The organism is Algoriphagus aestuariicola, assembly GCF_017254835.1.
GTDB lineage: Bacteria > Bacteroidota > Bacteroidia > Cytophagales > Cyclobacteriaceae > Algoriphagus > Algoriphagus aestuariicola.
Map to the genome: position 1 here is coordinate 920,808 of NZ_JAFKCW010000001.1, position 56,380 is coordinate 977,187.

General features: G+C 48.1%; 55 protein-coding genes (2 of these 55 only partly in view). 28 read left to right on the forward strand and 27 right to left on the reverse strand.

The features are described 5' to 3' along the window. Nucleotides 1-282, forward strand: partial view of a glycerate kinase family protein gene (locus tag J0A67_RS03910; protein WP_206567958.1) — the final stretch only. Its footprint begins 825 nt before the window's first position; only the last 282 of its 1,107 coding nucleotides appear in the window; the start codon falls outside the window, past its left edge; its stop codon occupies nt 280-282. Here J0A67_RS03910 and J0A67_RS03915 read toward each other — a convergent pair. The 4 genes from J0A67_RS03915 to J0A67_RS03930 form a co-directional block, all read right to left on the reverse strand. Beyond that, nucleotides 279-716 carry a DUF6526 family protein gene (locus J0A67_RS03915; RefSeq protein ID WP_206567959.1) on the reverse strand — a complete coding sequence of 146 codons (438 nt, stop codon included), beginning with the start codon at nt 714-716 and terminating at the stop codon, nt 279-281. The two genes, J0A67_RS03910 and J0A67_RS03915, sit on opposite strands and share 4 nt — an antisense overlap. A gap of 304 nt (nt 717-1,020) precedes the next feature. Further along, nucleotides 1,021-1,218, reverse strand: coding sequence for a hypothetical protein (locus tag J0A67_RS03920; protein WP_206567960.1), 198 nt, complete (start codon nt 1,216-1,218; stop codon nt 1,021-1,023). A gap of 515 nt (nt 1,219-1,733) precedes the next feature. Then, entirely contained in the window at nt 1,734-2,090 is a 357-nt protein-coding gene (locus J0A67_RS03925) for a response regulator (protein ID WP_206567961.1), read from the reverse strand. 420 nt (nt 2,091-2,510) lie between these two features. Beyond that, a complete protein-coding gene (locus J0A67_RS03930) occupies nt 2,511-3,110 on the reverse strand; it encodes a DUF4136 domain-containing protein (RefSeq protein WP_206567962.1) in 600 nt (199 codons plus the stop codon). A 106-nt stretch (nt 3,111-3,216) separates the two neighbouring features. Between J0A67_RS03930 and J0A67_RS03935 the strand changes: the two genes are divergently transcribed. Continuing rightward, nucleotides 3,217-3,699, forward strand: coding sequence for a deoxycytidylate deaminase (locus J0A67_RS03935; protein WP_206567963.1), 483 nt, complete (start codon nt 3,217-3,219; stop codon nt 3,697-3,699). Here the strand turns inward: J0A67_RS03935 and murB are convergent. Next, nucleotides 3,696-4,709, reverse strand: coding sequence for a UDP-N-acetylmuramate dehydrogenase (gene murB / locus J0A67_RS03940; protein WP_206567964.1), 1,014 nt, complete (start codon nt 4,707-4,709; stop codon nt 3,696-3,698). The two genes, J0A67_RS03935 and murB, sit on opposite strands and share 4 nt — an antisense overlap. Before the next feature lie 77 nt (nt 4,710-4,786). Here murB and J0A67_RS03945 point away from each other — a divergent pair, with 77 nt between their 5' ends. Continuing rightward, complete coding sequence (locus tag J0A67_RS03945; protein WP_206567965.1) at nt 4,787-5,731, forward strand: succinylglutamate desuccinylase/aspartoacylase family protein; 945 nt, start codon at nt 4,787-4,789, stop codon at nt 5,729-5,731. A 71-nt stretch (nt 5,732-5,802) separates the two neighbouring features. Here J0A67_RS03945 and J0A67_RS03950 read toward each other — a convergent pair whose 3' ends face one another. Further along, complete coding sequence (locus J0A67_RS03950) at nt 5,803-7,533, reverse strand: phospho-sugar mutase (protein WP_206567966.1); 1,731 nt, start codon at nt 7,531-7,533, stop codon at nt 5,803-5,805. Nucleotides 7,534-7,942: 409 nt separating this feature from the next. Between J0A67_RS03950 and J0A67_RS03955 the strand changes: the two genes are divergently transcribed. Then, nucleotides 7,943-9,754, forward strand: coding sequence for a glycoside hydrolase family 2 protein (locus J0A67_RS03955; RefSeq protein ID WP_206567967.1), 1,812 nt, complete (start codon nt 7,943-7,945; stop codon nt 9,752-9,754). 44 nt (nt 9,755-9,798) lie between these two features. Here J0A67_RS03955 and J0A67_RS03960 read toward each other — a convergent pair whose 3' ends face one another. The 4 genes from J0A67_RS03960 to J0A67_RS03975 form a co-directional block, all read right to left on the reverse strand. After that, the gene (locus J0A67_RS03960; protein ID WP_206567968.1) at nt 9,799-10,398 is read right to left on the reverse strand and encodes a DUF502 domain-containing protein; all 600 of its coding nucleotides are present in this window, start codon (nt 10,396-10,398) and stop codon (nt 9,799-9,801) included. 99 nt (nt 10,399-10,497) lie between these two features. Next, nucleotides 10,498-11,592 (reverse strand): 4-hydroxyphenylpyruvate dioxygenase, encoded by a 1,095-nt coding sequence (gene hppD / locus J0A67_RS03965; RefSeq protein WP_206567969.1) that lies wholly within the window; start codon nt 11,590-11,592, stop codon nt 10,498-10,500. Between the two features lie 101 nt (nt 11,593-11,693). Beyond that, the gene (locus J0A67_RS03970; protein WP_206567970.1) at nt 11,694-12,695 is read right to left on the reverse strand and encodes a 1-acyl-sn-glycerol-3-phosphate acyltransferase; all 1,002 of its coding nucleotides are present in this window, start codon (nt 12,693-12,695) and stop codon (nt 11,694-11,696) included. Between the two features lie 88 nt (nt 12,696-12,783). Next, nucleotides 12,784-13,683, reverse strand: a complete 900-nt coding sequence (locus J0A67_RS03975; RefSeq protein WP_206567971.1) for a bile acid:sodium symporter family protein — start codon at nt 13,681-13,683, stop codon at nt 12,784-12,786. Nucleotides 13,684-13,814: 131 nt separating this feature from the next. On the opposite strand from J0A67_RS03975, the gene J0A67_RS03980 reads away from it, so the two are divergent. Continuing rightward, on the forward strand, nt 13,815-14,180 hold the full coding sequence (locus J0A67_RS03980; RefSeq protein WP_206567972.1) for a hypothetical protein: 366 nt from the start codon (nt 13,815-13,817) through the stop codon (nt 14,178-14,180). Nucleotides 14,181-14,197: 17 nt separating this feature from the next. Further along, nucleotides 14,198-14,563: a hypothetical protein gene (locus J0A67_RS03985; RefSeq protein WP_206567973.1), complete on the forward strand. Its 366-nt coding sequence runs from the start codon at nt 14,198-14,200 to the stop codon at nt 14,561-14,563. 29 nt (nt 14,564-14,592) lie between these two features. Here the strand turns inward: J0A67_RS03985 and J0A67_RS03990 are convergent, their stop codons facing one another. After that, nucleotides 14,593-15,312 (reverse strand): head GIN domain-containing protein, encoded by a 720-nt coding sequence (locus J0A67_RS03990; RefSeq protein WP_206567974.1) that lies wholly within the window; start codon nt 15,310-15,312, stop codon nt 14,593-14,595. A 100-nt stretch (nt 15,313-15,412) separates the two neighbouring features. Beyond that, nucleotides 15,413-16,450, reverse strand: coding sequence for a serine hydrolase domain-containing protein (locus J0A67_RS03995; protein ID WP_206567975.1), 1,038 nt, complete (start codon nt 16,448-16,450; stop codon nt 15,413-15,415). 173 nt (nt 16,451-16,623) lie between these two features. Between J0A67_RS03995 and J0A67_RS04000 the strand changes: the two genes are divergently transcribed. The 4 genes from J0A67_RS04000 to J0A67_RS04015 are packed head-to-tail and all read left to right on the forward strand — an operon-like array spanning nt 16,624 to nt 22,860. Beyond that, complete coding sequence (locus J0A67_RS04000; protein ID WP_206567976.1) at nt 16,624-17,358, forward strand: hypothetical protein; 735 nt, start codon at nt 16,624-16,626, stop codon at nt 17,356-17,358. Then, a complete protein-coding gene (locus tag J0A67_RS04005; RefSeq protein ID WP_206567977.1) occupies nt 17,355-20,084 on the forward strand; it encodes a TonB-dependent receptor in 2,730 nt (909 codons plus the stop codon). The genes J0A67_RS04000 and J0A67_RS04005 overlap by 4 nt, the downstream gene beginning before the upstream one ends. After that, complete coding sequence (locus J0A67_RS04010) at nt 20,084-21,232, forward strand: DUF4249 domain-containing protein (protein ID WP_206567978.1); 1,149 nt, start codon at nt 20,084-20,086, stop codon at nt 21,230-21,232. The genes J0A67_RS04005 and J0A67_RS04010 overlap by 1 nt, the downstream gene beginning before the upstream one ends. A 2-nt stretch (nt 21,233-21,234) precedes the next feature. After that, nucleotides 21,235-22,860: a hypothetical protein gene (locus J0A67_RS04015; protein ID WP_206567979.1), complete on the forward strand. Its 1,626-nt coding sequence runs from the start codon at nt 21,235-21,237 to the stop codon at nt 22,858-22,860. A gap of 153 nt (nt 22,861-23,013) precedes the next feature. Here J0A67_RS04015 and secG read toward each other — a convergent pair whose 3' ends face one another. From secG to J0A67_RS04055, 8 genes are all read right to left on the reverse strand, one after another. Next, complete coding sequence (gene secG / locus J0A67_RS04020; protein ID WP_206567980.1) at nt 23,014-23,379, reverse strand: preprotein translocase subunit SecG; 366 nt, start codon at nt 23,377-23,379, stop codon at nt 23,014-23,016. A gap of 10 nt (nt 23,380-23,389) precedes the next feature. Then, nucleotides 23,390-24,136 (reverse strand): DUF8458 domain-containing protein, encoded by a 747-nt coding sequence (locus J0A67_RS04025; RefSeq protein WP_206567981.1) that lies wholly within the window; start codon nt 24,134-24,136, stop codon nt 23,390-23,392. Nucleotides 24,137-24,167: 31 nt separating this feature from the next. Next, nucleotides 24,168-24,704, reverse strand: a complete 537-nt coding sequence (lptE, locus tag J0A67_RS04030; protein ID WP_206567982.1) for an LPS assembly lipoprotein LptE — start codon at nt 24,702-24,704, stop codon at nt 24,168-24,170. Then, entirely contained in the window at nt 24,691-25,977 is a 1,287-nt protein-coding gene (locus J0A67_RS04035) for a sigma-54 interaction domain-containing protein (protein WP_206567983.1), read from the reverse strand. Before J0A67_RS04035 ends, lptE begins: the two co-directional genes overlap by 14 nt. Then, complete coding sequence (gene miaB, locus J0A67_RS04040) at nt 25,974-27,449, reverse strand: tRNA (N6-isopentenyl adenosine(37)-C2)-methylthiotransferase MiaB (protein WP_206567984.1); 1,476 nt, start codon at nt 27,447-27,449, stop codon at nt 25,974-25,976. Before miaB ends, J0A67_RS04035 begins: the two co-directional genes overlap by 4 nt. 124 nt (nt 27,450-27,573) lie before the next feature. Beyond that, nucleotides 27,574-28,680, reverse strand: coding sequence for a DNA polymerase IV (gene dinB, locus J0A67_RS04045; RefSeq protein ID WP_438839588.1), 1,107 nt, complete (start codon nt 28,678-28,680; stop codon nt 27,574-27,576). Beyond that, a complete protein-coding gene (locus J0A67_RS04050; RefSeq protein ID WP_241265056.1) occupies nt 28,673-29,977 on the reverse strand; it encodes an anthranilate synthase component I family protein in 1,305 nt (434 codons plus the stop codon). Before J0A67_RS04050 ends, dinB begins: the two co-directional genes overlap by 8 nt. 13 nt (nt 29,978-29,990) lie before the next feature. Continuing rightward, a complete protein-coding gene (locus J0A67_RS04055) occupies nt 29,991-30,713 on the reverse strand; it encodes a YceI family protein (RefSeq protein ID WP_206567986.1) in 723 nt (240 codons plus the stop codon). A 132-nt stretch (nt 30,714-30,845) separates the two neighbouring features. Between J0A67_RS04055 and J0A67_RS04060 the strand changes: the two genes are divergently transcribed. The 3 genes from J0A67_RS04060 (at nt 30,846) to J0A67_RS04070 (ending at nt 33,109) form a co-directional block, all read left to right on the forward strand. Then, on the forward strand, nt 30,846-31,367 hold the full coding sequence (locus J0A67_RS04060; RefSeq protein WP_206567987.1) for a gamma carbonic anhydrase family protein: 522 nt from the start codon (nt 30,846-30,848) through the stop codon (nt 31,365-31,367). Nucleotides 31,368-31,463: 96 nt separating this feature from the next. Then, nucleotides 31,464-31,985 carry a hypothetical protein gene (locus J0A67_RS04065; protein WP_206567988.1) on the forward strand — a complete coding sequence of 174 codons (522 nt, stop codon included), beginning with the start codon at nt 31,464-31,466 and terminating at the stop codon, nt 31,983-31,985. Between the two features lie 257 nt (nt 31,986-32,242). Next, complete coding sequence (locus tag J0A67_RS04070) at nt 32,243-33,109, forward strand: type 1 glutamine amidotransferase (protein ID WP_206567989.1); 867 nt, start codon at nt 32,243-32,245, stop codon at nt 33,107-33,109. Between the two features lie 92 nt (nt 33,110-33,201). Here J0A67_RS04070 and pyrE read toward each other — a convergent pair whose 3' ends face one another. Then, on the reverse strand, nt 33,202-33,849 hold the full coding sequence (pyrE, locus tag J0A67_RS04075; RefSeq protein ID WP_241265057.1) for an orotate phosphoribosyltransferase: 648 nt from the start codon (nt 33,847-33,849) through the stop codon (nt 33,202-33,204). A gap of 96 nt (nt 33,850-33,945) precedes the next feature. Between pyrE and J0A67_RS04080 the strand changes: the two genes are divergently transcribed. Continuing rightward, the gene (locus tag J0A67_RS04080) at nt 33,946-34,623 is read left to right on the forward strand and encodes an NUDIX hydrolase (protein WP_206567990.1); all 678 of its coding nucleotides are present in this window, start codon (nt 33,946-33,948) and stop codon (nt 34,621-34,623) included. Here the strand turns inward: J0A67_RS04080 and coaD are convergent. From coaD to J0A67_RS04100, 4 genes are all read right to left on the reverse strand, one after another. Beyond that, a complete protein-coding gene (gene coaD / locus J0A67_RS04085) occupies nt 34,620-35,075 on the reverse strand; it encodes a pantetheine-phosphate adenylyltransferase (protein ID WP_206567991.1) in 456 nt (151 codons plus the stop codon). The genes J0A67_RS04080 and coaD overlap by 4 nt on opposite strands. Nucleotides 35,076-35,169: 94 nt before the next feature. Then, nucleotides 35,170-35,988, reverse strand: coding sequence for a DUF3822 family protein (locus tag J0A67_RS04090; protein WP_206567992.1), 819 nt, complete (start codon nt 35,986-35,988; stop codon nt 35,170-35,172). A 12-nt stretch (nt 35,989-36,000) separates the two neighbouring features. After that, nucleotides 36,001-36,588, reverse strand: coding sequence for a hypothetical protein (locus J0A67_RS04095; RefSeq protein WP_206567993.1), 588 nt, complete (start codon nt 36,586-36,588; stop codon nt 36,001-36,003). A gap of 50 nt (nt 36,589-36,638) precedes the next feature. After that, nucleotides 36,639-37,148, reverse strand: coding sequence for an NUDIX domain-containing protein (locus J0A67_RS04100; RefSeq protein WP_206567994.1), 510 nt, complete (start codon nt 37,146-37,148; stop codon nt 36,639-36,641). 14 nt (nt 37,149-37,162) lie between these two features. On the opposite strand from J0A67_RS04100, the gene J0A67_RS04105 reads away from it, so the two are divergent. The 4 genes from J0A67_RS04105 (at nt 37,163) to J0A67_RS04120 (ending at nt 41,829) form a co-directional block, all read left to right on the forward strand. Continuing rightward, nucleotides 37,163-38,611: an ATP-dependent DNA helicase gene (locus tag J0A67_RS04105; RefSeq protein ID WP_206567995.1), complete on the forward strand. Its 1,449-nt coding sequence runs from the start codon at nt 37,163-37,165 to the stop codon at nt 38,609-38,611. A gap of 152 nt (nt 38,612-38,763) precedes the next feature. Next, nucleotides 38,764-39,162 carry a DUF1573 domain-containing protein gene (locus J0A67_RS04110; RefSeq protein ID WP_206567996.1) on the forward strand — a complete coding sequence of 133 codons (399 nt, stop codon included), beginning with the start codon at nt 38,764-38,766 and terminating at the stop codon, nt 39,160-39,162. 191 nt (nt 39,163-39,353) lie between these two features. Then, on the forward strand, nt 39,354-41,099 hold the full coding sequence (locus tag J0A67_RS04115) for an ABC transporter ATP-binding protein (RefSeq protein WP_206567997.1): 1,746 nt from the start codon (nt 39,354-39,356) through the stop codon (nt 41,097-41,099). 112 nt (nt 41,100-41,211) lie between these two features. Then, nucleotides 41,212-41,829 (forward strand): LbetaH domain-containing protein, encoded by a 618-nt coding sequence (locus tag J0A67_RS04120; RefSeq protein ID WP_206567998.1) that lies wholly within the window; start codon nt 41,212-41,214, stop codon nt 41,827-41,829. Here J0A67_RS04120 and J0A67_RS04125 read toward each other — a convergent pair. After that, nucleotides 41,822-42,958 (reverse strand): sensor histidine kinase, encoded by a 1,137-nt coding sequence (locus tag J0A67_RS04125; protein ID WP_206567999.1) that lies wholly within the window; start codon nt 42,956-42,958, stop codon nt 41,822-41,824. The genes J0A67_RS04120 and J0A67_RS04125 overlap by 8 nt on opposite strands. Nucleotides 42,959-43,213: 255 nt before the next feature. On the opposite strand from J0A67_RS04125, the gene J0A67_RS04130 reads away from it, so the two are divergent. Then, nucleotides 43,214-43,915: a LytR/AlgR family response regulator transcription factor gene (locus J0A67_RS04130; protein WP_206568000.1), complete on the forward strand. Its 702-nt coding sequence runs from the start codon at nt 43,214-43,216 to the stop codon at nt 43,913-43,915. Nucleotides 43,916-43,996: 81 nt separating this feature from the next. Beyond that, nucleotides 43,997-44,410, forward strand: coding sequence for a response regulator (locus tag J0A67_RS04135; protein WP_206568001.1), 414 nt, complete (start codon nt 43,997-43,999; stop codon nt 44,408-44,410). A gap of 38 nt (nt 44,411-44,448) precedes the next feature. Here J0A67_RS04135 and J0A67_RS04140 read toward each other — a convergent pair whose 3' ends face one another. Next, the gene (locus J0A67_RS04140) at nt 44,449-45,393 is read right to left on the reverse strand and encodes a DMT family transporter (RefSeq protein WP_206568002.1); all 945 of its coding nucleotides are present in this window, start codon (nt 45,391-45,393) and stop codon (nt 44,449-44,451) included. Between the two features lie 216 nt (nt 45,394-45,609). On the opposite strand from J0A67_RS04140, the gene J0A67_RS04145 reads away from it, so the two are divergent. From J0A67_RS04145 to J0A67_RS04180, 8 genes are all read left to right on the forward strand, one after another. After that, nucleotides 45,610-46,068 (forward strand): GbsR/MarR family transcriptional regulator, encoded by a 459-nt coding sequence (locus tag J0A67_RS04145; protein ID WP_206568003.1) that lies wholly within the window; start codon nt 45,610-45,612, stop codon nt 46,066-46,068. Nucleotides 46,069-46,139: 71 nt separating this feature from the next. Then, nucleotides 46,140-47,510: a TolC family protein gene (locus J0A67_RS04150; protein WP_206568004.1), complete on the forward strand. Its 1,371-nt coding sequence runs from the start codon at nt 46,140-46,142 to the stop codon at nt 47,508-47,510. 18 nt (nt 47,511-47,528) lie between these two features. Then, a complete protein-coding gene (locus J0A67_RS04155; protein WP_206568005.1) occupies nt 47,529-48,581 on the forward strand; it encodes an efflux RND transporter periplasmic adaptor subunit in 1,053 nt (350 codons plus the stop codon). 2 nt (nt 48,582-48,583) lie between these two features. After that, on the forward strand, nt 48,584-51,742 hold the full coding sequence (locus J0A67_RS04160) for an efflux RND transporter permease subunit (RefSeq protein WP_206568006.1): 3,159 nt from the start codon (nt 48,584-48,586) through the stop codon (nt 51,740-51,742). A 122-nt stretch (nt 51,743-51,864) separates the two neighbouring features. Next, a complete protein-coding gene (locus tag J0A67_RS04165; RefSeq protein WP_206568007.1) occupies nt 51,865-52,095 on the forward strand; it encodes an acyl carrier protein in 231 nt (76 codons plus the stop codon). 95 nt (nt 52,096-52,190) lie between these two features. Continuing rightward, entirely contained in the window at nt 52,191-52,682 is a 492-nt protein-coding gene (locus J0A67_RS04170) for a GNAT family N-acetyltransferase (RefSeq protein WP_241265058.1), read from the forward strand. Nucleotides 52,683-52,996: 314 nt separating this feature from the next. Continuing rightward, nucleotides 52,997-54,745, forward strand: coding sequence for a 3-keto-disaccharide hydrolase (locus J0A67_RS04175; protein WP_206568008.1), 1,749 nt, complete (start codon nt 52,997-52,999; stop codon nt 54,743-54,745). Between the two features lie 22 nt (nt 54,746-54,767). After that, a protein-coding gene (locus J0A67_RS04180) for a c-type cytochrome (protein WP_206568009.1) crosses the window boundary here: on the forward strand, nt 54,768-56,380 show its 5' portion. Its footprint extends 319 nt past the window's final position; the window shows 1,613 of its 1,932 coding nt (coding positions 1-1,613); its start codon is at nt 54,768-54,770; its stop codon lies off the right edge, out of view.

The following is a 56,380-nucleotide window of genomic DNA, read 5'->3' on the forward strand; positions in this document are numbered from 1 at the left end:
GAAGAGAAAGTGCGGTGGTCGGATTGGATCATCACTGGCGAGGGACAGTATGACACGCAAAGCGATCAGGGAAAAGCCAGTTTTGAGATATTAAGACGGGCAAAAGCCTATGGAAAAAAAGCCGCTTTGATTACCTCTGGCCAAGGAGGCAGGGACTCTGCCTTTGACTTGGTTTTAGAGCTCCCCGACCTGGATTTCAAGGATCCAAGATTTCGCGAAATGGCGAGGGAGAACCTCCTTAAATCGCTTGATGAGGCAATAGTGCAGAGAAGGCTTCCTTAAACTCTGCGGTAGTCTCCTTGCCAGTCTTGGATCCGTTGTTTTATGTCTTTTGGGCTCAGTTTCTCTTTGATGGTTTTTTCAATCAAGGGTAGTAGTTCCTCGTCCCCAGCAAAGCGCAAGGCGATAATTTGGCCCATGCGAAGTAGCTTTTCTTTAGGGTAAAATGGTTCACCAGTCAGATGAAAATACCGTAGCCTCATCTCCATAAGGATTATCCTGTTTTGGGTTTTCAAGGCATAGATCCTGGCCAAAAGGGGAAGCATGGCGAGTATCACCGCGCCCAACATCACATAGACACTGTCCCAAATGGCTTCAGCGGTACTGAAATTCAGACGATAAACAGTCCATCCCAGAAATATCAGGGTCAGGGGAGTGATGATGAGATGGTGAAATGGATAAATCCGGGCGTGGTTTTGATAGTTTTGTGTCTTCATGGATTCCAGACGGTAAAAAAAAAGGAGGCAAAGCCTCCTTTAAACGTATCGTAAATCAATCAATGATCAGCTTTTTTCTTTTTGGAAAATGTGCTTCTCGCATCCATTGCAGAAAGTCCTGCGCCTAGTCCAATAAGAGTACACACGATCAAGAGAAACAGCTGTGCTCCTGACATGATAGGTGAGCTGAAAATATCCAATAGTATCATTTGTTGTTTTTTGAATTCAGGATTGAACTGCGAAGATAAAGCGGAACGGCGAGTTTACAAAGCCGAATCAGCTCTATAAGAGGATTTTGAACTGATTAATCTAAATCGTCCTCGAAGTCATCATCTTCGAAATCCTCTTCATCATCGAAGTCTTCGTCCTCTTCATCAAAATCTACAATATTGTCCAGATCGCTCTCTTCATCCAGATCATATTCGTCTTCAAATTCATCTTCGAACTCTTCTTCATCCTCGAAGTCATCAATTTCATCGAAATCTTCTTCAAAATCCTCCATGGCTGTTTTAAAGGGGTTTTATTGGTTTAATCGTTACGAAATAAGGCAAAAAATTAATTCCACCAATACTGGAAACTTTAATTTTTTTTCCTCGATAAATCGATTTTTTTTCTCCCGTTATTTATTCCAATTGTTTCTGGGATTTTTTCCAATCGACCTTCAGCACTAGCTTAAGATAATCAATTTTGGTTTCTTTTTTTTAACAAAAACTTAAGTTTGGCGCTGTAGAGACCACTGGCTTGGAGCTAGCCGGCTGAAGATTTTTAAAAAGCCTCTTATTTTCATTTCCAAAAAGTACAGAGTAGACTTTTTGATATTGTGGAAATGTGGGGGGTATTTCATCAAAAATAGCCAACTATACCCATGCCAATAAAGTTGGTATTGGTTTTAAAAAAAAGTTGGATTCAGTAATCCTGTCAGACTTTTTCTAACGCCGGACATCCGGACAACTATGCGGCAGTAAAGATATTTTTATTTTGAATTTCTAATTAGTCAAAAAACTGGCCGTCGTCGGCTCAGCTGAAGATGGTTTTGATGTACTTCTTAATTAGAGGTTTCGAAAGGTACTCCTTGACAACCTGGTACTGGCTGGCTTTGGAAATATCTCTTTCATCTACTGAACTGCTCAAAATATAAATTTGAGGGTCTTCGTATTCGGGCTTAAAGAGATCCAAAAAATCCCAGCCATTCATCTCAGGCATATTCAAGTCCAGAAAAAGGTATTGAGGCTGTATTCCGTTGATTTCTTGGAGAGCTAATTTTGCACTTTGATACTTGTAAAACTGACATGGCTCTTTCACATTCTTGGAAATGAGTTTTTCAGTCACAAATGTACTGATAGGGTCATCGTCTATTAAAACAATCGTCAACATTAAAGTGCAAAATCCATGTTTTGAAATACATTAATAACTACACAAAAGTATAGCATATTTTAAGCTTTGCAAATTCTTTGCCATAAATCTGCCCTATAATGAAATAAAAATTCGGTCAGCGGTAAATTTCTTTTCCAGCTAGCCTATTGAAATAGAGAATTTAGTCTGTCGACAGACTAAACAAAGGATATCAACGAATTCCGGAATCAGTTTTTTGTAAAAATAGCAGGAAGAGAAAAATACTAAATTCACAGTTTATATGGGGGTGATCCGACGTTGAATTCCGGTAATACATCAACACTCCCAAGGCGAAAGAAGTCAGCGCAATTATCTGAAATGTGCTTTTTTGAGAGAAAAACTACTTTTTTGGCCGTGTTGATAACTTAAAGGCTCTTCGAACGTTTGGTTTCAAGCTTACATCTACTTTTGAGTTTGGGTGCTTTGACTCAAAAATGTGCTGAAGACCGTATCTAGTGTTTTTCTAACCTTTTTTTCCTTGTACTTTGGACTGCTGACCTCGGTCACGCCTGTGAGCGTCATCAGGAATTTATCCTGTACTGGATCTATAAAATCTACAATCACCTGCAATAGCTCATAATTGCTGGTAGTAACCCGGGGTGTGTTATAGGGATTATACATCCATGGGTCATAGATTCGGTAGCCCCAAAAGGGATATGGGTTTGGATTGTTGACTGTCTCCCGCTGGCGGGGATCTTCATTCGAGTTGTACCGTATCACGAGATCAGGCTGCTTGGCATCGTATACTAGGCCTGCCTCCTCCAAGGTTTCTTGAATCTGGATCTGAACCAACTCATCCAAGAACTGGGAGGAAAATCCCCTCATCCCAACCTCCTTGTTGATGATGACAAAGGTCTGATATGGCTTAGCAATCGGCAGCTCGGTGTTCTCTTTGAATACTTCAATCGAGCTGCAAGAAGTTAGGACCAAGGCTCCTACCAAGAATGCAAAACGTTGGGTTTTCCGCTTCAATTCCGAGTAATTTGGGATCTGAAAACTCATAGATTGTTGAATATAGTTTTTCTTACTTAACGGGGAAACAAATCCCTTTATTCGCAAATCTTTCAAGACAACGGACAGGATTGTTATTTTTGACAAATTTATTTTCATGAATAGACCTGATTTTGATGATATTTTCATGGAGTTGGCCGTGAATCTTGCCAAGCGTTCCCATTGTATCAAAAAGCATGTAGGGGCAGTGCTGTCCAAAGACACTCGGATTATTTCCATAGGCTACAACGGCCCACCTGCCGGTACGCATAATTGCGACGTCGAGTTTCCGGAATCTGGCTGCGCCAGAGACAGTAAGGGTAGTTGCTCGCTTGCACTTCATGCGGAACAAAATGCGATACTCTATGCGGTAAAGAACAATACATCGGTGGATGGCTCCACACTCTATGTGACCTTGGCGCCGTGCCTTGCCTGCGCGAGAATCATCTTTTCGATGGGGATTTCCAAGGTGGTCTATCTTTTCTCCTATGCAGAGTACAAGGGGATAGGAAGGGATGAAGGGGTGGATTTCCTGAGGAAGTTTGGCGTGGAAGTCGAGAGATATTCCAAAGAACTCGAGATCCTCGACCAATTGATCTAGATGAAATTCACCTCGGGATGGAGTTCTATCCCGAATTTTTCTTTTACCGACAATCTGATTTTTTCGGAAAGCAGCTGGATTTCTCTTCCGCTTCCTTTCCCGAAATTGACCAAAACCAAGGCTTGCTTGGAGTGGACTCCCACCTCGCCATCACGATGTCCTTTCCATCCTGCCTGTTCGATGAGCCAGCCTGCGGGCACTTTCACACCCTCTTCATTGGGATATCCTGGAATCTGCGGAAATGCTAATCTCAATGAGTCAAATTTTTCTCTGTTTATCGTCGGATTCTTAAAAAACGACCCAGAATTACCGATTTCCTTCGGGTCGGGGAGCTTTGATTTTCTGATCTCTATTACGGCCTCGCTCACTGCCCGAAGCGATAGGTCGACTATGCCTTTTTGATTCAATACATCTTGGATCGCTCCATAGTCAACTCGGAAATTCGGTTTTTTTTCCAATCGAAAAGTAACTGAACAGATGACGTATTGGTCTTTCAGCTTATTCTTAAAAACACTTTCTCTATATCCAAACTCACAGGCTTCGGCCGTGAATGTTTCAATTTCCAAAGTCGATCTATTCAGCGCCTCCAAGCTGTCGAAGACTTCTTTGATTTCCACTCCATAGGCGCCTATATTCTGCATGGGAGAGGCACCAACCGTACCAGGGATCAACGAAAGATTCTCGATTCCAGCCCAGTTATTGTCAATGGCAAAAGAGACCCAGTCCTGCCAGATCTCGCCGGCTCCGACTTTGACCCAAACCAGGTCTTCATCCTCGCGAAGGGTCTGTATGCCTTTTATATCCACCTTGATCACCAACCCGCCAAAATCCCTGGTCAAGAGAATATTGCTGCCACCGCCCAAAATCAACACTTCCAGCATGTTTTCCTTAGCCCACGATAAGGCGTCTATCAGCTCTTGTGCGGAGCTGGCTTTTAGGAAAAAACGTGCCTTTTGATCAAATCCGAACGTGTTGAGAGATTTTAGGGAAATGTTTTCTTGTATATTCATGTGCCTTTGACTGTCCTGCGAAATAAGCAAGATTTTGAGCCAATGCGAAATGAAACCCCAATCTGCCATCCCCATCAATGAAAGAAGTTCAGATTAACGGAGTTCGGGTACGCCCGGGCCAGTCTGTCAACATCGAATTGCCAATAGCGAAACTCCCCACCCATACCTTGATCGATTTGCCGATTTTTATCCGCTCTTCAAAAAATGAAGGTCCGGTGGTGCTCATCTCCGGCGGAGTGCACGGAGACGAAATCAACGGGGTGGTGACTGCCAAGAAACTTCTCGAGGAATTTGACCAAGGCTTGGAGCTTCTAAAGGGGACTCTGATCATTATCCCGCTGGTAAACATCTATGGCTTTCTGTCCAACAGTAGGACATTTCCTGATGGGCGAGACCTGAACCGCAGCTTTCCGGGGAGCAAAAAGGGCTCTCTTGCCTCCAGGATAGCCTATATTCTAAACGAGGAGGTAATTCCCCAAATCGACTTTGGAATAGATTTTCACACGGGTGGGCGTATGCTGTCAAACCATCCACAAATCCGGGTAGACTTCAAGGATAAAGTCGGCTTGGAGTTGGCCAAAGCCTTTGGGACGCATTTTGTCGTCAATTCCAAACACATCGAGAAGTCATTTAGAAAAACGGCGTACAAGGCTAGAAAGCACTTGCTGGTGTTTGAAGGAGGGGAGTCGATGCGGCTGGACAACTACGCTATCGAAGAGGGAATCGTCGGTACTAAGCGCTTGCTCCATCATTTGGACATGATTGACGCGCCCCAGTTGCCACAAGAAACCCTCATCCTTAAAGAAAGCCAATGGACCAGGGCAAAGGCTTCGGGGATTTTCTACTCCTCGGTCAAACTTGGCGATTCCGTAAAGAAGGGCCAGATCATCGCGAGGATTTCCGATCCCTACGGCCAGGTAATCGTTCCGGTAAAGGCGGCGACCAATGGCCACGTGATCGGGCTGAACAATAACCCCGTGGTAAATGTGGGGGATGCGATCCTCCACATCGGAAAGGAATAGCAAATCCGTTAAGCTGAAAAAAAGAAAGCACCGACTTGTCGGTGCTTTCTTTTTTCGGTATTGGAATCAGCTTAGCTGAAGTAATTTTTTAAACCTTCCAGTCTTTCAGCGAGTAAGGCTTCGACATTCCGGTACTCAGAAGGCGAGGAGAGGGGGGCATTGACCGAGAAATAGTACTTGATCTTTGGCTCTGTACCGGAAGGGCGGGCTGAAATTTTGCTTCCATCAGCGAGATAGAACTGCATCACGTTGGACTTGTCCATATCGAGCTTTTCCACTTTGCCAGACTTCACATGAGTCACGGTAGAGTTTTTTACGTCCACGACGCGCTCGACATCCACTCCGTTCATTTGAGAAGGAGGATTGGTACGGAATCCATTCATCAGCGCTTGGATTTGTTCTGCGCCGTCTTTTCCTTTTTTAGTGACCGAAATCAAAGACTCCTTGTAGAAGCCGAATTTGGAATAAATCTCGGCCATAAGATCAATCACACTCATGCCTTTGGTTTTATAATAAGCGACCAGCTCCGCGAAAATGGCTGCTGCACTTACGGCGTCCTTGTCACGCACAAAGTCCCCGACTAGATAGCCATAGGACTCCTCGCCGCCACCTACGAAGGTCGCCTTGCCTTCCAAGTCACGAATGATTGCCGCGATGTTCTTGAATCCTGTGAGCACATTGTAGCAAGTGACCCCGAACCCGGCCGCAATGGCGTTGATGAGCTCTGTTGTCACAATCGTGTTGACCATAAATTGGTTGCCGTCAAGCTTTCCTGCTTCCTTCCATTTTGAAAGCAGGTAGTAGCTGATCATCGCCCCGGTTTGGTTGCCATTGAGCAGTTCATATTCTCCCGTCTCGTTGGGGACGACCGCCGCGTAGCGGTCTCCGTCGGGATCGCAGGCGAGTACAAGCTCCGCGTTTACCTTTTTGCCAAGTTCCACCGCGAGAGTCAAAGCTTCCGCTTCCTCAGGATTGGGGTAGATCACGGTCGGGAAATTGCCGTCTGGCTCTGCCTGTTCCTTTACAATGTGGACGTTTTCAAAGCCAAAGGCTTTTAGCGCTGCTGGTACCATTTTGCCAGATGCTCCATGGATTGGAGAGAAAACGATCGGCATAGACTTTTGGGCCTGGACGGCGTCAGGGGAAAGACTCAGTCCCTTGACGAGATCCAGGTAGATTTTGTCAAAATCGGATTCGATGTATTCGAGCAGACTGTCATTTTTATTCCAGTTGACTTGGTCAAAGGAAGTAATCTTCTGCACCTCTTTGATGATGTTGGTGTCGTGGGGAGCGACTACCTGCGCTCCGTCTTCCCAGTACGCCTTGTATCCATTGTATTCCTTGGGATTGTGGGAGGCAGTGATCATGACGCCGCTTTTGCATCCATAGTGTCGCACAGCAAAGGAGAGCATAGGGGTAGGTCTCATTTCCCTGAAGTAAAGTACCTTGATTCCATTGGCGGTGAAGACATCTGCGGTCGTTTTCGCAAACACTGTGTTGTTGATCCTACAGTCGTGGGTAATCGCAACTTTGATTTCCTGTCCCGGAAAGGACTGAAGCAGGTAGTTTGCCAATCCCTGTGTGGCCATGCCCACGGTGTAGACATTCATGCGGTTGGTGCCGACTCCCATCAGCCCCCTCAGCCCTCCAGTACCAAACTCCAGATCCTGGTAGAATGAATCTACCAACTCGGTGGGGTTGTCGCTTATTAGTTTTTTGATGGACGCCTTGGTGTCAGCATCCACATTTCCATCCAGCCAGCTTTGAGCTTTGCCTAGGATAGCAGGGTCGATTGAACTCATCTCGTTTAAAAATTTCAGTGTGGTTCTAAGATATAGAAAATGTCAAAAAATGCCATCTTGCCCAATAAATGATCGCAAAGTATTTCCGTGCTTGTACGTACTCTGCTTTTTCTTTGCATTGCGTTTGGTCCATCAAAGCTTCAATTGACCCTAGCCAATCGGCGGTTCCTTGGAAAGATTTGGGGCGAATTGGGCAAGACCAAGGTGGGAAGCCTTGAAAATCAGGGTTCAGAGCTTCTTTGAATCAGCTTGAGTTAGGTTTTTTTTTTAATCCGATGGAGCCATCGTTCAGAAAGCTGCCGTCCAGGCAAGAGGGAAATAAGCAGCTCCTTCAATCCGATTCTTTAAATCCGCTTGTTCTTTGGTTTCATTTTCAATAAGTTCAGCCATCACAATTCAGATTTTATTTATGAGAAAGATTTTCTTTTTTGCGCTGATCGCTCTGAGCTACAGCGGTTTTTCCCAGACAATCCTCAAAACACCCTGGGCTGACGACCTCAATCCAGAGAATCCACTCCCAGAATATCCCCGTCCTCAACTGGTGAGGGATTCCTGGCAAAATCTCAATGGTCAATGGGATTTCGCCATTTTGCCCAAAGGCAGCAGCCCAGAAACGGGCTTCGCCGGGAAAATCACCGTGCCCTTTGCCGTTGAATCTTTTTTGTCAGGTGTCCAGAAGCCAGTGGGACCAGATCATGAGCTTTGGTACGAGCGTACCCTTGACCTGGGGCTGGACCGAAAGGGCAAGCGAGTCTTGCTTCATTTTGGTGCGGTGGATTGGGAGGCCGAAGTTTGGGTAAACGGCCAGCAAGTTGGGAAGCATCAGGGAGGATTTGATAGCTTCAGCTTTGACATTACCGACCATCTCGTAAAGGGAAAATCCCAGAAGATTCGCGTGAGGGTATGGGATCCAAGTGATTCTGGGCCCCAGCCACGAGGCAAACAGGTCAAGGAACCCAAAAGCATCTGGTATACTCCAGTCACCGGAATCTGGCAGACGGTTTGGCTAGAAACGGTTCCCGAGTCTTTCATAGCATCCAGCTATTCCCAGACGGATTGGGAGAATTCTGCACAGGTTTTCTACCCTGAAATCAAGAATTCCCAAGAGGGCCAAGAAGTGGAGGTAAGTCTCCTAGAGGGAGGGCAAGTTGTCGCATCCTTCAGATCCCAAGCCAATAAACCTGCTCCCTTAAAAATCTCAGGTCCCAAAGCCTGGTCGCCCGATTCCCCTTTTCTCTACGATGTTTCGATCAAACTTTTTCAGGGGAAGAAACTGATCGAAGAGGTCAGGTCCTACGCCGCATACCGGGACATCCGAATGGCAAAAGGCGAGGATGGTTATCAGCGAATGTACCTCAATGGAAAAGCACTTTTCCAATACGGTCCGCTTGACCAAGGCTGGTGGCCAGACGGGCTCTATACCGCACCCACGGACGAAGCGCTGCTTTTCGATATCGAAAAGACCAAGGAAATGGGATTCAACATGATCCGAAAACATGTGAAAGTGGAACCTGCCCGTTGGTATTACCATGCGGACAAACTCGGTATGCTGGTATGGCAGGACATGCCAAGCGGAGATATGGGCAACCGTTGGGAAGTCCGCCCGGGAATCATCCGTGAGGGAATGAACAAGGCGAGAACTCCCGAATCTGAGGAAATCTTCAAGACAGAATGGAAAGAGATCATCAATGAGTTTAGGTTTTTCCCCTCTATCGTGGTTTGGGTTCCCTTCAATGAAGCGTGGGGCCAATTCAAAACCACGGAAATTGTCAAGCTGACCCGGGAGCTGGATGCGAGCCGATTGATCAATAGTGCCAGTGGAGGCAATTTTGAAATGGAGGGGACAAAGATAGTGGGCGACATCATGGATCTACACAACTATCCCGATCCAGTGATGCCCGATCCTGCAATTTTCGGAGCTAGCACCGTCTTGGTTTTAGGAGAGTTCGGCGGGCTGGGCTTGCCAATCGAAGGACATACCTGGCAGCTCAAGGATAATTGGGGGTATCAAAGCTTCACAACCTTGGATGAGCTCAAAGCCCGCTATTCCATTCTGATCGAAGATTTGTCCGAGTTGATTCCCAAAGGGCTCGCCGCAGCCATCTATACCCAGACCACGGATGTGGAGATCGAGACCAACGGAATAATGACCTATGACAGAAAAGTCATCAAGATTCCGGAAGGGGAACTGAAAAAGCTTCATGAAAAACTCTATAAATAGGAACTGAAAAAAAGCCTCAGTGGCTATTAATTGGCCTTTTCGGATTAGGAATTCCGGAAAGGCCTTCTTGTTTGCTCTGCAAAAAGCGACTTTGATCCCACCCCCAGTTTTTTCATGATGGTCATGATGTCGCCAGGTTTTAGCGTCGATTCCCTTATCTGAGATCTTTCGAAAATCACTAGGCTACCTTCCCACGGGCTGGGGGCAGAGGGCACGAAAACCATCACTTCGGTTTCGTTGATTTCTTCGACCAAAAATGCGATCATCCATCCGTCAATGGGTACCAAGACGACGGGGTATTCCTTTTGGGAGTCTAATCCCACCTTGGACTCAAAGGTGTTTTTCATGAGCTGGTAGCCAGGAAACAGCACGAGAAAATTCTCCTCCAACAATAGGATGAGCTTCTTGGCAAACCCTAGTTTGGCCAGCCAACCCGCAAGGAAGCAGATCAGAATAAGAAAAATGACGCTCAAGGCCATAGCTGAAAACGGTAGGGCAAAAGGCACCCACCCATTGACCACGTGGGCCAAGGGGAGGATCAGCTCGACTGCTTTTTTAAGCAGTATGATGACAATGACCAGAGGAAGAAGAAAAAACAGCCCTCCTTTGACTGTCTGGGAAACAATGGAGACGAAAACTTTCATAACGTTGATTTTCAATCAAAATATCCCTTTTTCTGCACAATGGAAACAAAAAAGCCAGAGCAGCAGGGCTGTCTGGCTTCTTTGGAGATTTATGGAACTCTAGAGATTTCCGCGTAATGCCTGTTCCCTTTCGATGGCTTCGAAGAGGGCCTTGAAATTTCCCTTTCCAAAGGACTTTGCCCCTTTGCGCTGAATGATCTCAAAGAAAAGCGTCGGGCGATCCTGCACAGGCTTGGTGAATATCTGTAGCAGGTAGCCTTCCTCGTCGCGATCCACCAGGATGTTGAGGTTTTTCAGGGGTTCGATCGCCTCATCGATTTTGCCTACCCGATCGAGAAGGTCATCGTAGTATGAGGCTGGTACTTCGAGAAACTCCACGCCACGATTTCTCAATTCTCTCACCGTATGGCAAATGTCATCGGTGGCGATAGCCATGTGCTGCACGCCGGGGCCACCATAGAAATCGAGGTATTCCTCGATCTGCGACTTTTTCTTGCCTTCAGCAGGTTCGTTGATGGGGAATTTGATGTAGCCGTTTCCATTCGATACCACCTTGGACATGAGTGCGGAATATTCGGTCGAAATGTCCTTGTCGTCGAAGGTCAGCAGGAGCTTAAAGCCCATGACATTTTCGTAGAATTCCACCCAGCGATTCATCGCTCCGAGTTCTACATTGCCGACGCAATGGTCGATGTATTTCAGTCCGATGCCTTGGCTTGCAAATCCACTTTTTCTGGGCTGAAAGCCGGGTAAGAATACACCGGAGTAGTTTTTTCTCTCCACAAAAGTGTGAATCGTTTCGCCATAGGTTTTGATCGAAGCGACCTTTACCTCGCCAAACTGGTCCTTGAGCGTCGCGGGAGCGGAAGCGGATTCTGCGCCACGGGAGGTGGTTTCCCGCCAAGACTTCTCCGCGTCATCCACCCAAAGGGCAAGGACCTTTACTCCGTCCCCGTGTTTTTGGATGTGCGCGGCTATAGGATGGTCGGCAGTCAGGGGAGAGGTGAGAACCAACCGGATCTTGTCTTGCTTGAGGACGTATGATGCACGGTCACGGACACCCGTTTCGGGTCCGGAATAGGCAATCAGCTCAAAACCAAATGCATATTGATAGTAGAGGGAGCTTTGTTTGGCGTTGCCTACATAGAGCTCCACGTAGTCTGTTCCGTTGAGCGGGAGAAAATCTTGGGTCATGATCGGTTATATTTGGGTTGTTGCTTCCCAAAGTTAAGAACATTGCCAAAGATTATTTGGTGTCCGCCCATTCTTTTTTGAGGTTCAAATCTTGGATTTGCCTACTCTTGGGGGTTTTTGTTTTTCCACAATGTGATCCAAGCTAGGATCAGAAAGGTCAGACCCCAACTTCCCACTAGCGTGTCCATTGTCAGCCAAAGCAGGAAAAAATAGTAGGGGATGGCCAAAGTAAACCCGATCAGAAACTTCCAAGTGGAGCTGAAAACCTCGTCTTTAACTCCTGGTCTTTTCAGTAGCCACAGCCAATAGAGGGGAAAATGAAAGATCTTCATCACTTTGTTGCCAAGACCGGTGACCGAGCCTACGGGCTTGGCCACGACTCCTGTTTCCAAAAAGGTTTCCACGTCTTCCCTAGAAGTAAGGTCGACCTCATGCTCGATCAAGCGTGCTAGTGTGGAGTCGTAGTCTGCGTCAGGAATATCCACGATTAGGGCCTTCAGCGCTCTTTCCACGCTTTTGGTCAGTTTTCCGGACTGCGATGGCGGCATGTCGACTGGGATGGTAGCCCCAAAGGTGATCCTAACACGACTCCCTGATCTTTTGTGCGCGCTGAATCCTATGCCCACCGGAAGGATGACTGGTTCGAGATCGGGGTATTTTTCCTTCAGCCCAAACGCCATCCGCGTAAATCCCTTGCTGAGAGGCCGCAGATTTCTGACCAAGCTGTGGCTGCCTTCGGCAAAGATGACCACGGTGCCGTTTTTGCGCAGCACTTCGTAGGTGTCGTCGAAGGTCTGTTGGTTTTGCTGTATGGTCGAAAATCCATCCCTCAGGCGATATACGGGCAGCATGCGGATAAAATGGAGCAACTTGCACACGACGGGATTGGTAAAAACGGCCGCCCGTGTCAAAAACCAGGGGTTGAGACGGGTATGGGTAGCCAGCAGCAAAGGATCGATGAGGGCGTTTTGATGATTGGCAACTAAGATTACCGGCCGATTTTTGGGGAGGTTTTCCTTTCCCTCCACGATGATTTTATTGAAATAACCGTGAAGAGCAACCTTTACAAGGAGTCGGAGTATCGCATTGAAAAGGTCTTTCATGTGCTTGGAATCACTCTTTTTTTAGCCATACTGATATTCCTTTGATCAGAAGTCGCCTGGGAATGTTGTGTTTTTGGTATGCTCGATTTCATGTGGTTTTTTTCCAAAGGGCAACGAGGGAGATCCCGGAGATCAGATGCCAGATGCCCCACCAAGCGGTGATCAGGGCCATGCCGCCGAGGCCTTCAAAGTAAGTAAAAATCAATACCAGCCCCAAGCCGGAGTTTTGAATTCCCGTCTCAATCGTCAGGGTTTTGATGTCGGAGAGAGGTAGCCTGCCGAGCTTTCCAGTGAGGTAGCCTGCCGATAGGGCAATGAAGTTGTGGGCCATTACCCAAAGGAAAATGACTCCGATATACTGAAGAAAAAGCTCAAAATTGCCCGCAAATGCCAAGATGATAAAAGCTGAGAAAATTAGGATACTCAGCGGTTTGAGGATTTTTGAGGCCTTTTTTGCGAATTCAGGAAGCTTTTGATGGGTAACTATTCCGAGAATCAGCGGGATGCCAAGAATGATTCCCACCGTGAAAAATACCTCCGCGATATCCAGTCTGATCTCCCTAAGTAGAAGGGAAGTGGGCTCATACAATCCTGCCCAAAGCGCAAAATTTAGAGGTGTGATGAAAATGGCAAACACCGAGGAAAAAGCAGTCAAACTCACCGAAAGGGCGGCATTGCCCTTTGCTAAATTGGAGAGGAAATTGGAAACATTGCCTCCAGGACAGGCAGCAACCAGCATCATCCCCAAAGCCAAACTGGGTGGAGGATTGAGCAGGGAAACCAGACCCCAGGTTAAAAAAGGCAAAAGGATAAATTGGGAAAAAATCCCCAGAATGAATCCCTTGGGATTTTTAAGCAGATATCTGAAATCCTCCCATCTCAGATCCAGGGCGACTCCATACATGATGAGAGCCAGGGCCAGATTGAGCGCGAAAAGATCGCTTTGCGAGAAATTCAGACGGATCGAATCCAGAGGGTCAGGAGGCATTGACCGAAAATGAACGGATTTGATGAGATAAACAAACAGCGGATTGCCAGAAGCTGTTAAAGTTTTTCTTTATTTTTTTCGCACCCCTGTAACGAACTCGTTAAGTTGGCCGTCAGGTTACAAAAAGGCTCATGAAAAACCTCATCTACCCCTTCGTATTTTTGGGACTGATGACTTCCTGCTCCGATGATCCCGATCCCTCTTGTAATGTGGGTAATGTGGTGACGGATCTGCCATGGTTGGCGGATTTGTTGGCAGAAGAGGAAAATCACTTCATTGGCCAAACCTATTCCATTTTGTACACGGGAGCCTACAAGTCCAAGACAGTTTTTGTGATTGGAAATTGTTGTCCCAATTGCTCGATGGCCCCTCCAGCCGTCTATGATTGCACCGGAAGAGTGTTGGGCTACATGGGGACTGATGGGATTGAATGGGAAGATATCAAGGATTCCCGGATAATTTGGAGATCTTCCAACAACCAGTGTGGTGGAGCCTAACCCGTAAACAAAATATGATGAAAAAGTTACTTTATTCTCTCTCCTTCTTAGTACTCTTAACCGTCTCCTGCTCGGATGATCCCGATCCAATTCGGGCGTGCAATGTGGAAAACGCGATGGATCTGGTTTGGCTACAGGAGCTGATAGTGGAAACCGAGGAATTTGAAATCGGCAGAGACTACTCTTTCATTACCATGGGAATCTATGATTCTCAGACGGTTTTTGTACTACAAAATTGTTGCCCTTTGTGTAATTCGGTTTATCCGGTGTACGATTGCAGCGGAAATTCCCTAGGGGTAATAGGGTCGGCGGGGGTTCCATTTGAAGAAATCACCGACAGAAAGGTGATCTGGAAGTCGTCCAACAACTCCTGTAATATCTAGAGGATGGCCGGAATGGGCATAGATGAGTTCTAGTTTCTGCTCACTTTCCCAATCCCGTTGATTTCCTCTTTGATTACATTTGGGTTTCCCACATAGCTGACCGCTCCGATGCCGTTGACGGTAATGGAGAGGTTGCCGGTACAATGCACGGCCACTTTTCCGATCCCATTGCTGGTCAAGGTCATTTCCTGGGCGATAAGGTCGGAGGCTTCGATATTCCCGATGCCCTCATTGGCGAGATTGATTACGGTTGCGCTTCCCTTCAGAGTCATGTTGCCCATCAGATTAAACTCGGCGTCGATTTTCCGTGCGTCAAAGTGCAGCAAGATATTGCCGACCCCGTTGCCTTGCAGTCGTATGTCTTCTACTTTGAAAGCCCCTTGGGACTTGATATTGCCGACGCCGTCAAATTCCAAACGCTTCAGGTCGCCGAGCGTCAGATAGACGTCTGGTCTTGAACCCCCAAAAAAATTGTTGTTGATTTCTTCAAATTTCAACTCCAGGCTTTCCCCGTCCTGGTTTACTTTGAGCTTTTTGACCATTTCTTCATCGCCCTCTATGCGTATCGAGGGCTTATCTCCCTGCAAAAGGTACAGGTTGAAGATTCCGTTGACATACAGTTGGGTCACCTGGCCCAAATCCCGCTCGTCAGTGACTTGGTTGTCGGAGTCCTTGGAAGAGAAATTGAGCGTGCAGGAAGAGAGGGCCAAGGAAAGTAGAAGGCTGAGAATTGCTGAATTGAATTTCATGGTATGGAACGGCTTGTTTTTCGGCTGCCGGAATGTTTTGCCGTTTTGAAGTTAGCCATGATATCGCGAAAATCATAGCATTTGGAACCGTCGGACAAAGTCAGTCGTAGTCCATCCAGTCGCAAGCTGGCTGGGGGTCGGGCATCGCCAGTGCCACGAGTTCCCGCACGGGTTTGAGTCCTTTTTCGCTGTTGGTAAGATAGACTACCGCATCGCCGGTTTCTGTGTTGGCTGTGAAATAGCCCCTGAAGGTATAGTTGTCCCCCCACTGGAAAATCTGTTTACCCTCTGATGTTTGCTGAATCCCTATGCCCAAGCCCCAATAGAGTTCCTGAGGTTTTCCTTCTCTATAATCTACCGGAACCTGCGGGAAAAACATCCTGTCACGAAGCTGGCTACCAATAAGTTTTCCGGAAAGAAGTGCTTCCAGAAAGAGTCCGAAGTTGTGGGATGTGGTCTGCAAAGACGCCGCGGCATTTCCGCTTTGAATTCTGTTTTTTGCCTGCTGCTCTCCGTTTTTCTTGAATGACAAACTGTGGTTTTCTTCAAACTCATCCAAAAAGATGTAACTGCTCCTTTTCATTTCCAATGGCTTAAATACATACTCCTGAGCCAAGTCTTCAAGCGGTTTTTCTTTCAAATGCTCGACTACACGTTGCAGCCAAACGTATCCCTCGCCTGAGTAGTTAAATCGCTCTCCCGGCTTGTATTTGAATTGGAGCTCCTTCGTTCTCCAGTTAGGCAGTCCGCTGGTATGGCTGAGCACCATTCTCGCGGTGACCAATGGATAGTACGGTTCTTTCTGAATATCCATGTAGTCGTAATACCTGGACAAAGAACTGTCCAAATCGATCAATCCCTCGTCCACCAGTTGCATGACCAAGTAGGCAAAAACCGGTTTACTTAGGGATGCTGCGGAAAAGACGGTTTCCCGATTGATCGATTCTTCAGCTTTAGAACCCACCCCGAGGGCAAAGTCCTCCTTTATCCGCCCGCTGTCCAAATAGGTGTAAGAGATTCCCGGGATCCCGTTCTCCTCTATTATCCGTCCAATGCTTTCGCCAACAGACTGGTTTTGTGAAATGTCTGGGTATACTGTCAGGCAGATAAGACCGAAAGTCAAAAAGAGTGATTTCATGGGATGCTCGCTTTTTTTCTGAAAATACCGAAAATCTTTTTCAGAAATTTCCCAAGTGTATATGCTTGCTTTTCCCCCGCTTGTTTAGGCCAGCATCCGTTTATCCACTATCGAGTCAGGAAATTGAAAAAGAGACGTTTTTCTCATTAATTGGCCTTTTGCCCCGATAACCTATGAGAAGAGCCATATTTTTTCTCTTGATCCTGTTCCATCCGATTGCCAATCCGGCGATTGGACAGGAGACTCATTTAGATGCTGAACAATTGGCCTGGTACCAGCGGACTTTACCTCTGTTTCAGGAGGCAGTCAGTGGAGGACAATATGTCGATGCTCCAGCGGGATATCTGGGATCGCCTTACTACGAGTCGCAGCAATTTGACTTCGGTGAGATCTGGATTAACGGGCTTAGATACCCCAAGGTGCAGCTGCGCTATGATGCCTGGCATGATGAGGTTCTGGTCGTCCATCCGCTTTACAACCAAATGGTTCAAATCAAGGCAGCCAAAGTCGAGAAATTCGTTTTCTCAGATGGAGTCGTTTTTTTGAATATCGAAAACAACCCCGGGTACGGTCGGCACAAACGGGGATTCTATCAGGTAGTGGCAGTAGGCGAGCCCATGCTTCTGAAAAAGCACTATCGAAGTATAGAGTCTGTGAAGGAGCCAGGGTTGATTACCCGGGAATTTAAGCCAGGACAGGATTTCTTCTTTTGGTTTCAGGGAGAGTTTTGGCAGGCGGGCAGCAAGAGTGAGGCGATCGCCGGATTGGGCCTATCCAAGAAGGAGGTAGCGGGCCATTTCAAAGGAATGAAGCAGAACTTCAAGCACGATCCCGAGGCCTATCTCAAGGAGCTGCTCCGTCTGAGGGAAGAAAAAGCCGAACCCTTCCAAAGCTTTCCATCGAGATGAAGTGCGTGCTTGCAATTGTGGTTTTGCTGTTTTGCGGCCTTGGAGCGGTAGCACAACAGGACTCCGTTCGGGTATCCGGGATATACCGTGAAATGCCATTTTTCCGTTTTGTCCAGTCCATCGAGTTCGAGACAGGGTATCGTTTCGTGTTTCGTGAGTCAGATACTCAGGGATTGATGGTGAACTTGCAGGCCCAGGATGTGGAGCTGCGTACGCTTCTTGGCCAAGTGTTGGCTGGAACCGGCCTTTTCTTCGTCATTGATGGGGACAGGAAAGTGTGGATTACCAAGGGGAAGCCGATTACTCTGGGATTTTCCACAGGCTACTTTGAGCTGCAGTTTGACTCCATTCCACCTCGGACTGAGGATGGATTGGGTGCTTTTGCGAAAAACCAAGTATTTGCCATAGGAAGGGAGACGGACAATCCAGAATCCAAAAAGGCAACGCTCAGCGGCATAGTCTCAAGCGTGGAATATGGCAAGCCCATGCCCGGCGCTGTGGTGGTAGAAAAGGTGAATTTCACACAAACCGTTGCTGACCGGGAGGGAAGGTATTCCATTACACTGGACAAAGGTCGGCACACGCTCTATGTGCAAAGCATAGGCGGATATCAGGAACCTCGGCATATCGATCTCAAAGGAGACGGCATCCTCAATGTGGAAATCCCCGAGAGTGTCCTCTCTCTGGACGAAGTGGTTGTAAGTTCTGGTGCACTGTCGCAGGTCAATAAGCTTGAAATGGGGGTGCAATCCCTGAGCATTGCGGAGGTCAAGCGTCTTCCCGCTGTAATGGGAGAGGTGGATATTTTGCGCGGAATCCTCACGGTTCCCGGCGTCAATACTGCTGGAGAGGCTACGGTAGGATTCAACGTCCGCGGTGGATCCGCCGACCAAAACCTGATCCTGTATGGCGCTTCCACTGTATTCAACCCTTCCCATGTTTTTGGCTTTTTCTCCGCATTTAACTCCGATATGGTTTCCGGAGTCGAGCTGCACAAGAGCACGGTACCGGTGAACTATGGAGGACGACTCTCTTCCGTGCTGGCGATAGAGCCACAGTTTGGCAGGAAGGAAAAAATCGGGGGATCCGGGGGAATCGGCATACTCACCAGCAGACTCAGTGTAGATGGGCCGCTGGGGGAAAACACCACTTTTGTGGTCGGCGCTAGGGGGACTTATTCCAATTGGGCCTTGGACTTGTTGGAGGAGAATGCCGAGCTTTCGGGCAGCCAAGTCAATTTTTACGACTGGAACGCCAACTTACGGCATCAGATCAATGAAAAAAATTCCCTGGAACTGACCAGCTATGGAAGCCGGGACCAGTTTCGATTTGATCCAGACACATCGTATTCCTATAAAAATCTCAACCTTGCGCTATCATGGCGGAGGTACATCAGTGAGCGCCTGGAGGGCAAAATCACGCTGTCCCGAGACGCCTATGAATTCAACATAGAAGGCCTCGACAATCCTCTCAACTCCTTTGACTATGGATTCGATATCGCCCAGCTCCAGCTCAGGACTGACTTTGAATACCGAACCGAGAAACACTTGCTTGACTTCGGCTTCCAAGGCATACAATACTTGCTGAATCCGGGGCATATGAGCCCGCATGGTGCGGAGTCCATCGTGACGGACAGACAGCTGGACAGGGAAGAGGGACGGGAATTTTCACTGTTCATCGGTGATGAGTTTCAGTGGACTGATAGGCTGGCGTTCAACTTTGGAGTACGTTACATGCTCTATCAGCTTTTGGGACCGGCGCAATTCAAAACCTACGCGGAGGGCATGCCCTATAGTCCGGGAAACGTATCCGGAGAAGTGGATTTTGGACCGAGAGAGGTAGTCCAGACCTACCATGGCCCTGAGTTGCGATTTGGAGGGAGGTATTTGTTGGACAAAAAATCCTCGCTTAAACTGGGTCTCAGCACGATGAGGCAGAATATCCACCTGCTTTCCAACAGTTCGGTAATCACCCCCACAGACAGTTGGAAGCTGAGCGACCGCTATCTCAAGCCCCAGCTGGGACAACAGGCCTCGGTAGGTTATTTTAGGACGATCTTCAAAAATTCAGTCGAAGTGTCCACGGAATTTTTCTATCGCGAAATGGAAAATCTCCTGGACTATCGCTCTGGAGCCTCCATTATACTCAATGAGCATTTGGAGCAAGATGCGCTCAACACGGATGGAAAGTCCTATGGCGCCGAGTTTTTGATCAAAAAAAATATGGGCAATCTCCGGGGCTCTTTAGCCTACACCTATAGCCGCTCGTTGCTGAAAACCTCCGACGAGCCCAGTGTCGAGAAGATCAACAAGGGCAAGGCGTATCCAAGCAACTTTGACCAACCCCACAACTTGGTCGTGGTGGCCAACTATGAAGCCACCAAAAGAATCAACACCACAGTCAATCTTAGCTATAGTACCGGAAGGCCAATCACACTGCCCGCGGCGGAATTTGACTACGGTGGATCAGAGCGCGTCTACTATACCGATCGCAATGCCTATCGAATTCCGGATTATTTCCGGATCGACCTCAGCCTCAATCTGGAGGGAAGCCACAAAGTCGACAAGTTGGCCCATTCCTCTTGGTCTCTGGGCGTGTACAATCTTTTGGGTAGAAGCAATCCCTATTCGGTGTATTTCGTGCCAGACCAGGGTCAGCTGAGAGGGTATCAGCTGTCGATTTTTGCACGGCCGATTCCCTATGTCACCTATAATTTCAGATTTTAATGAGAAAGGGGATAGTGTTTCTTTTTTTGGTTCTTTCGCTTTTCGCATGCAAAGAACCATTTGAGCCCGAACTATCAGAGGCGAATCTTCGCGTACTTACTGTGGAAGGATATCTGGATACGGAGGGTAAGCCGAGTGAACTCTACCTGGGCTATACACGGAGAATATACGGCGACAATCTGGGGCCTGGTTCGACGCCTGCGGTCGGTGCCGAGGTCTTTCTGGAAAGCTCCGAAGGCAATCGCTATCCTCTCGTGGATGTTGGAGACGGCTTTTATCAATTTGCACAGGATATAGAGGAGGAAGGGAGTTATCGCCTGAAGATTCTGTTGGAGGGGGAGGGCTACACATCCGAATCGCTCCACCCCCTGATCTCCACGCCGATTGAGGATATTGGCTTTGAAAAAGATGAGCGTGGGGTGGAAGTCTACATCACCACAAAGGGTTCCGGCACGGTTGAGGACTTTTTGTGGACCTTCACAGAAACCTATGCCTTCTCCCCGAAATTTGTCTCCCCGTATATCTATCGTCCTGAAACAGGGGAAGTGGACACCAGGCGTCCGGAGGAGACTATCTACCTTTGCTTTCGAACGCTGAATAGCTCGGATCTCATTTTGGAGACTTCCTCCAACTTTGACGAAGGTGTGATTTTTAAGAAACCCATTACCCGCATCATTCCGGGAGACGAACGGCTTTCTACTAGGTACAGCATTTTGGTTTCCCAGATGGCACTGTCGCCGGAGGCGGCGGAGTTTTGGGAGACCATGCGCAAGAATACCGATGACATCGGGACTATCTTCAGCCCTATGCCGTCAAATATCACCGGCAATGTCAGCAAGGACCTGGATCCATCTGCCCCGGTCATCGGCTTCGTCAGCCTAGGCGTGATACAGGAGCGCAGAATGTTCATTGGAGTGCAGGAGGTGAGCCCTTGGGTCAACAACCTGGAAGCATATTATGATTGTGAACTGGATGCCGACACGGTTTCGGCAAGTGGTTTTGAGGAACGCTTTGGCACGGGAGTCAAGTTTCCGGCGATGGCCGTCTTTGTGGAAAGCTCAATCATTGGATATCGTTCGGCCTTGAGAAGGTGTGTTGACTGTACGCTCAGGGGAAGCAATGTAAAACCAGATTTTTGGGAGGATTGACCATGAAAATTATCCATGCGCTTTTTGGATTTTTTCTCCTTGGCTTGGGGGAAAGTGCCCTTGCCCAAATCCAGCCGAACTTCGAAGAGACGGTCGGTTTTTCCATTCCGAAGACGGTCTATTTCACGGGGGAGAAAATTTGGCTTTCCATCGACGTAGCCATTTCCTCTGGACCCACGCCTTCCCGCGTCGTCTATGCCGAACTCTGGAATCGCCACAGCGAATCTGTCGCCCTGGCAAAGATCCCACTCCAAGACGGTTTGGCTTTCAATTATCTTGAGATCCCGAGCGGTCTGCCTTCAGACCATTATCTGCTGCGGCTATTTACACGGGTGAGTCCCTATCAAAATCCCGATATCGGACTCGTGCAGGAATTTGTGACGGTGTTCAACCCACATATCCCTCCAAAGGTGGTGGAGTCGCGAGAGGTTTTGTCGATAGAGGAGGTTCCTTCCGAATTTTTGGAGTTTTCCCATTCTAGCCTATCGCCCGGAGAGCAGCTTCGCGTGAACTACATTGGATCGGACAGCTTGATAGAGCTTTCTGTCGCCGTTGCCAATCCTTTTCTGGACAGTCGAGGGCGGCATTTGTCAAAAATCCTCTATGACAAGTTGGAAGCAAAAGCATTGGTACCCGAGTTCTTTGGGCATATCATCGAAGCGAAGGCCCAAATAGATGGGAGAGACTCTAGCGGTTCTGGACTTTATTTTCTTTCTCTGCATGGCAAAAAATCCGCCCTGTTTACTGACAGGAAAAACGGGAAAGGCAATTTGTTAATTGATGCCGGAGGATTCAGACACTGGGATTACCTAATTGCGCAGCGAGATGAAAATCAACCCCTGGGCGATTTTGAGATTGTCGCGCCTAGCCCGCCAACCAAGTTTCGACAAGATTTTAGTTTTCCGACGCTGGAAATCAGCCCGTCCGATTCGACCTTCCTCAGAAAATTGCTCCTAGGAAGCCAGATCGGTGGCTACTTTGCGCAGGAATTTGAACAAAATGATATCCCGGTCGTGGAGGGGTTTGTTCCGGATCGCACTTTTTTGCTGGACGACTACATCCGTTTCGAGGACGTGGAGACGCATATCAAGGAGTACGTACCGGAGGTATTGGTTAGGACCCGAGACCGCCACAAGGAGCTTCGCGTACTAAATGCTCTGCAGGAAAGGTCCTTTGAGGAGAGCCCACTGATATTGCTGGATGCCATGCCGGTTTTTGAGCCGGATCGGCTGCTTCGGTTCAATCCCTCCAAGTTCAAGCAACTGGAAATTTATTCTCGCCCGTTTTTTCTGAACGACGCAAGGTTTGCTGGCGTGGTCAGCTTCAGTTCTTTCGACCATGAATTTGGCGGTTTTCCACTTTCCGAGAAGGCTGTTTTTATACCCTATTCGGGGCTGCAGCCTCCGGTCATGGAGAAGGAAAGGCTGTTCGAGGTGCCTAGGGAATATTCGAAGGAAACGGACTGGCGGACCGTTTTACATTGGTCGGAAGTCTTCGGGAGACGTGCCTCAGTTTCTGGCGTAACGGTCACGGCATCCTGGGTGAAGGGCAGATATCTGATCGAAGCGACGGTCATGGACTCCTCGGGAAAAATCAAACACGAAAAGGCTTGGTTTGAGGTCAAATAGCACTGGGGACGAAAACCTGGACTAAATCGGTGTTTCGTTGGCCTTGTAATAAATGAGAAGCTTTTCCTGATCCAGTACCTGTCAGGCATTTGCGATTTCAGGGATAAAAAAAATCCCGCTCAAAGCGGGATTTTTTTGATCTATGCCTTTGGATTAGTTACCTGTGGTATCTTCTTCCGTTGCTGTGGACGCCGCAGTGTCAGTTGATGGAAGTAGGCTCTCGTCACCAAATGCCGGAGCTACTACTTGCTGCTTGGCGCTTTCAATGTTTGGGGAAGAGAATTGGTTTGGCTGACTGTTGGTATAGAAAGCGGACGACACCAGTGACAAAGCCAAGATTGAAACCGCAAGGACCCAAGTGGCTTTTTCCAATACATTTCCTGTTCTGGTCACTCCCATGATCTGGGAAGCGCTGCCTCCGAAAGCCGCTCCGGCTCCTCCTTTTGAGTTTTGGCCCAAGATCACCAAGATCAGCAACACCGCCAAAATCAAAATAATTGTAATCAATACTGTAAACATATCTGTTAAATTATTCTTTCAGTTTTTCAATCAAGTCCGCAAAGTAAGCCCTTTTCTCGGGAAACTTCAAAATCAGCTTCTCATAAATTTCCCTTGCCATGGCTTTTTTTCCTTGGTTGATCAAAATCTTCGCAAAGGACTCGGAAAGTAGGTTGTCGTTAAGTTTGGTACTCGACTCAGCTAGGTTTTCGGTGTTTTGGTTGGCTTCTATTTCTTTGATCGTTGCCAGCTTGATGTCTTTTTTGCTGAATGCCTTGATCAGGTCAATCTGCTCTTTTTTCTTAGCATCTAGAATAGCCTTTTTTTCCTTTCGCTTGATCGTCTCAATCAGGTCGTCTTTCGGAGGCTGGCGTCTCTTTGCCGTGGGTTTCTCTGCTTTCGCTTCAGCCCCATCTGGATTCGAGGCTTTCAGCTGCTGTCCCAATTTTTTGAGGGATTCGGTTCTCTTTGACGGATCAGAAATGTTTTCGGGGCTTTCCGGCAGGAAGTCTACTTTAATTCCGTCCGATGTGGATTCTATGGCGAGAGGCTTTTCGATCAACGTTTTCAGCCATATCCGGTCTGGACTGGTAATAGCAGCTTGACCCAGTGCTTTGCTTTTTTTTGCTCCGTTTTTCAAATACTCATACCTGGCAGCGAGAACGTGCGGAATCTGGAAATAGGGGAAGTTCTCCTGGACTTTTTTGAGCTGCAGGAGATCGGCCTTTTCCAAGAGATCGGCTTTTTGAATGAGATCAAGGAATTGAGTGGCGTTCACAGGCTGGGTTTTGATTTTGAATATAGCAAAATTACCAGTTGGCTACCGTCGCGGTGAAGATATCCTGGATGATGACTTCGAAAATTTCCTCCACGAGTTGGTTTTCCACGTCCAGCAGGGTTACAGTCCTGGGATCGTAGTCCTTGAAGAAGCTAAATGGCTGTGTTTTGCTTTCTTCTTCGTTGGCCAGGTTGATGTATTCTACTTCCACGGTGATGGTAAGTCGCATCTGGCCGGCCCGGTCCGGCAGATTGGGATCATTGCTCGAGACGGCAGCTTGAGGGGTAAGGGTGTATCGGCTGATGGCACCGGAAAATTGCAGCTGCCCATTGGTATTGACCAGCTCCAGCTGCGTGTTTCGCTGGTAATATTCCTTGAATGCTTCCGTGAAGCGTTGTTCCAAATTTGGGGGGCCTCCGCCGGAATCGTTGAAGAAGTTCTCCACCGAGAAGGTTTTGACCAATTCATAATTGATATTGGTGCCGGTAAAACTATACTTCACTGAGCAGGCCTGAAGGGCCAGAAAAACCAAACACAGCAAAGGGAAAAAACGCCTATTCAATCTCATACTGTTTGATTTTTCTGTAGAGCGTCCTTTCAGAGATCCCCAGATCGCTTGCAGCATACTTTCGTTTGTTGTTGTGCTTGCGGAGGGCTCGGAGTATCATTTCCTTTTCCTTCTTTTCCAAGGAAAGGGAATTGTCATCCTCCTCATGTATAATGTCCTCTATGGCATCTTCCTCGTAGTCATCATTGTTGAGAGAGCTGTTTTTTTGTGCTTCCAAAACGAGGGGGACTTGGTAGGAAGGACCGCTTTCCATGTTTTCCTTTTGGGAAAATCCCGAATCCATATCTTCGAAAAGGCCTTGGTGTTTCTGCATGATAGAGGAGTTGATTCCTCCATTTTGGTAGGATTCAAGAACGAGCTTTTTAAGGTCGTTCATGTCCTTTTTCATGTCAAAAAGGACTTTGTAAAGCAGGTCACGCTCGGAAAAGTCGATGTGGTCTCCAGAACTTCCGGATCCCAAAGCCATGGGAAGGCGTGTGGTGTCAGCAGGCAGGTATTTGGAGAGTGTTTGGGCATTGACCTCGCGGTTTTCTTCCAAAAGAGAGATCTGTTCCGCGATATTTTTTAGCTGTCGGATATTACCGGGGAAGGCATACCGCATCAATAGTTCTTGCGCCTGAGCATCGAGACTGATGGGTTTTACGTGATATTTTTCGGAAAAATCGCCAGTAAACTTTCTAAAAAGCAGCACCACGTCTTCACCTCTTTCCCTCAAAGGAGGTACATAAATTGGGACAGTGTTAAGCCTGTAATAGAGATCCTCCCGGAATTTGCCCTTCTCGACAGCCTTGAGGAGGTTGACGTTGGTTGCCGTGATGACGCGGACGTTGGTCTTCTGGACTTTTGAGGATCCTACCTTGATAAACTCGCCGTTTTCCAAGACCCGAAGCAGGCGAGCCTGCGTGCCCAGTGGCATTTCGCCGATTTCGTCCAGGAAGATTGAGCCGCCGTCAGTCACCTCAAAGTACCCTTTTCTGGCTTCATGTGCGCCGGTGAAGGAGCCCTTTTCATGGCCGAAAAGTTCCGAGTCTATCGTGCCCTCCGGGATGGCTCCACAGTTGATTGCGATGAACTTGCCGTGTTTGCGCAGCGAAAGCGCGTGGATGATTTTGGAAAAGCTCTCCTTACCACTGCCGCTTTCTCCGGTGATCAGCACTGTCATATCAGTTGGAGCGGCCTGCATCGCAACGAGGATTGCCTGATTGAGAAGGGGACTGTTGCCGATGATGCCATAGCGCTGCTTGACGCTTTGGATTTCCGATGGAGTAATCATGCGAGAGCAGGATTTACTTCAAGTACCTCTCCGAACAGCGTGGCTTGGGAGACGTCGGTAATTCTGACCTTGACGTAGTCTCCTTTTTTAGCGCGGTCGGCTGGGATGATCACGACCTTATTGGCGGAGTTTCTTCCTTTCAGCTGTTGGTCTGATTTTTTGGCGGTTCCCTCGATCAGGATCAGCTGCTCTTGGCCCAGATCGAGCTGATTTCTCTCGTACGAGAGAGAGTTTTGCTTTTCGATAATCTCGGCCAGCCTTCTTTTTTTGATTTCCAAGGGAATGTCATCTTCAAATTTTTTCGCCGCCAGCGTACCTGGACGCTCGGAGTAAAAGAACATGTAGGAGAAGTCGTACTTCACGATGTCCATCAGGGTCAGTGTGTCTTGGTGCTCTTCCTCGGTCTCTGTGCAGAAGCCAGCGATCATATCGGATGATATGCCGCATTCATCGCCGAGAATCCTGCGAATTGCCGCCACCCGATCTAGATACCACTCCCTGTCATATGTACGGTTCATCAGCTCGAGTACGCGGCTGTTGCCACTCTGAACAGGAAGGTGGATGTATTTGCAGATGTTGTCGTACTTCCGCATTGTGTAGAGCACCTCGTCTGTAATGTCTTTGGGATGGGAAGTGGAAAAACGGACGCGAAGGAGAGGGCTCACTTTGGCGACCATCTCCAGCAAATGGGCGAAATTGACAACTTCGCTTACTTCGCCTTCTTTTTTGTTCAGACGGGCTTTGTTGTTCTCTTCGGGCGACCACTTGTAGCTGTCTACGTTTTGGCCCAGTAGGGTCACTTCGCGGTAGCCTCTTTCGAAGAGATCGAGTGCTTCAGCCACGATGGAATGGGGGGCTCTACTCCGCTCTCTTCCTCTGGTGAACGGGACCACGCAAAAAGAGCACATGTTGTCACAGCCACGCATGATGGAGATAAAGGCGGTGACTCCGTTGGAGTTGAGGCGGACTGGCGCGATATCGGCGTAGGTTTCCTCCCGTGACAAAAAGGTATTGACGCCTTTTTGACCGTCCTCGGCTGCGGAAACGAGGTTGGGTAGGTCCCGGTAGGCGTCGGGGCCCACGACCACGTCTACGATTTTTTCCTCTTGGAGTAAATTTTCCTTCAAGCGCTCAGCCATGCAGCCCAACACACCTATGGTCAGCTCAGGCTTGTTTTTTTTCACTTGGTTAAATTGGCTAAGGCGTTTGCGGACAGTTTGCTCCGCTTTTTCGCGTATCGAGCAGGTGTTCAGGAAGATCACGTCGGCTTGCTCAAAGTCAGAAGTGGTGTCGAAACCGTTTTCCTTCATGATTGAAGCGACGATTTCCGAATCGGAGAAATTCATCTGACAACCGTAACTCTCGATGTAAAGTCTCTTGGATTTTCCGGTGTTTTCGTCCACCGTGGTTTTGAAATCGCAGGCTTGCGCCTCTTCGGCACTAATGATATCTATGTCTTTTATCAAATCCATGAACTGGAGTTTATTCTGTGGAATTAGAAGGAAGCCTGACGGATTCGAAAACAATCAAACCCAAAAATCGCCCTTCAGGTTGCAAAATTAAGAAAATGCGGACAAAATGGCAGGAGTACTGCGTTTATTTCTTGGCTGGAGGAAGATTGAAGGGAATCTTCAATTGCTCTCCAAAATGGGCCTGCTCCTCGGTGACGTTAAGATTGGATAGCCCAAGGCCCAAAAGGCGCACGGGCTTGGTGATTCCATCCTGATGGAGGAGTTCCAGCGCTACTTCCCAGATTTGCTCTGGGTCGGGATACTGTTCCAAGGTCTTGCTTCGGGTTTGTAGCGTGAAGTCTGAATGTTTGATTTTTAGCGTGACCGTTCTGCCTTTGATGTCGCTTTTATCAATACGCCGAATGAGTTCCTCGAAGATTGCCATAAGGTTTTCTGCCATTTCCTTAGGGGAAACCAAGTCTCTTTCAAACGTGTTTTCCGCGCTCAGGGACTTCCGGATGCGGTTGGGTTGCACCGCAGACAGGTGGATTCCCCGAACGATATTATAGTAATGGAGTCCCGACTTGCCAAATTTCCTGGTCAGATACTGAAGCGAGAATTGCTTTAGGTCGGCACCGTTGTGGATTCCGAGTTTTTGCATTTTTTCGGCAGTGACTTTTCCGATACCGAAGAATTTTCCAATCGGCAGTCCTTCCAAAAACGCCTCGGCTTCTTCTGGCAAAATCACCGCCTGTCCATTTGGTTTGTTGAGGTCCGATGCTGTTTTTGCCAAAAACTTGTTGTAGGAGACCCCCGCGGAAGCATTGAGCCCGGTTTTTTCTTTGATCTTGGCTCGGATTTGCCTGGCGATCAGAATGGCAGACTTGAGTCCAGCTTTGTTTTCGGTGACATCCAAAAATGCCTCGTCCAGCGAAAGCGGCTCAACTAAGTCGGTGTATTCGTGGAAGATCTCCCGGATTTGGAGTGAAATCTCCCGATAGCGATCGAATCTAGGCCTGGCGAAGATCAGGTCGGGGCATTTTTTTGCTGCCAAAACCGAAGACATGGCAGAGAAGATACCGTATTTCCGAGCTTCGTAGCTGGCCGCCGCGATTACCCCCCTTGCCTCGTTTCCCCCGACCACGAGGGCTTTGCCCCGCCATTCGGGATGGTCCAACTGTTCGACTGAGGCGTAGAAAGCATCCATATCGACATGGATGATTTTCCGAATAAAGAGGGATTGGTCAGGTATGTTTTCCACTTAGCAGTTCCAGAATGGCTTCAGCCTTGAGTGCACATTCTTCGTATTCCTGCGCAGCAGAAGCATCGATGGTGATGGCACTTCCCACTCCAAAATAGAGCTTTTTTGCATCCAAATCCGCGATGATGGAGCGAATGACCACGGAGAAATCGAAATCGCCTTCCTCATCCATCCAGCCGAATGCTCCAGAAAACCAGCCCCTGCGAAATGTTTCCTCCCGCTCGATGATTTTCATCGTGCTGATTTTTGGAGCTCCGGTCATGCTTCCCATCGGAAAGGTCGCGTCGATGATTTGCCTAAAGGTACTCTCCGGCCGCAGCTCACTCCTAACTGTGCTAATCATCTGAAATACCCTCGGCAGAGGGTAGATTCCAAAGAGCTCCTTCACTTGTACTGTTCCCGTTTTTGAAACCCGGGCCAAGTCGTTACGGGTCAGGTCAGTGATCATTAGATTTTCCGCCCGCTCTTTTTCGCTTTCCAGAAGCAATTTTTGATTCAAAGTGTCTTGGGCCTCGTTTTGGCCCCTTTTAGTCGTTCCTTTGATGGGTTGGGCGATCAACTGATTCCCACACTTTTTGAGATAGCGCTCCGGCGAAGCGGAGACCAACCATAGGTTTTCTGCTTTGAACAAGCCGGAAAACGGCATTTTAGAAAGTTCGTTGAGCCTGAAGTAGGCAGCGACAGGATCCCAGGACTCAAATTCTCCAGAGTAGGCCTGGCAAAAGTTCGCCTCGTACGTATTGCCCTCCCGAATTTCATTTTGGATAATTTTGATTTTCTCCAAATAGACGTCTTTGGGAACCTGTGGAGCGACATCGCAGGTTAGGTTTCCTCCTTGCGGCGGAGCAAAGGCCTCCAGTTCTTCTAACCATTGATCCGAAAGCTGATACTTTGAAAAGACACCATTCTCTGTTAGCTGGATGGAAATTTCAGGTTCAAAAAAGCACAGTTCCGGTAGGTGAAAGAATTCGGTGTTAGTGCTGCTCAGGTTCTCGATTTTGTTTTTGAAATCATACGACAGAACCCCCACTTTTTCCTTTGGGTAGTTTTTTTCAAAAAGCTCTTGTTCAGTCAGTCGGGTTTTTCCGGCAAAAAACAAATTGTCAAAAGGACCCTGCGGATAAGCATGACTATTTCCCTCAAAGTAGGCCATGTAGGGGAATTTTTTTGCCCCCCAGTGAAGCAGCGTCGGCAGCAGACGAGATTTTGGAATTGGATAAAAATGGGGATAGGACTTCATCGGAAGGCAAAAAAAAGAGGAATTCCGCGGAATTCCTCTTTCTAGCATTGTGGTTTTGGTTTTATTTGGCAGTTACATCCAGTTCCAAAGAGACGTTGTTGTAGATAAACTGGTCTTTGGCTTTGTTTGCAGGATCAGATTCCTCACCATAGGACAAGCCCCAGTCGATTCGATTGATATTAAATCCGGCTTTCGCGGACACTTCTCCTTCAGATACACTCACTGCTGCTGGGAACTTAATGTTTTTGGTAGTTCCGCGCATAGTCAGATTGCCGCTTATCCAATGGGTTGGATTGGCTGGAGTCAATTCAGAATTGTGCTTAGGAGCGTGTTCTGAGGCATACTCTTCGGTGTCGGCTATGGAATCTCCCGAATGAAATGGTTCGACAGAAGTGATTTCAAAGCTTGCGGTTGGGAAATTGGCAGCGTCGAAGAAATCAGGAGATTGCAGGTGACCATACAACTTGCCGTAGTTTTCGTCAGTTGCCGGGATGTCTTCGATTTTTAGGCCTGGAACGTCAAAGGTGAATGAACCTCCGGTAATCTCATTTCCGGACACGGTCACTTCGCCACTCGCGGCGGGAATTTCACCATAGTGCTCACCTGCAGGCTTATATCCTCTCCAGCCTATGGTGGATGAAGCAGTATCCAAGGTTAGCGTTTTTCCTTCTCCGACAGCGACTTCTTGGGCTTCGGAGGTTTCCACTGTGTTGCTCGGGCCCCCACAGGCAAAGGTGATCGCTGCAGCGGCTACAAATAGTCCTAGTTGGTTAATTTTTGTCATTTTTTAAATGATTGAATTGGTTGAAATTATATGTATAGACACGTAAACTGATTCTGTGGCAAAAAGTTCACCATAGAATTAAAATCTTTAATTTTCTGACTGAAATTTTTCTACAACATCTACCAAAAACCTATGGCTTTGATCCTCAGTGTGAAAGACAAGACCCCCGAGTTTGGGGAAAAGTGTTGGCTTGCCCCCAATGCAACAATAGTGGGGGATGTGGTTATGGGAAAAAACTGTACGGTATGGTTTAATGCCGTAATCCGAGGGGACGTTCACCAGATCCGAATCGGTGATGACACCAATATCCAAGATGGAGCGGTGATCCACTGTACTTATCAAAAAGCGCCAACCTTTATTGGAAATCAGGTCTCAATTGCACACAACGCAATCGTCCATGGGTGTACCATCCACGATCGGGTACTGATCGGAATGGGAGCCATTGTGATGGATGGAGCAGTGATTCACTCCGATTCAGTCATAGCAGCTGGCGCTGTGGTTTTGGCGGGCACCGTGATAGAGTCCAATACGATCTATGGAGGTATGCCTGCAAAAAAGCTAAAAGAAATAGGTGATGAAATGCGTGAAGTAATCATGCGGACAGCCAGAAATTATCCCATGTATGCTCAATGGTTTACGGATTCAGAAAACTGATGTCCGTGGATGTAAAAATGATTTTCAAAATAAAACCAGCAAAGCTTTTGACTTTTTTTCTTCTTTGGTACTTTAGCCCCGCTGAAATTTTTTACCATGAAATCACTTTTTCAATTTCTCAGCAGATGGAGAAATCTCCTGTTGCTGTTTTTCCTCTTCGTGTTGTTCAATGGCCTCCTCAACTCCATTTTGCCTAAAAAGCATGCTTTGGATTTGATGTTTGCTTATTCCGCGGACGATGCTTATGCTGCCTTGGCCCAATTGGATAGAGATCAGCTAAGTGTCTATAGCGTAGGAATCTGGGTATTGGATATGCCCTACATTGTGATTTATGGACTCCTTTTCACAGGACTTCTCCTCAAAATCTGGAAGCGCACGGTCGTCGTTTGGCTTCCGCTTGGCATAGCTACAATGGATCTTTTTGAGAATTTGTCGATATCGAGAATTTTGTATCTCTTTCCGCTCAGACAAGAATTCTTGGTGACCGTTGCTTCATTTTTCACGACAAGTAAATGGACAATGGTGGGTTTTTTGGTATTGTCGATATTCTGCGGTTTGATTTCAAGCATCGCTTATCGGAAGCGTTTTTTTGCAAAATCTGCCGGGCTTAGGATTTGACCATTTCTTCGTCGTGGCGTCAGTGAGATCTTTCATCTGATATTCTGTTCGAATTTGGCGATTGTTCGAAGTTTGCCGTCCAATTCCAATTTGAATTCTATTTTCCGCGTGGTAGTTTCTAGCCAATTTTTGATAGGCTTCAGTCTGCCCTTCCGGACAATTGTTTCCAGCACGGAGTGATAAGCAGGTGATTCTCATAAAAGGACAAGTTTGCGAAGGATAAATTCTCAAACGTGTAGTATTCGTGAATACGGCGAATGCTTACATTTACTGAAAACAAACCTAACTGCGCCGTGGGAAGGAAGAAAGTAAATCTGGCTATTCTGGACATGTATGATGGCGAACCCAATCAAGGCATGCGGTGTATACACGATATTTTGGGCAGGTTTTCGGATGTAATCAGCTATAGGGAATTTGACGTAAGGGGAAGAGCCGAGCTGCCGGATATTAGGAATTTCGACATTTTTATCTCTACTGGTGGGCCAGGAGATCCTCGGGAAGGCGACGGAAATTGGGACTTGCTCTACAATGAGTTCCTCGACCAAATCTGGATTTGGAATCAAAACCATTCACAAAAAAAGCAGCTTCTGCTGATTTGTCATTCCTTCCAGATGGCCTGCAAGCATTTTGGACTTGGGCAGATCACCCAGAGAAGGTCAACATCTTTCGGAGTCACCACGATACACAAGACCCCAGAAGGATTGAATGATCCGCTTTTTGCGGGCTTGGACAACCCGTTTTGGTCAGTGGACTCGAGGGATTATCAGGTCGTACAGCCAAACGGTAGAAAATTCAAAGCATTGGGAGCTAAGCTAATCGCCCTGGAGAAAATACGAAACCACGTTGAATTTGAGCGGGCGATCATGGCAATTCGATTTTCCGAAGAAATAGTGGGTACCCAGTTTCATCCTGAAGCTGATCCGGTTAGTTTTCTCGAACATCTGAAAAAGCCTATGGTCAAAGAGAAAATCATAGAACTCAAGGGCAAGGCCAAATTCAGATCCATGCTAGAGGATCTGGTGGACCAGGAAAAAGTGTATAAAACCAACGAGACACTGATCCCCAATTTTCTGGAGCAGGCCATACGAAAGCTGAAAGTGGCAAGCGCGCCTACCTTGATCTGATTTTTCCGGCTTTGCAAAAAGGTCATCCTGTAATGCTCTTTTATCCCGGATTAGGTTTCAGGAAGAAAAAAAGCCGGATTTCCGGCTTTTTGCTAGTCTTTCATCCAGTTTCCCGGATCCTTACGCCACTCAGATAGCGAGTCCAGCGTTTCGGAAGTGATGTATTTTTTTGCGACTGCGCGGGGAAGAAGTGCGTCGTAGTGACTCAGACATACTAGCTTGATTCCTGCATTGGTGAAGTTTTCGTCGGCTATCGGGAACCCGTAGCTGAATATGGCCACCATGCCCAAGACTTCAAATCCAGCCTTTTTAAGATCTTCGGCAGCTTTCAGGGAGCTTCCTCCGGTGGAGACCAAGTCCTCAACTACCACGACCTTTTGACCGGGGACTACCTGCCCTTCGATCATGTTTTCCATGCCATGCCCCTTGGGTTTGGATCTCACATAGATAAACGGGAGCCCAAGCTCGTTGGCGATGAGTGCACCTTGAGGAATCCCTGCAGTGGCTACGCCGGCGATGGCTTCTGCATTTTGGAAAAAGTGCTGGATGCTTTCTACCAAGCTGTCTCGGATGAGGTTTCTGACAGGGGGGAAGGAAAGAGAAAGCCTGTTGTCGCAGTAGATTGGGGATTTCCAACCCGATGCCCAGGTGAAAGGCTTGGTGGGTTGGAGGCGTATCGCCTGGATTTCCAGGAGTTTGTCGGCTACTTCGGCCGCGATGCTTGGGTCTAAGATTTCCATGGCTTCAAAATTAGTACAATCATTTACCTGAAGATTGTACTGCCTGTTTTTTTTATGCATTTTTGGCCAAGACACCATTATTGTTGGATTTTAATCATGAAAATCTTCGTCAATGACAAGCCGGTAGAGTTGCTGAGCTATGAGGAACTCGATCCCGCCAAGTCTTTTGATTATACTTTTTCCAATCTTGAGGAGCTGCCTTTGGATATCCATTGGGAAGAGGATATACTTTTCCGCGAGCCAAGCCATGACATTATCATCCGGTTGCTGTATCTACTTCGGACCAGAAAGATGAAGGAGCTGGACTCAATAACGCTGGTGACCAAGGACAAAAAGGCGCTGAAGGATTTTATAAAAAGCCGGTTTTCGATCATCAAGGCAGCGGGAGGAGTTGTGTCCAAGAAAGACAAAGTCCTGATGATTTTCCGATTGGGCAAATGGGATTTCCCAAAGGGGAAATTTGACAAGGGAGAGACTCCGGAAGAATGCGCAAAGCGTGAGGTGGAGGAGGAGACCAATGTCAGGGTAAAGCTGGGGCCCCACATCTGCAACACTTGGCATACCTACACCCAAAACCGAAAGAGCATCCTTAAGAAGACTTATTGGTTTGCGATGGATTCAGTGAACGATTCTAGTATGAAGCCTCAGGCGGAGGAAGGGATTGACGACATCGTTTGGCTATCCGAGGCAGATGCAAAAACAGCCTTGATCAATTCCTATCCCTCGATGCGGTATTTGTTTAAGCACTACCTTAAAAACCACATCAAATCCTAAACCGGATAGGGGAGAAACTCGCTTACGTTTCCGCCATAGCGATGTACCTCACGAATCACTGTCGAGCTGATAGCGGCGAATTGCGGAGAAGTGATCAAAAATACGGTCTCCAGTTCCTCATTGAGATAGCGGTTCATTTGGCTGATTGTATTTTCATATTCAAAATCAGTCGTGTTTCTCAGCCCCCGGATCAAGAATTGGGCACCGTAGGTCTTGGCCAGTGTCGAAGTCAGCTCATTGTATACCACCACTTTTACCCTGTCTTCCCCCTCATAGACTCCCTTGATCTTGGAGACCATCAGGTCAATATCGAAATACCTGTTTTTTTTGGTAGAATTGTACCCTATTCCTATGATGACCTCGTCAAAAAGATTGAGACTCCGCAACACGATGTCGTGGTGGCCCATGGTGTAAGGATCAAAAGATCCAGGAAAAATGGCTATCTTTTTCATGTGCGTATAATGATTTTGTTATGGCAACATGGAACCTCCCATGATGGATAATCGCCCTATTTTTTGTTGCCTGAGACATGCTCGATTCTCCCCACTATTCGTATTGCCAGTAAGACTCCAAGACGTTTTCAGACTTGAGATGCTTGAAGCCGTGGGAATAGTTTTGGTTGGAGTGCGGATTTACGAGACGGAAATTTTGGAAGTAATCTCTCCCCCAAGCTTCCGTGATGTCGCTTTTTTCTGTAGCACCAAAGAGGCTTACCCTCACATGATTCCTGTCGTATGCCAACTGGTCGATGGTAATCAGGACATACTTGAGGATGTCGTCCCTCCCGCTGATGTTGAAGAAATTGAAAACGCTGAGATCCTGATCGGTAAATGCGGCAAGGTAGATATGGCTGTCGAAATAGTTTACCAGAATCTCTTGGCCGATTAGATTAAACCGTTCTTTGAAAAGATAGGAAAGAAAAGAACAGCTGCCGTGGTGCAAAGTGATCTCAGAGAATCTTGCGTCGAGATTTTTTCTCAGTTTGGATGAGATGAAGCTGAGTACCTGAAGGTTGTTGCTGTCCAGTGGGGTAGAAAAAAAGTGAGGATCGGCAGGTGGATTTTCGGCAAACTGAAGGTATTCCCTTTCTTTTCCCGGCTGAAATAGCACCCCTGGAACGAGGCTAAAACCCGGCTGATGAAAATAGAACTTGGAAGGCACGTCGTTTCTCAGCAGAGGATCTGTACTGAATAGCCCCTCAAGATTTTGTAGCTCAAAATTGCGGTAGTGGTGGATGACGATATTCGCCTGGTTTTTGTCTTTGGCAAATATGAAGAGCGATCGGGGGTAAAGAAAAAGTGATAAGCCCGCTGTGTCCTCCACATCAAACTTATCACTTCTATAAACCTTAAGGTTGTTTTCCAAAATCCAAAGGGATTATTTCCAGTTACCTTCAGTAGAAGCGTCGGTTCTGGATCCAACTCTCAAGGCTTTTTCGTTGTTGTTCATTCGTCTTGCCGGATTGACTGGAGACGGGTCGCGGATTTCGAATACGTTTACAGTGTAGGCACCTTCATTTTTCTCGATCTTGCTGGCAAAGAATTCAAATTGTTTTCCGCCGGTGCCAGGCACGACAGGAAGAAGTTCCACGTTGAAATCAGGATGCTTTCTTTCGTTGAACAAGGAGTCCATCACACCCACAGAACCCAAGGTGTCAAACTTCACGGTAATTTCCTCAGCTCCATAGTCCAGCAACTTGGTGGTTTCAGTCCTTTGAACGATCCAGATGGTACCGCTTTCGATAAAGGTCTTCAATGAATCCCAAGTGCTAGCGTACTTCCCATTAGATGCCTGGTAAGCCAGTTGGGCATCGCGAAGCATTTCCAGCTTTTCGATGGTAGCAGCTTCGAGCAAAGCGATTCTTTTTTCTTCTTCTACTACGTCATCCACGCCTTTCCATAAAAGATAGCCGAGGAACGCAGCAACTGCAAAGAATACTAATGAGAGAACTTTTGTAAGATTCATTTTGATAGAGATTTAGAAATCTGGTTAAGGTTGAAGGTTTTTAAAACGTGCTATTTTATAGAATTATTTCCAAAATTAAAATATCCCTTCCACAATCCCAGCTCAGAAAGGGATTTAATTCCCCAAAAGATCTGATGGAGTGAACGGGCTGGAAGGGAGCGGATTTCGTCAATGGATTTCCATGAAATCTCTTGAAGAATCTGATTCCCTACCGAAAGCTCGGGGTCATTTCCCAATTTTACACTGCCGTTTATCCTTTTTACCTCAAAAAAATGCTCCATCGCATGCAGCGGCGGATCGAGGTATTCGTGCACAAAGAGATACGGGCCAACGAATATCTCCAAGTTGGTTTCTTCCAGAAATTCCCTTCGGAGATTCTCTGCAGCATCGGTACCATAGTGCATCCCTCCTCCGGGCACTGACCAGAGCATGCGTCCATTTCCCATGCGATGTTTGACCAGAAGGATGCGGTCATCTTCGATCAAAATCCCATTGACTCGGGTTCTAAGCTGATTTCCGAATTTTGCTTTTATTTCCTTGCTGATATTGTCTTCTGACATCTACATTCGTCTCTATGGGAACAGATAGCCGGGCAGAAATTAAACCATCGAGACTGCTAAGTAAGTATTTTCCGTTTGCCCCGACTTCCGGTCAGGCGGTTTTTTTCAAAAGGATGGATGATTTTCTGATCAAAAAACCCGAGACAAAGCCGGTATTCATCCTCAAGGGCTATGCAGGTACCGGCAAGACTTCGCTGGTTTCGGCCTTGGTCAAGGTTTTGCCCCAGTTGGAGATGCGCTCGCTCCTTTTGGCCCCGACAGGTCGCGCGGCAAAGGTCATGAGTAATTACTCGGGCCGGGGCGCCTATACCGTACATAAAATCATCTACAAACCCAAAGGTGATCCGGGAACTCTCGGAGGAAGTTTCACCCTACAAAAAAACTACTACAAGGACACAGTGTTCATAGTCGATGAATCCTCCATGCTTGCCGATGATGGGGGCATGTCGGGGAATCTACTATGGGACTTGGTCCAGTTTGTTTTTTCCGGCAAGGACAATAGACTCCTCCTGATAGGGGATACTGCTCAGCTTCCCCCAGTGGGAAGTGAATATAGCCCGGCGCTGGATGCAGGCTACCTTCAGCGGCACTATCGGCTGGAGGCTGACCAAATAGAACTCTCCGAGGTGATGCGCCAGCGCCTGGAATCTGGAATCCTTTTCAATGCCACAGATCTCAGGGATCAGCTTGCGCTACCCGAGCCGAAAGTCAGAATTCAGACTAGCAGTTTCAAGGACGTGTTTAAGATGACGTCGGAGAGGCTGGAAGATGGGCTGCGGTATGCCTATGATAAATACGGTACCGAAAATTCAATCATCGTCACCCGATCCAATAAGGCCGCGGTACAATACAACCTTTACATTCGAAGGGTGATCCATTTTTTCGAGGATGAGATCAGCACCGGGGACCTTCTCATGATTGTCAAAAACAACTACACCTACATGGCAGACTCCGAGAAAGTCAACTTTCTTGCCAACGGGGACATGGTCGAGGTGATGAAGATCCGGAGTTTTGAAGAGATGTACGGACTGCGGTTTGCCACGTTGGAGCTGCGATTGCTGGACTACCCCGAGGAGCCTTTTTTTGAGGCCAAGGTGATACTCGATACACTTTACTCACCGAGCCCTTCCTTGTCTCGGGATCAGTATCGGAGCCTCTATGAGCAGGTCGCGGAGGACTATGCCGATGTGGCAAACAAAACCGAGCGGCAGGAACACATCCGGAAAGATCCCTATCTCAACGCACTTCAGGTCAAGTTTGCCTATGCGTTGACCTGCCACAAGGCACAAGGAGGGCAGTGGAGAGCGGTTTTTGTGGATCAGGGATTTCTTAATGAGGATCAGATTGACAAGGAGTTTGTGCGATGGCTCTACACGGCCATTACCCGAGCTACCGAAGAGCTGTTTTTGGTGAATTTTGCTCCCTCGTTTTTTATGAAAGCGGTAGAAAACAAGCCAGAGTAAAAGCTTCTAGGTTGAAATCTTTCATATTTTTTGAGCCCGTGATCTTTTTTTTTGGCATGTTTTTTTCACTTTTGATGCTGCGAAGCTTGGTTAAAAGAAGTTTGACAGTTCGCTGAAAATCGAAATATTTGAAAATCAATTCTGATAATACCATGAAAAAACTAGGAATTCTATTGAGCCTGTTTGCTTTTGCCCTGGTGTTCCGGGCATCTGCCCAAGAGCAGGCATCGGGCGCCGTGATTACATTCGAGGAGAAATCCGTGGATTTTGGTGACATCGTGCAAGGCGCCAAAGTGGAGCATACTTTCGTCTTGACCAATTCGGGAAGCGCCCCCTTGGTCATTTCCAATGTAGCCGCGACCTGCGGATGTACTGTGCCTAGCTGGCCCAAAGAGCCTGTTGCTCCAGGGAAGTCAGCAGAGATCAAAGTCTCCTTCAATTCCACGGGAAAGATGGGAAAGCAAAACTCGGTAGTGAGGATCTATTCCAACGCTTCTGAGCCCATCGAGAAAATATCACTGATCTCCAACGTTCTCCCCAAAACAAACTAATCGGTTTGTTTTCATATCCTAAGCCTGTCATGATTTGACAGGCTTTTTTTTTGCGCATCGGGCAAAAAAAAAGGGGGATGTCCTCACTCACTGGCCGCTCTTTCCGCTCATTTGCGTCGCCCTAAAAGAAAGAAGTAAAAAAGGAACCCCCGAATCGATTCCTGGGTTTCCCATTTTAGTTTTTAAGCAACATGGCAAAATCAAAAGAGCGTCGGGTCACCATCCGACAAGTATTCACCACCATCGTTTGGCCCAGAAGAAAACACTTGTTTTTAGGCCTCTTTTTGATTGTCATCAGTAGGTTGGCGAGCTTGGTTTTGCCGGGGGCGAGCAAATACTTGGTCGATGACGTGATTCCCAGCAACGACCTCAACATGCTAAAGTGGCTGATACTTGCCGTTGTTGCGTCCATTGTCGTCCAGTCCGTCACATCCTATGCCTTGACCCAGATCCTGAGTGTCGAAGCCCAGCATTTGATTGCCAAGCTGCGCTCGCAGGTTCAGAAGCACATCATCAAACTCCCCATCCGCTACTTTGACAATGCCAAAACCGGAGAACTGGTGTCAAGAATCATGACGGATGTGGAAGGAGTGAGAAACCTCGTTGGGACGGGTTTTGCCCAGATGGTTGGCGGGATTCTTACCGCCATCATTTCCTTGGCTTTGCTGATATCGATCAGTCCGATGATGACCTTGTATGTCCTGCTTCCCGTAGTGGTTTTCGGATTGGTTTCGCTGAAAGCTTTTGGCAAAATCCGTCCGATCTTCAGGGAGCGGGGCAAAATCAACGCCCAAGTGACAGGCAGGCTTACTGAAACGCTCGGTGGCATCCGCGTCATTAAGGGATTCAACGCCGAGCAGCAGGAAATCAAAACCTTTGAAAGGGGCGTAGATGAGCTTTTCCAAAATGTAAAGGCAAGCCTGACCGCCACAAGCGTTGTCACTTCGGCAGGGGCACTTCTGCTCGGGCTAGCCTCGGCGGGCATCATGGGAATAGGCGGATATATGATCATGGAAGGCCAGATGACATTTGGCGATTTCTTGGCCTTTACCCTCTATCTGGGATTCATGATCGCCCCAATCGTCCAGATGTCCAACATCGGAAGCCAATTGACAGAAGCGTTTGCAGGACTGGACCGGACGGAGGAGATCATGAATACTCCCCTGGAGGCGGATGATCGGACGCGCACGGTCTCGCTGGACCGGATTGATGGCGATGTTGAGTTTCGTGATGTGTCTTTCGCCTACGAATCCGGCAAGGATGTCGTGAAGGGAATTAGCTTCACCGCGCCGGCGGGCTCTGTGACTGCCTTGGTTGGTTCCTCCGGCTCTGGAAAGACCACTATTGCGGGGCTTGCAGCCACTTTCCTAAATCCCGACGCGGGACAGATTCTTCTTGATGGGAAAGACCTCCAGGCTGTCACACTGGATTCATTCCGATCCCGGCTTGGGGTGGTCTTGCAGGATGACTTTTTGTTTGAAGGTACGATCCGGGAAAACATCCTTTTCCCGAGGCCTGATGCTACTGAAGAACAGGTGAAAAGTGCGGCCCGGGCAGCCCATGTGAGTGAATTTACCGACAGGTTTGAAAAAGGTCTCGATACCCTGATCGGTGAGCGTGGCGTCAAGCTCTCCGGTGGACAGCGACAGCGGATTGCCATCGCCCGGGCGATACTGGCAGATCCGAGGATCTTGATTTTGGACGAGGCTACTTCCAATCTAGATACGGAGTCCGAGTCTTTGATCCAGGCCAGTTTGAAGGAATTGATGAAGGGAAGGACCACATTTGTCATCGCTCACCGCTTGAGCACTATCAGACAGGCTGACCAAATCCTGGTAATCGAGCAGGGCAGGATTGTAGAGCGGGGACAGCACGAAGAGCTAATCGCACTGAAGGGCAGATACTACCAACTCTACACTTATCAAGCTAGGATTTAAGCTCGCCAACCTTAGGGTTTCGTCTTCAAGAAATAATTCGGCTTAGTGTCATTTTTTTAGTTTTAGATTCTTATTTTTTCATAGGATTGGCTAAATCACGTCCGAAACTCTCATGAACTTGATTATAGCGGGAGCAAACAAATTGGGAGAATACCTAGTGAGAAATTACTCGCAATTTGGCCTGCGTTGTGATTTATTAGGGTTTGTAGACGACCGCAGCAGGCTGAAGGGGAAAAAGTGTGCGGGATTACCGGTTTTGGGGTCTTTTGATGCGGTCATGGAGGTGGAGAAGGCGGCGGTGGTGTTGGCCATAGACAGCCCGAGCCTTAAGGTGGATATCGTACGGCGGCTGCTCTATCACCCTTCCCTCAACTACCCCAATCTTTTTTCCAAAAATGCCTGGGTCTCCCGGGACTGCATCTTTGGCAGGGGGAACCTCATACTGGAGGGGAGTTTGATCAATTTTGGAACCCAAATCGGTGATTTTAATACAATCGACCGCCACTGTTCCATCGGGCACGAAGCCGTCATCAGCAACTATAGTTATCTAGGGCAATCGGTGAATGTGGGCGGTTATAGCTTTTTGGAAGATTCGGAGACAATAGGTAATGGCGTCGTCATTTCCCAGGGAGTCAGAATTGGGCGGGATACGGAAATCGGCCCCGGTGCCCAGATTGATGGGGATCTTCCCACGGAATCCAAGATCAGGGCGAAGCCAAGGGCTACTTGATCGGGAAGGAAACAAAAAATTCCGATCCGATTCCAACGCTGCTTTTAAACCAGATTTCGCCATTAAGTTTTTTGGTCAGTTCCCTCACGATGTTGAGTCCCAGGCCTGTTCCTTTGATGTTTCCTACGTTTTTTGCTCGGTAGAAAGATCCGAAGATTTGCTCTTGCTCTTCCTTGGGGATCCCCAAGCCGTAGTCTTTGACGGAGACTTCAAAATAAGATCCTCGCAGCTGCAGACTAACCTCTGGCTCGAGGGATCCCTCGGAATACTTCAGCGCGTTGAGGATCAGATTTCTGAAAATATGTACCAGGAGGCTTGGGTCTGTCCAGACGGCGACGTCTTTCTCCGGCATAGAGAAGGCTACAGTCCTTCTTTCGAAGTTCTCCCTGTTGATCGTGTCCACCAAATCCTTCAAAAATTCGCCGATGAGGATTTTTTTCAGCGAGATTTTCATTTCGGGCTGTATGCTTTTTTCCAATAGCAGCACATCGCTGGTGATGTCGGTGAGGCGGTTGGTTTGGGTGACGATCTTGTCCACGTGATTCAGGACTTTGGCCTTAATTTCTGGAGTGAAATCTTTTTTCAGTAGCATATCGATCAACAGCGCGCTGCTTAAAATAGTGGCGAGGGGAGTCCTAAATTCGTGGGAAGCCATCGATACAAAGCGGGATTTGAGCTGGTTGAGCTCTTTTTCCTTAAAGGCGATGTCCTTGAATTTTTTGAGGGAAACTTCCCGCTCGGTCACGTTTCGGCCTATCGCGATGATCGACTGCACCGCTCCGGCTTGCGTAAACTGTGGCTTGAATTCAAATTCTATCAGGAATTTCTTTTTCGTCTTGGGCGTAGTGACGGGAATGACCATTTTCTGATTGGGTTTCATCAGAGGAAGGGAGGGGAAATTTTCCAAAATCTGGTCAACCTTTTTACCAATTGCCTTCTTCACCGGAATCTCCAGGGTGTTTTGGAGTGACTGGGATACAAACTCCACTTCCATGGAGGCATTGGTCAGGATAAGGATGTCTTCGGATTGATCGAAGATCATCTGTAGGATTTCCCGCTCGGAAAAACCAGAGGGAAGAATGGGATCGAGGGAAGATTGGTCCGAAAAGTTCAATGTAGCGGGGAACAAGGTGGAATTTACCTGATAATTTTAGAATACCAGCGTGCTGTTGTGAATGCCGACCAAACCGTCTTTATTTTGATGGTGCGCCTTTGGCTACAAAGGACGCTCGATCTGGAACAGACGCTAAATTAGACTTTCCAACCACCTTCTTCAAATCCCTGGTTGGTCACTACGTTTACAATTTGAAGCACATGAATCAAATTGGAGGGATGTCGCATCAAGGTGAGAGAAAATTAAGCTGATGTTTCATAAATTGAAAACATGAAGAAGATCCTGATTGTCGAAGATGAAGCGGAGTTGGCCAACAATATCGGCGAGATTCTGTCCAATCTTGACTACAAGGTGGCGGCAATAGTGGACAACGCTTCGAGTGCACTCGAATTTTTGGAAAAGAATGAGGTCAATTTGATCTTGTTGGATATATTGATTCACGGGGATTTGGACGGGATCGATTTGGCCTACCAAATCAGGGAGAAGTACAATCTTCCGATCGTCTTTAGCACTGCCTATTCCGGCACGGAGTATTTGGAGAGAATCTCCTCGGATATCCATGAGGGATATTTGCTGAAGCCCTTTACCATGGACAGCCTGAAAACAGCGGTCTTTTTTGGGCTGAAGCGACATGAGGAAAAATCGACCAAGGAAACCAAGGCAAAAGGTTCGCTAAAGATCATGGATAAGGGGTACTTGGTGCCTGTGCCGTATTCTGAGATTGTTTATCTCCAAGCGGACGGTCTCTATACCAAGGTTTTTACCAAAGCCAAGTCGTACTTGGTCAGGGATATTTTGAAGAGCTTCGAGGAAAAACTTCCCTCCGAGCAGTTTTTGAGAGTCCACAAGTCTTTTCTGGTGAATATTTCATTTGTGGCGTCGTTTAACGCCAAAAAAATCAATCTCGGTGAGACGAATATTCCAATACGTAGAGGCTTGTATAAGGAATTGATCGACAAGCTGAACGTTTGAAATAGGTCTACTCCAGGGATGGAGCTAAATTCTGGTGAAATTTCGCATCTTTTTTGAATTGCATTTTTATTCAGTCAGTATATGAAAAGGTTTAAAGTTTTGATGATTGAGGACAACCCGGGGGATGTTCTGTTGACATCGGAGGCACTGGGGGAAAGCAAATATGTCATCGACATAGAAGTCGTTCACAACGGCGAAGAGGGAGTGGATTTTTTGTTCCAAAGGGAAAAGTACAAAAACAGCACACGTCCTGATTTGGTCTTGCTGGATATCAATTTGCCATTGAAGACTGGACATGAAGTTCTTCAGGAGATCAAGGCCAACTCGATGACTCGGGAGATTCCGGTCATCATGCTTACCACATCCTCTACCCAGGATGACATCATGACCAGCTATCAGGAGCAGGCTAGCTGCTACATTGTCAAGCCTTCGGAGGCGGACCAATACTATGATTTTATCAAGGTTTTCGACCGGTTTTGCTCCACGCTTAGTTAGGATCTGTGGTCTTGATAGACGGATTAGCCCAGCATCAGCTAGCCGGGAAGGTGGATTTGGCTTTCTTTTCCTTCTTTTTTCTTCCTTGTACCCAGCGCAAGGAGTACAATGGTCGTCAGGATGAATAGCGTTCCCAGCCAATCCATTGGACCGAAATAAACGCCCAGCCAAACCACCGCCACTCCGGCCGCAGCCAAAGGCTCAACGCTACAGAGCAGACTAGCTGTAGAAGGTCCAATCAAAGTCACGGATTTCAAGAAGAAATAGAAGGATATCACACTTCCAAACAAGATGATGTAGGAAAAAGCGATCCATGCCTCCAGATCCCAAATTCCTTCGACATCAAGAGGCTTGCCGAAGAATGCGAAGACCAATCCTCCCACCAGCATGCCCCAACCGGTCACGGTGGCCGGATCAAATTTCCGGAGCAATCCTACTGGCTGAATGGTATAGAAGGCTAAGGCTAGCGCGGAAAGCAAGCCCCAAAAGAGCGCTGCTTCGGAGATGACCAGCTGGTCAAAGGAGCCGTGGGTCACCAAAAGAAATGTACCAATCAATGCGAGTGCTAGCGACGCATATTCCGCCAAAATGGGCCATCTACGATATTTGATGGCATAAAAAGCCACCACCAACAAGGGGCCTATGTATTGCAAAACCGTGGCTGTCGCCGCATTGGAGAGTGAGATGCTGTAAAAATAGGTGTATTGGACGGCCACCATCCCCAATATTCCAAACAGCAACAGGTTTAGCGCATCAGTCTTTTTTTTCCAGATCCGAAGGGTGTCGTTGTTTTTCTTCGTCGACGAAAAGGTCACCAAAATCACTCCGGCGGCAAGCAGTCTCCAGCAGACCAACCTTTCCGGGTCGAAGCCTTTTTGTTCGAAGAGAAACTGCGCGCAGGTCCCCGAAAGCCCCCAAAGTGCCGCCGAGGTAATTGCCATGATCAGACCATAGATTTTTTGGCGACTGCTGCTTGGGGACATATGGCTTGAATTTGCCTGCGAAGATATCTCGATGTGGACATTAATTGAAGTGTAGTTTCGGGAATTTTTATCCGACAGATATAGCGTGAAGGACCCTTGAATCACGAGAGCTTCAAAGCTAAGGAGACAAATTTTTAAGAAAAGTTGGTTCTTTTTTTTGAGAACTAACTGAACCAAATTATCTTTGTGACGTTAACAATACAAAACCCACCGAAGATGCTGACCGAAAAACAGAAAGAACTGATTGAGCGAATCGGAGTATTCCATGAGCATAAGGGCATGCAGCCCTTAGTCGGGCGTATTATCGGACTTTTGCTCGTGAAGGAAAATGCGGAGGCGACTTTTGAGGAAATCGTAGAGCAACTCGGGGTGAGTAAAAGTGCCGTGAGCAACGCGCTCACCTTTCTCCAAGCCAAGGAGAGGATTACCTACCACACCAAGCCTGGTGACCGCAAAAGATACTTTACTATGAAGGTAAATGATTGGAGGGCCGATTTCGAAAAGGAACTGATGAACATCGCCGAGATCCAGCAGTTTATCGACGAAGTATTGGATCTTCATAAAAACCAAAACACGGAATTCTGCTGCCGAATGAAGGACTTCTCCAATTTTCTCGAATTTTTCCGGAAGGAAATACCGGCAATGTTTGAGCGGTTTAAGAAACAGTACTCCTAAAAAATTTTCCCAATTAGTTCTTTTAATACAGAACAAACTATTAGTATCAAAATAAACTACTGACAAACAAAATGTTTCGAAAAAGCCTGATTTACGCATTCACTTTACTGATTCCAGGGGTGTTGTCGGCGCAAAATTCCGTTGCGGAATTGTCGTTTCCGGAGCCTTTGACTCTCAAGGAGACAATTCAGATCGGATTGGAAAACAACCGCAACTACCAGAAAGCCCTTTTGGATGAGGACAAAGCCAAGTATCAACGAAATGAAATCAGGGGAGCCGGACTTCCTCAGGTTTCCGCTTATGGCGACTACAACAATTTCATCGATGTCTATCCGCAGGCGATCCCTGGCGGCGGCTTTTTTGGCGGCAGCCCAGAGGATATCAACGTCATCGCCTTTGGCGTCCCACAATCCCTTAAAGCTGGACTTCAGGTCAATCAGCTAATCTACAGCAACTCCTATTTGATCGGACTGAAAGCTGCCAAAACAGGAGAGGAGTTCTATAGACTTTTGGCACAACAGTCAGAAGAGGACGTGATCCATGAGATCGCGATGAACTACCTGGGCTCGATCCAGCTGGAGTTGCAAAAGGAAAACCTGCTGGCTACGATCGCCGAGCTGGAAGGCTTGGAGAAAATCCTCCAGGCACAATATGAAAACGACTTGGCCCGAAAGGTTGACCTGAACCGGGTCAAGGTAAATCTCACCTCAGTCCGCTCCGAACTGGAGAATCTGGAGATCGCTATCTACCAACGCCAAGGCTATCTAAAGCTCGTCATGGGGATCCCAGTGGACACAGAGATCAGCTTGGATCTGAAAGTAACGGACATGAACCACATGGTGAGGGAGTTTCAGATCGCCGACTTGAACATCGAGGACCGAATGGACATCCAGATCCTCGGGGTGCAGGAGAAACTCTACGAATACGAATACAAAAACATCAAGGCGGAGCACATGCCCCAATTGGTCGGGTTTGCTGACTTCAACAAAAGCGCTTTTTCCCAGGAATTTGATTTCGTTAGCAGTGGCCACAACTGGTATCAAGGCTTTTTGGTCGGCTTGAAGCTGGAGATCCCCATTTTCAACGGGATGCAGACCAAGTACAAGGCGGCCCAATCCAAAGTCAATGCGGAACAGTTGCAACTGGACAAATTCCAGGCGACCGATGCTGCCGAGCTGGAGTACCAAAATGCGCTCAAGCAGTATTACAACTCGCTGAGTACGCTCAAGTCGCTTGAAGAAAATCTCGCCCTTTCCAATGATGTTCTCAACGAGACCCAGCTGCTCTACAAGGAATCGCTCAGCCCATTGACCGACCTCCTGGCGGCAGAGGCAGCCAGTAGACAGGCGCAGGGCAATTACAACAACCAGATCATTCAAGTACGCCTTGCTCAGCTGGAAATCCTTAACTCCACTGGCAAGATCAAAAACCTCATTCTGTAACGCCAACACCTACCTATCATGAAAAAATTACTTATCGTCGGATTTTTGCTCATTGGCGTCAGCGCCATTGCTTACACACTTTACAACAACAAGACCGAACTGGAAGAATCGGCGACCTTGGCCATGAAGTCCAGCGAATACATCTCCGTGACAGTGGAGAAAGTAAGCGAGAAAGAAGTCAACCGGAATTTTGAAGCGAACGGGGTATTCGAGCCCTCACAGGAGCTGAAGCTCATGTCCGAAACCTCTGGTACGATCGTCAAAATCAACAAGAGAAAAGGGGACTATGTGAAGAAGGGGGACGTCATCGTGCAGGTCGATGACCGTCTGATCCGTGCCGACTACACCATCGCCCAGCTCAACTTGGAGCAGGCCGGCAAGGATGTCAAACGCTATGAAAACCTCGCCAATACCGACGCGATCACCAAAAAGCAGCTGGAGGACAACCAGAAAGCCTACAATATCGCGGAGGCGCAATTTTCCGCCTTGCAAAAGAGACTCGACGATACCCAAATCAAGGCTCCAATCTCCGGGTATATCAACGAGGAGTATTATGAAATGGGTGCTTTGGTCAGCCCAGGAATGGCGATAGCCGACCTGATCAATACTTCCCAGCTAAAGCTGTCCGTGCACGTGACCGAAAACGAGATTTCCAAGGTGAAGCTCGGCGACCAGCTTTCCATCCGGGTCAACGCGATCAAAGGCGAAACGTTCACCGGCAAGGTGGACTTCATCTCCAAAAAGGCAGATGGTTCATTCAAATACGAGGTCATCATCATCATGACTGGCTCCAACTTGGACAAGATCAGCCCTGGTATGTTCGGTACCGCCGAGTTTCAGTTTGCCCAGGAAGGCAAAGTTCTACAGATCAGCAGAAAGGCTATCGCCGGAAGCTTGAAGGATCCAGGGGTCTATACGATCCAAAACGGCAAAGCCGTATATAGACCGATCAAAGTTAACCCGCTCACGGAAGGTTCCATCGAGGTGCTCGAAGGTTTAGATTCCAACGATGAGGTCATCGTGTCAGGTTTGATCAATGTGAAAGAAGGTACCCCAGTCAAAGTACAGTAACCATGCAGATTACAAAACTATCCATACAGCGGTCGTCGCTAGTCGTCGTCCTCTTTACCGTACTGACCTTGTTGGGGATATTCTCCTACACCCAGCTGTCCTACGAGCTGCTTCCCAAGATGGAGACCAACATCGTCACCGTAACGACGGTCTACCCCGGCGCAGCGCCATCCGAAGTGGAAACATCCGTCACCAAAAAGATCGAAGACGCCATCGCCTCGCTCGAGGGGATCAAGTCGATGAATTCCATCTCCCAGGAGAGTATTTCCATCATCACGCTTGAGCTGGAGTCCGGCATCGACGTGGATATATCTCTTCAGGATGCCCAGCGAAAGATCAATGCCATCCTCGGCGATTTGCCGGAAGGCGTGGATCCGCCCAGCTTGGGAAAATTCGATTTGGACGATATGCCAATCATCCAGATGGCGGTCTACTCCAATCTCGATCCGGCGCAGTTTTACGATTTGATCAAAAATAAGATCCAGCCCTCCTTGGCACAGATCAACGGGGTGGCTCAGGTCAATATGCTCGGGGGAACCGAGCGTGAAATCAAGGTGAATCTGGACCGTAACAAGTTGGAAGCCTACGGGATTTCCCCCTTGATGGTGATGCAAAAAATCAACACCTCCAATCTAGACTTTCCTACTGGTCGCTTGAAAAACAACGAGGGACAGGTACTGATCCGTTTGGCGGGAAAATTTACCGCCGTGGACGAATTGAAGGAGCTCGTCGTTGCCTACCGAAAGGATGAATCGCCCATTCAACTCAAGGAAGTAGCCGAAGTGGTGGATACCTTCAAGGACGAAGATATCCTCACCCGTCTCAACAACAACGACGCAATTGGCCTAACGATCCAAAAACAGTCGGATGCCAATGCCGTGGAGCTGTCGGAAATTATCCACCGCGAGCTGGAGAAACTCGAACAATCTTATGCGTCCGACGGACTTTCCTTCCAGATTTCACAGGACAGCTCTGATTTTACCCTGGAGGCCGCCAATGATGTAATCAAGGATTTGATCATTGCGATTGTCTTGGTGGCCCTGATCATGTTGCTCTTCCTGCATAGTATCCGAAACGCGGTGATCGTCATGGTCGCGGTACCTGCATCTATCATCGCCACCTTCACGGTGATGCTGCTGATGGGCTTTACGCTCAACTTGATGTCGCTTTTGGCGCTGTCGCTAGTGGTTGGCATCTTGGTGGATGACGCCATTGTGGTGATCGAAAACATCTACAGACACCTAGAGATGGGAAAATCGATTGCCCAGGCTTCCTATGACGGGATTCGCGAGATTGGTGCGACGGTCGTTTCGATTACCCTAGTTATTATCGTGGTATTTGTGCCTCTGGCGATGACTAGCGGCTTGATTTCCGGGATTATCCGCCAGTTCAGTATTACCGTCGCCGTGGCTACCTTATTCAGTTTGCTGGTGGCATTTACCTTGATTCCACTGCTGACTTCGAGATTTTCTAAGCTGGAGCACCTGAACAAAAACTCCTTTTTCGGAAAGCTGGTCTACGGCTTTGAAAGAGGCTTGGATGCCTTTGTGGACTGGCTGGTCGATATTCTCAAGTGGGGATTCGCCCACAAGTTTGTCATGCTCGCGACCACCTTCGTGTTGTTTATTGCCTCTTTCTTCCTGATAGCAGGCGGCTGGATTGGAAGTGAATTCGTGTCCCAAGGTGACCGGGGTGAATTTCAAATCAGGATGGAATTGCCCAAGGACGCCACGCTGGAGCAGACCAATTTCAAAACCCAGGAGGTGGAATCCTACCTAAGGACTCTGCCAGAGGTGAGCGAAGTGTTCACCACAGTGGGTAGATCCAGCGGACAGTTTACCGGATCCCAAGCCTCGCCGTTCACCGCGGAGATAGCGGTGAAGCTGGTGGATAAAAAACACAGAACCCAGACTGGGCCGGAGTTTGCCCGGGATGTCGAAAACTATCTTGAGGAGAATATCCCGGGTGCGGAATACACTTCCGTGCCGATCTCCATCATGGGCACAGCGGCCGATGCACCTATTCAGGTCATTGTATCCGGTCCAGATCGTGACTCCGTGGCGGTGACCGCTCAGAAGATCGAAGAAATCTTAAGGGGAATACGTGGCACCAGAAAGATCGAAAGCTCCTTGGAAGCAGGCAACCCAGAAATCCGGGTAGAGGTAGATCGGTTCAAAATGAACGAGCTGGGACTTTCCATGGACCAAGTGGGTGGTACCTTGCAGGTGGCGTTCAACGGTAACGACGATTCCAAGTACTCCGACGGGGACTACGAATACGACATCCAAATTCGATTGAATGAGTTTGATCGCAGGGAAATCTCCGACGTCGAAAGCATTACTTTCCTCAATGACAAAGGGCAGCTGGTAAAACTCGCTCAGTTTGCCCAGGTGCTGCAGTCCGAAGGACCGACAAAGCTTGAACGAAGAGACCGAGTAGGATCCGTGAAGATTACTTCGCAGGTCGCTGGTGTGCCTTCCGGTACTGTTGGAGCTCAGCTCACTGCCCAGATCAACGAGCTCCAGCTACCTCCCCAGGTCCAGATCAACTACGATGGGGACATGAAAAACCAAAGTGAAGGCTTTGGCAGCTTGGGTATCGCCTTGATTGCATCCATACTACTGATCTATCTGATCATGGTAGCGCTGTACGATTCATACGTGTATCCGCTGGTGGTGATGTTCTCACTGCCGATGGCCTTGATCGGTTCATTACTTGCTTTGGCACTGACAAAGAGTACGCTGAGTATCTTTTCCATAATGGGTTTGATCATGCTGATGGGGCTGGTTGCGAAAAATGCGATTCTCTTGGTAGACTTTACCAACCAGCTGAAAGAAGCTGGCGTGGAAGTGAAGAAAGCCTTGGAAAAGGCCGTGAAGATCCGATTCCGTCCTATCCTAATGACCACGCTTGCGATGGTGATCGGGATGCTCCCGATTGCCTTGGCAGGTGGCGCAGGTGCGGAGTGGAAAAACGGTTTGGCTTGGGTAATCATCGGGGGCTTGATCTCCTCCATGTTCCTGACCTTGGTTGTCGTGCCGGTGATTTACTACCTCTTTGACCGCTTCTTGGCGAAGATAGGTAAGTCTGAGAAAAAGGAAATCGCACTGGATGACACTCCAGTGGAGGAATTTGAATCTGAGGCCGCCGCTTACGTCTGATCCGAATTGGTTGATGATGAGGACGGAGCAAGGGCCTGATTCCCTCGACTGGGATTCGGGCCCCGGCCCAGATTTTATGGAAACGGATAGAAATAAAATAAAACCAACTAAAGCGCTGTGATATGAGAGGAGTCAATATTGCCAAAAAGCTGTACAAAGTATTTGAGTCATATGGAATCAACTACGACGGAAGACAGGGGAACCTTCACCTGAAAAACGACCTGCACATGGATGAGGTCTTCATCAACGGGCTGATCTTTGAGCTGGAATATGTGTCCCAGAAGAATCTTGAGAAGGACTTCGCGGACCTAGAACTCCGTCCCGCAAAATTGATAGCCGAATTCGTCTCTTGACTAGGATCTAGTAAACAGTTGATTTAATTGCCCCCGCCCGGATTGGTTTCGAGTCCGGGTTTTTACTTTTACTTTGACAAGAAACACTGACCACAATGCAGACAATGATTTTTCAGACGGCAACTAGGGAGGATTCTGATCGGCTATGGGAAATCATCGAGCCCATCATACGGGCAGGAGAAACCTACGTGTTTTCGCCTGACTCATCTAGGGAAAAGATGCTGGACTATTGGCTCGACTCCGACAAAGACACCTACGTGGCGAAGTTGGATGGTGAGATCCTGGGGACTTTTTACCTCAAAGCCAATCAACCCGACCGTGGCTCACACGTCGTCAATGCAGGCTATATGGTTGCGGCAAAGGCGGGAGGAAGGGGCATTGGCAGAGCCATGGCCGACTTTTCTTTTTCCGAGGCCAGGCGCTTGGGCTACACGGCCATGCAGTTTAATTATGTCATTTCAAGCAATACAATTGCTGTGAGTCTTTGGGAAAAGCTGGGTTTCAAGATTGTGGGGCAGGTTCCCGATGCGTTTATGCATCCCAAACTCGGGCCCACGGATGTTTATGTGATGTATCGTAAACTGTGATGGAAGTAGCAAGACGTGAGTATCAAGAATCAAGAAGCTAGATCGAAGAGATTTTTGATTTGCGATTTTCGAGATTAAAATTGGGGTTAGGTCAAGGCCCAGATGGGCGTCCGAGGTGCGGGACTTTCCAACGCTCGTACTGAGCTTGTCGAAGTATGCCACTTTCCAACCTTCGACTTCCCGACTTCCTGGCTCCCGCCTCCCGTCTTCCCGCATTCCCTCATATTTCTTTTGCCGCTTTCGTCATTCGGAGCTAATTTCCGCCCCAATTAATTTCCCAAAGTTTTATGTTCTCAAACCGAAAATCGATTTGGATGGGAACGGCTCTGATTTTTTCGGCCGTGTCCGTCCAAGCGCAAACCAAGCTTCAGCTGGCTTCCTTCGAAAACAACAAAGGAAGCTGGAGTGAAGTCGCAAAGGTCTGGGTTGATCCTACCCAGTCCAGCCACGAGCTGCTTTCCGAAGGGAAGGGCAGCATCCTCCTCAACGCCCCCACCAAAAAGAAACCCGGGACAGACATCGTCTCTACCGAGAAGTTTGGCGACGGCGAATACACGCTGGTGTACATGATGGCGCCCGGCTCCAACTCCGGCATCTACCTCCAGGGCCAATATGAGATCCAGCTACTCGACAGCTGGACCAAAACCCAGTTTAAAGCAGGAGACAACGGTGGCATCTATGAGCGCTGGGATGAGTCCAAGCCAGATGGACAAAAAGGCTACCAAGGATATGCCCCACGCCTCAATGCCAGCAAGGCTCCTGGAGTATGGCAAACCCTCAAAGTTCAGTTTAGAGCCCCTAGGTTTTCAGAATCAGGAGAGAAGGTCGAAAACGCCCGCATCGTATCTGCCACCCTGAATGGCGTAACCATCCACGAAGATGTGGAACTGTTTGGTCCTACCCGTGGCGCACTTCCCGGCGGTGAAGTGGCCGAAGGGCCCATCCGGATCCAAGGCGATCATGGTCCGATTGCCATCCAGTCTTTGGAAGTGAAGCAATACGATACCCCAGCTCCGGAATTCAGCAGTATTTCTTATCAGGTTTATCCGGGTTCTTACACCACTTTGCCTGAAGAATCTACCCTGAAATCTTCCTCTACCGGCAAAATCAAAACGTTCGATGAATTTGTGGCGGGTCTAACCTCTGCCTCCCTGAGCAAGTTTGAAGGGACTATCTCAGTGAAAAAAGCTGGAAACTATACCTTCAGAATGGCCGTGCCCAACAATGGATTGGGGGCTATCCAGATTGGAAATGGCTCAGAGCAACTCCAATTGAGGCAGGGAATGATTACTTCTGCAAAAGCTCTCCAGCCTGGAGAGGTTCCCTTTGTAATCTGGGTGTCCAAGCCCACAGACTGGACTGCACAGGGATTTTACCTCACGGCGGAAGCAGAGGCCATGTGGCCAACTACCTATAGCAATCCTGCTGGCATGGATTCTTGGTCCACTGACCCAATTCTAGTCGATACCCGTGAGACTCCTGTGCTAAGATCATTTATTGAAGTGCCGGGACGGAAGAAGATTTCCCATGGGATTTCAGTTTCTTCTGCTGCCGGAGCTAATTATTCTTACGATCTGAATTCCAACCAGCTCCTCAGAGTTTGGAGAGGTGGATTTTTGGATGCTACTCCGATGTGGGACAGTCGAGGCAACGGAGTATCCAGACCAGTGGGTGTAGTGACCGAACTGAACCAAGGATCACCCTTGCTGCACAACGCGGACTTTAGCGCAGCTTCCAAGGAATGGCAAGCCAAAGGCTATCAGATTCTGGGTGATGGTGCGGTAAAATTTATGTCCGTTTCCAAAGACGGAATCCAGCTGAAAGACCAGATCCAGGTAAAAGCCGACGGAAAAGGCATAGACAGAATCCTGGAACTTTCAGGCAACAGCGCATCGATGCTGGTTTGCGTCGCACCAGGCAAGACACTCACAAAAGTGTCAGACAACACGTATTTGGTCGAAGAGACCGGCGTATTTCTGGTTTCAGGCCAGGCTCCCAAAGTCGGTACCGATGGTATCTACCTGCCTGTCACCACCGCGTTGACCTATAGTCTGCTGTTTTAATCCTGTTTAGAAAGAAAAAGATATGTTTCGATTGAATTTTAATTTGAAATCCTTGACTCTGGGTGCCTTGGCATTCGGAATGAGCCTTTCTTTGCTAGCTCAGGAGTCACCCAAAGAGGAGGACTTTTTCAAGATCCTCAAAGTCCCAGCGCCGGAAGGCACCCTGCTTGAAGTAGGGGGATTGGCCATGATGCCAAACGGCAATTTGGCTGTTTCTACCCGCCGTGGCGACGTGTTTATCGTAGAAAATCCTACCTCCCAGAGACCCTATTTCAACAAGTTTGCCTCAGGCCTTCATGAGATCTTGGGCTTGGCATACCATGAAGGTTCACTCTACATGGTGCAGCGGGGAGAGCTGACCAAGTTGACGGATCTGAACTCCGACGGTAAGGCAGATTGGTACGAGACGGTAGCCAGCTGGCCGCTATCCGCTCACTATCACGAGTACAGCTTTGGCCCCAAAATCGCCTCTGACGGCAACTTCATCGTCACGACTAATGTGGCTTTTGGTGATCAGGAATGGTGGAGAGGCGAAAGCAAAGTGCCTTTCAGAGGCTGGACGCTCAAGATCCATCCGGACGGTACGATCGAGCCCTATGCCACGGGGATGAGATCTCCGGCAGGCCCAGGTATTCTTCACGGGGAAGTGTTTTACACTGAAAACCAAGGTGATTACATGGGGTCTGGCGGTCTTTGGCACCTGGAGAAAGGCGACTTCTCAGGCCACCCGGCGGGTCTCCGCTGGTCGGACTTGGAAAACTCACCAATAAAGATGACTCCTTCTGAATTTGACGCGGTGGTGGATCCGATGAAAATCAAGGGTGCAAATGGCAACTTTATCAAGCCCGAAAACGATGTCAACGCTCCCTTCATCACTTTGGCGGAAGCTGAAAAATCCCTGCCGGCCATCAAACTTCCGGCGGTTTGGTTGCCTCACGGCATCCACGGGATTTCCAACTCCGAGCCGATCATGATTCCTGAGAATTACTGGGGCCCCTTTGGTGGACAGATCCTGGTCGGAGACCAAGGACAAAGCAAGATCATGCGCATCATGCTGGAAAAGGTAAATGGAGTGTATCAGGGGGCTTCGATTGACTTCAGGGCTGGGTTCCAGTCTGGAGTCTTGAGAATGGTTTTCGCAGAAGACCAGTCACTCTTTGTAGGTGAAACCAACAGGGGTTGGGGTTCTGCGGGCGATGCCAATGAAGGCTTGCAGCGTCTGGTGTGGAACCGCGAGGCTCCATTCGAGATGAGAACCGTAAAAGCAAAACCTGACGGATTCGAAATCGAATTTACCAAGCCGGTGGATAAAAAGTCTGCGGAGGATCTGACCTCTTACATGGTTTCCAGCTTTACCTACAAGTATTTTCCAGTCTATGGTAGCCCCCCTGTGAAGGCGATGGATCACGAAATCTTGGGCGTAGAAGTATCCGAGGACGGCCGAAAAGTAAGAATCGCGATCAACGATCCTCAGCAGTACCATATCCACAAAATCAGCCTTCCGGGCATCCGTGAAGCGGTTAACTCGCACGAGTTGGTTCACATGGATGCTTACTACACATTGAACCAGATTCCTTCTGGAGACAAGATGGTTATCAAGCCTAAGCCTGCTCCGGTAGCGCCAGCACCAGCGAA

Excerpts from the sequence above, each read along its gene's own strand:
- J0A67_RS03920 (WP_206567960.1), bottom strand. The coding sequence starts at position 1,218 with ATGGAGGATTTTGAAGAAGATTTCGATGAAATTGATGACTTCGAGGAT.
- J0A67_RS03985 (WP_206567973.1), top strand. The coding sequence starts at position 14,198 with ATGAAAAAGTTACTTTATTCTCTCTCCTTCTTAGTACTCTTAACCGTC.
- secG (WP_206567980.1), bottom strand. The coding sequence starts at position 23,379 with ATGTTTACAGTATTGATTACAATTATTTTGATTTTGGCGGTGTTGCTG.
- J0A67_RS04120 (WP_206567998.1), top strand. The coding sequence starts at position 41,212 with ATGAACTTGATTATAGCGGGAGCAAACAAATTGGGAGAATACCTAGTG.
- J0A67_RS04095 (WP_206567993.1), bottom strand. The coding sequence starts at position 36,588 with ATGAATCTTACAAAAGTTCTCTCATTAGTATTCTTTGCAGTTGCTGCG.
- J0A67_RS04175 (WP_206568008.1), top strand. The coding sequence starts at position 52,997 with ATGGGAACGGCTCTGATTTTTTCGGCCGTGTCCGTCCAAGCGCAAACC.
- pyrE (WP_241265057.1), bottom strand. The coding sequence starts at position 33,849 with ATGGAAATCTTAGACCCAAGCATCGCGGCCGAAGTAGCCGACAAACTC.
- J0A67_RS03970 (WP_206567970.1), bottom strand. The coding sequence starts at position 12,695 with ATGAAAGACCTTTTCAATGCGATACTCCGACTCCTTGTAAAGGTTGCT.
- J0A67_RS03975 (WP_206567971.1), bottom strand. The coding sequence starts at position 13,683 with ATGCCTCCTGACCCTCTGGATTCGATCCGTCTGAATTTCTCGCAAAGC.
- J0A67_RS03980 (WP_206567972.1), top strand. The coding sequence starts at position 13,815 with ATGAAAAACCTCATCTACCCCTTCGTATTTTTGGGACTGATGACTTCC.
- J0A67_RS04055 (WP_206567986.1), bottom strand. The coding sequence starts at position 30,713 with ATGACAAAAATTAACCAACTAGGACTATTTGTAGCCGCTGCAGCGATC.
- J0A67_RS04100 (WP_206567994.1), bottom strand. The coding sequence starts at position 37,148 with ATGTCAGAAGACAATATCAGCAAGGAAATAAAAGCAAAATTCGGAAAT.
- J0A67_RS04135 (WP_206568001.1), top strand. The coding sequence starts at position 43,997 with ATGAAAAGGTTTAAAGTTTTGATGATTGAGGACAACCCGGGGGATGTT.
- J0A67_RS04145 (WP_206568003.1), top strand. The coding sequence starts at position 45,610 with ATGCTGACCGAAAAACAGAAAGAACTGATTGAGCGAATCGGAGTATTC.
- J0A67_RS04170 (WP_241265058.1), top strand. The coding sequence starts at position 52,191 with ATGCAGACAATGATTTTTCAGACGGCAACTAGGGAGGATTCTGATCGG.
- murB (WP_206567964.1), bottom strand. The coding sequence starts at position 4,709 with ATGAATATACAAGAAAACATTTCCCTAAAATCTCTCAACACGTTCGGA.
- J0A67_RS03950 (WP_206567966.1), bottom strand. The coding sequence starts at position 7,533 with ATGAGTTCAATCGACCCTGCTATCCTAGGCAAAGCTCAAAGCTGGCTG.
- J0A67_RS04165 (WP_206568007.1), top strand. The coding sequence starts at position 51,865 with ATGAGAGGAGTCAATATTGCCAAAAAGCTGTACAAAGTATTTGAGTCA.
- J0A67_RS03945 (WP_206567965.1), top strand. The coding sequence starts at position 4,787 with ATGAAAGAAGTTCAGATTAACGGAGTTCGGGTACGCCCGGGCCAGTCT.
- J0A67_RS04050 (WP_241265056.1), bottom strand. The coding sequence starts at position 29,977 with ATGCTAGAAAGAGGAATTCCGCGGAATTCCTCTTTTTTTTGCCTTCCG.
- J0A67_RS04000 (WP_206567976.1), top strand. The coding sequence starts at position 16,624 with ATGAGAAGAGCCATATTTTTTCTCTTGATCCTGTTCCATCCGATTGCC.
- J0A67_RS03960 (WP_206567968.1), bottom strand. The coding sequence starts at position 10,398 with ATGAAAGTTTTCGTCTCCATTGTTTCCCAGACAGTCAAAGGAGGGCTG.
- J0A67_RS04160 (WP_206568006.1), top strand. The coding sequence starts at position 48,584 with ATGCAGATTACAAAACTATCCATACAGCGGTCGTCGCTAGTCGTCGTC.
- J0A67_RS04115 (WP_206567997.1), top strand. The coding sequence starts at position 39,354 with ATGGCAAAATCAAAAGAGCGTCGGGTCACCATCCGACAAGTATTCACC.
- J0A67_RS03915 (WP_206567959.1), bottom strand. The coding sequence starts at position 716 with ATGAAGACACAAAACTATCAAAACCACGCCCGGATTTATCCATTTCAC.
- J0A67_RS03955 (WP_206567967.1), top strand. The coding sequence starts at position 7,943 with ATGAGAAAGATTTTCTTTTTTGCGCTGATCGCTCTGAGCTACAGCGGT.
- J0A67_RS03925 (WP_206567961.1), bottom strand. The coding sequence starts at position 2,090 with ATGTTGACGATTGTTTTAATAGACGATGACCCTATCAGTACATTTGTG.
- coaD (WP_206567991.1), bottom strand. The coding sequence starts at position 35,075 with ATGAAAAAGATAGCCATTTTTCCTGGATCTTTTGATCCTTACACCATG.
- lptE (WP_206567982.1), bottom strand. The coding sequence starts at position 24,704 with ATGAGATTGAATAGGCGTTTTTTCCCTTTGCTGTGTTTGGTTTTTCTG.
- miaB (WP_206567984.1), bottom strand. The coding sequence starts at position 27,449 with ATGGATTTGATAAAAGACATAGATATCATTAGTGCCGAAGAGGCGCAA.
- J0A67_RS04110 (WP_206567996.1), top strand. The coding sequence starts at position 38,764 with ATGAAAAAACTAGGAATTCTATTGAGCCTGTTTGCTTTTGCCCTGGTG.
- J0A67_RS04065 (WP_206567988.1), top strand. The coding sequence starts at position 31,464 with ATGAAATCACTTTTTCAATTTCTCAGCAGATGGAGAAATCTCCTGTTG.
- J0A67_RS04015 (WP_206567979.1), top strand. The coding sequence starts at position 21,235 with ATGAAAATTATCCATGCGCTTTTTGGATTTTTTCTCCTTGGCTTGGGG.
- J0A67_RS04130 (WP_206568000.1), top strand. The coding sequence starts at position 43,214 with ATGAAGAAGATCCTGATTGTCGAAGATGAAGCGGAGTTGGCCAACAAT.
- J0A67_RS03935 (WP_206567963.1), top strand. The coding sequence starts at position 3,217 with ATGAATAGACCTGATTTTGATGATATTTTCATGGAGTTGGCCGTGAAT.
- J0A67_RS03995 (WP_206567975.1), bottom strand. The coding sequence starts at position 16,450 with ATGAAATCACTCTTTTTGACTTTCGGTCTTATCTGCCTGACAGTATAC.
- J0A67_RS04155 (WP_206568005.1), top strand. The coding sequence starts at position 47,529 with ATGAAAAAATTACTTATCGTCGGATTTTTGCTCATTGGCGTCAGCGCC.
- hppD (WP_206567969.1), bottom strand. The coding sequence starts at position 11,592 with ATGACCCAAGATTTTCTCCCGCTCAACGGAACAGACTACGTGGAGCTC.
- J0A67_RS04010 (WP_206567978.1), top strand. The coding sequence starts at position 20,084 with ATGAGAAAGGGGATAGTGTTTCTTTTTTTGGTTCTTTCGCTTTTCGCA.
- J0A67_RS03990 (WP_206567974.1), bottom strand. The coding sequence starts at position 15,312 with ATGAAATTCAATTCAGCAATTCTCAGCCTTCTACTTTCCTTGGCCCTC.
- J0A67_RS04140 (WP_206568002.1), bottom strand. The coding sequence starts at position 45,393 with ATGTCCCCAAGCAGCAGTCGCCAAAAAATCTATGGTCTGATCATGGCA.
- J0A67_RS04150 (WP_206568004.1), top strand. The coding sequence starts at position 46,140 with ATGTTTCGAAAAAGCCTGATTTACGCATTCACTTTACTGATTCCAGGG.
- J0A67_RS04105 (WP_206567995.1), top strand. The coding sequence starts at position 37,163 with ATGGGAACAGATAGCCGGGCAGAAATTAAACCATCGAGACTGCTAAGT.
- J0A67_RS04005 (WP_206567977.1), top strand. The coding sequence starts at position 17,355 with ATGAAGTGCGTGCTTGCAATTGTGGTTTTGCTGTTTTGCGGCCTTGGA.
- J0A67_RS04035 (WP_206567983.1), bottom strand. The coding sequence starts at position 25,977 with ATGATTACTCCATCGGAAATCCAAAGCGTCAAGCAGCGCTATGGCATC.
- J0A67_RS04080 (WP_206567990.1), top strand. The coding sequence starts at position 33,946 with ATGAAAATCTTCGTCAATGACAAGCCGGTAGAGTTGCTGAGCTATGAG.
- J0A67_RS04070 (WP_206567989.1), top strand. The coding sequence starts at position 32,243 with ATGCTTACATTTACTGAAAACAAACCTAACTGCGCCGTGGGAAGGAAG.
- J0A67_RS03930 (WP_206567962.1), bottom strand. The coding sequence starts at position 3,110 with ATGAGTTTTCAGATCCCAAATTACTCGGAATTGAAGCGGAAAACCCAA.
- J0A67_RS04060 (WP_206567987.1), top strand. The coding sequence starts at position 30,846 with ATGGCTTTGATCCTCAGTGTGAAAGACAAGACCCCCGAGTTTGGGGAA.